We start from the raw sequence: 57,671 nt of genomic DNA, 5'->3' as shown, positions 1-57,671 counted from the left end.
TGCGGGGGCCGGTGGTGCGGGGATCAGTCGTCGGCGGCGTTGAACATCCAGACGACACCGAACTGGTCGGTCACCTGCCCGTAGTAGTCGCCCCACGGGGCCTTCTCGAAGGCCATGGTGACCTTACCGCCGCCAGCGGTGAGGCGGACGATGTAATCCCTGGCCTCGGCGACCTTGTCGAACTGGAGGAGGAAGGAATACACATCCGAGGTCAGGTCCGGTGCGTCCGGGCCCATGGCATCCCCGCCGGCGAGGTACACGGTCCCGGAGCTGAGGGTGGCGTGGGCGACGGCACCGGCCGGGGGCTCGAAGGGAAGCTCCATGTCCGGCATGTCGTCGTAGGTCATGATGTCGAGTTCACCGCCGAATACCTCGTGGTAGAAACGGAGGGCCTCGGTGGCGTTGCCGGGGAAACTGATGTTGGGGCTGAACTGCATGGTCATGTGGGGCTCCCGGGATAGGGGTGGAGCGGCAGTTGGTGTCGCACATCACAGTTTAGGGCCCTGGCGGGTGCGGTGCCAGGGGCGCCGGGGCAGCTGCCGGACGGGCCCTCCGCATCCGGGGCCACGGGGCGGATCCTCAGTCCGGCATCCGCGCGTAGCGGTGCCGGTGGTGCTCGATGAAACCGAGCTTGGCGTAGAGGGCGCGGCCGGCGGTGTTGGTGGCGATGACCTGCAGGTAGGCGTCGGTCGCCCCGTTGGCGGCGCCCCAGCTGAGCATCTCGGCCCCGAGTCGGGTGCCCAGACCGCGGCGTCGATAGGCGGCGGCGACCTCGACGGCGGAATATCCCAGCCACAGCCGGTCATCCTCCGAGGGAGTCAGTGTGCCGCGGGTGATGGCCACCGTCTCCCCTGCCGGGGTGCACAGGCGGCCGAAGCCCATGCGGCCGTCGATCTGGCCGCGCAGCAGCTCCAGCGCATGGACGGGCAGGGGGCGGCCGCGGAAGTTGTAGAGCGCGAGCCAGTCCTCATCAGGCTGGTCGTCGACGGAGAAGACCAGCCCCGGGTCCTGTTCCGGGGCGGGCAGATCCCCGAGGGAACGGGTCATCACGATGATCTCTGGGCCGAGTTCCCAGCCCCCGGCCTCCACGAGCTTCTCCGCCGGACGTCCGATACGTTCCGGGATGAGCACCTTCACCGGCAGGCCGTGGCGCCGGTAGAAAGCGGCGATCTCCTCGAGGGGCAGGGGGGCGAAACCAGCGGAACGGCCCAGGGGTGCGGCGGAGTTGGAGCGTTCCGTGATGCCGTCACCGGCCCGCATGAGCCACTGGCCGTCGGTGGTCCAGGTGTGTTCGATGCCGGGGAAGGCCTTGGCCGTGGCGACCTCGACGGCGCGGATATCCGAGTTGCGGATGGTCCGTGGCGAGAGCCGCTTGACCACCTGCACCAGCTCGGCGGGGATCTCCACCGCGGGCGCCGAGGAGGGCAGGCCGCCGACGGACTGGGGTCGGACGGTCAGGGGATCGGTGGACAGGACGTGGCCGATGACGTCGGTGTAGTGGCCTGGGGTGCCGGGGAGCCGCCGCCGGACGACCACGCGGTCGCCGATGTCCACCTCGTCGGATCGGAAGATACCCATCTAGTGCCCGAAGGGGTCCTCGTCCTCGCCGGGCAGCCACGTCAGGCCGGGGACGGTCCAACCGTTGGCCTTGATGGTCTTCTTCGCCTGGCGGCGGAAGCGGCCGATGAGGACGTCGGTGTAGAGGAAGCCGTCGAGGTGGCCGACCTCGTGCTGGAGGCAGCGGGCGAAGAAACCGGTGCTCTCGACCTCGATCTGGTTGCCTTCGGCGTCGAGACCGGTGACCTTCGCCCAGTCGGCGCGGGGGGTGGGCCAGCCCTCGCCGGGGACGGAGAGGCAGCCCTCGTCCTCGGAACCGTCGTCGGAGGGCATGGTCTCCGGGACCTCGGAGGTCTCCAGGACGGGGTTGATCACGCAGCCCCGGTGGCGGACGTTGTCGTCGTCGGGGCAGTCGTAGACGAACAGGCGCAGATCGACACCGATCTGGTTGGCGGCCAGGCCGACGCCGTTGGCGGCGTCCATCGTCTCGTACATGTCCGCGATGAGGGTCTGGATCTCTTCGCTGGGGATGTCGGCGGGGTCGAGGGGGCGGGTGGGGTTGTGCAGCACGGGGTCGCCGTGGATCACAATCGGGCGGATCGTCATGGAATATAGTTTAGGCATGCCCGAACTCAGCGACGCCGACGCCCGCCTCCTCGCTTTCGAGGAAGAGGCGCCCCGCTCCGCGGGTGTGAAGGAGGAGTTGATCCGCCGGGAACTGGGGATGAGTCCGGTGCGTTATTACCAGCGCCTCAATCTGCTCATCGATGTCCCCGCCGCCATGGCTTCCCATCCCGTCCTGACCGCCCGTCTGCGGCGGATCCGCGACAGGCGGGCGGAGGAACGTCAGCGCGCTGCCGGTGAAGAAGAAAGCTAGAGTGACTACTGTGACGAATGTGAATCCGGAGAATCAGCCCACCGCCACCGAATCGGAACCGGGCACCGAAGGCACCGAGGGCACCGCCTCGAGACTGCCCCTGCGTGGCCTGGCCATGGTCCTCATCGCCGTGGCTGCCCTCCTGGCGATGTGGGGCCTCTACGCCACCACCCAGGGCAACGACTCCACCGACACCGCCGCCCAGGTCACCACCGAAGCACCCGCCACCGCGGCGGCGACCGCCCCAGAGGAGGGGGAGGCCGCAGCCGGGGAGGACCCGGAGCAGGGGGCGGCGGAGGAAGGGGCCACCGGTGAGGAGGCAGCTGTCGAGGATGAACGCGACGAAGAGGTACGTGAGGAGCGGTCACAGCCGGCCCCGCGCGGTGGGGGCGTGGCGGCTGAGCCGCAGCGTCTCCACGTGCTCAACAACTCGCTGGTACCCAACCTGGCCGCCGATGTTGCCGGCACCCTCGACGGTGAGGGCTACCGCCTCGGCGAGGTGGGCAATCTGTCGGACCTGATCCTCCCGGAGACCACCGTCTTCTTCCAGCCGGGCAACGCGGACACGGAGAAACGCGCCCGCGAGCTGGCTGACCGGGTCCGCGGTGTCGCCCGCGAATACGACCCGGCGCTGCCGGAGGGCACCGACGGCCGCAATGACCTCACGCTCGTCCTCGTCGACCAGGTGGCACTCTGATGGCCGTCGAACCAATCCCTTTCGCGCGTTCGCCGCAGCCCACCCTCGGCGTTGAGTGGGAGATCGCGCTGGTCGACCCGGAGACCCGTGACCTCGCACCGAAAGCCGAGGAGATCATCGACCTGGTCAAGGCCGCCCACCCTGAGGTGCACCTGGAGAAGGAATTCCTCCAGAACACCGTCGAGCTGGTCACCGGCGTGCACGGGACGGTCCCGGCGGCCATCACCGAACTCTCCCATGATCTGGCCTGCGTGAAGGAGGCCGCCGACCAGCTGGGCCTGCGCCTGTGGGCCTCCGGCTCGCACCCCTTCTCGGATTTCCGGAAGAACCCCGTCTCCGCGAAGATGACCTACGCGGAGATCATCAACCGCACCCGCTACTGGGGCCAGCAGATGCTCATCTGGGGCATCCACGTCCACGTGGGCATCCGGCACGAGGACCGGGTGTGGCCGATCATCAACGCCCTGATGACGAAGTACCCCCACCTGCTGGCGCTGACCGCCTCCTCACCGGGTTGGGACGGGCTGGACACCGGCTACGCCTCCAACCGCACCATGCTCTACCAGCAGCTGCCCACCGCCGGCATGCCCTACCAGTTCACCTCCTGGGCGGACTGGGAGTCCTACATGCACGACCAGGGCATCTCCGGCGTGATCAACCACACCGGGTCGATGCACTTCGACATCCGGCCGGCCTCCCGCTGGGGCACCATCGAGGTGCGTGTCTCCGACGCCACCTCCAACCTGCGGGAACTGGCGGCGGTGGTCGCGCTGACGCACTGCCTGGTGGTCCACTACGACCGGATGATCGACCGCGGTGAGGAGCTGCCCATCCTGCAGCCCTGGCACGTGGCCGAGAACAAATGGCGCGCTGCCCGCTACGGCCTGGAGGCCCTGGTGATCACCTCCCGTGACACCGATGAGCGCTGGGTGACCCAGGAACTGGCGGAGCTCATCGATGAGCTCACCCCCCTGGCCGAGGAACTCGGTTGCCTGGCGGAGCTCAACCTCGTCCCGGAGATCCTGGAGCGCGGCGCCGGTTATCAGCGCCAGCGCCGGGTGTTCCAGCAGACCGGCGACTGGAAGGCCGTCATTGACGCCACCTGCGACGAGATGGAGGAACTGACCCCCGATGCCTGACATCGTTCTGCTGCATCCGGCCGGGCTGATGCCGGACACGTGGACCGGTGTGGTGCGCGCCCTGCCCTCGGGCTGGAAAGCCTGGCTGCCCAACCTGGGGTCCGGTTCCCCGGTCGAGCAGCGTCTCGCGGCCGAGCAGTACCTCGACCGGCAGGAGCTGCGGAAGGTGGTGCTGGTCGGCCAGGGCACGGGGGCGCTGGTGGCGGCGGGCATCGCAAAGGAACAGCCCCACCGCGTCAGCCACGTCGTGCTCGCCGGCCTGCCCCGGCCGGAGGAGACGCACGTCAGGGCGGTGAAACTCCTGCCGCGCTTCCTGCTGCGCCGCCGTGGTGTGGACAAGGACGCGCTCGTGGAATCGGTGGCGGCCGCCCGTGACCTCGATGTCGCGGCGATCACCGCACCGACGCTGCTTCTCGACGACACCGACCACCGCACCGACCCCGCCGGCTTCGTCGCCCGGATCGCCGCCTTCCTGGCGGAACACCCCGCCTGAGGGGCTCTGGAGAAGGGTCCGCCCGAAGCGCCGGAAAATGTCACGTCAACAAATGCATTTTTCACCATAGAACCAGGTGGTCGAGGCTCAGATAATTCGTTGACGTGATATTTTCCGACAGTGCCCGCCTAGCGGCGGCGCAGGGAGCGTTCGGTGGGGGCGTCGTTACGCGACATGTCCTCGGCCGCGCCGTAGAGACCCTCACGGCGCGAGACACGTCCCAGCCGCTGGGCGGTGACGGGCGAGGTGATGCCCGCGAAGACGACCAGCAGGACAAGTACCCCGAGGTCCGCGCGTTCGTCGATACCGAAGGACGGGGAACCGGTGACCTTGAGCAGGGCACCGAGGATCGTCAGGATCAGCCCCGTGGTCTGGGGTTTGGTGATCGCATGGATGCGCGACATCGTGTCCTTGAAGCGCACCACACCGACGGCGGCGGAGAACACCAGGAAGGCCCCGACGAGGATGAGGATCAGGGAGGTGACGTCAGCGAACAGTTGGTAGGTCAATCTAGGAACCGTCCCTCTTGCGGAAGCGGGCGACGGACACGGAGGCGATGAAGCCGAGCAGCGCGATGACGAGCATGGCGTTGACGACGGTGGTGTCCAGCGTCCAGACGATGTAGGTGGCCAGGGCACACTGCAGCATGGCGATGAAGCCGTCGAAGCTGAGCATCCGGTCCATGGAGTTGGGTCCCTTGAGGATGCCCCAGATGATGATGATGAAGGACAGGGCGAAGAATCCCGCCGGGATCAGCAGCAGTGAGTTGTAGAGTGCGGCGTCCATGTCAGCTCCTCTCGAAGATGCGGATCATGCTGCGTTCCAGCCGGGCGACGTTCTCGATCTCATGGGCCAGGGACTCCTCGTCGTCGGCGGAGAGCAGGTGCACCGTCCACATGCGGTTGGCGATGTCGATGTCACTGACCGAACCGCCCGGCTGCAGGTTGTAGAGCACGGTGGCGAAGGACAGGACCAGCTCGTTGGAGACCCGCATGGGTACCCGCACGATCGCTGATCGCGGCGGATCAGCCGGCCGCAACGCCAGCCAGGCGACCTTCACGGAGGCGACCATGAGGTCCCGCAGCCAGCCGAGCATGTACAGGATCAGCTGACCCCACTTCACGTGGAGCCCGGCGATCGGCATGGCGGGCAACGGCAGCCCGAAGACGACCAGGGCGCCCACGAGCAGGCCGCTGATGATGTTGGCCCACGTGACCTCGCCCATGAGCATGCACCACATGATGGTGATCCACACAATGAACCAGGGGCGGAAACGGCGGCGGATTCCTGCGATCACTGCTGGGCCTCCTCAATGGCGGGCTGCGGCTCGGGCAGCTGGTGGTCACGGTTGCGCAGGCGGTCGGATCCGTCATCCAGGCGCTGCTGGTCGACGGTGCGGCCGGGGTTGTCGGCGTTGGTGCCCAGCACCGCGGTGCGGTAGATGTTCACGTCCTGGGCGGATTCCGCCGCGCGGCCGGTGATTCCGGCGATCGGCCCGGCCAGCACCGTCACCGCCAGGGAGGCGGCGATGAGGGTCGCGGTGGAGGCGACCATGCCGACGGGCATGCGGCCGACGTCGTCACGCTCGACGAACTCGACCTCGTCGGTGACATCGGCCAACGGGGCGGGGCGCGCCATGGCGACGTTGCCCTCGGGGGCGTCCTTGCGGTCGCGCCAGAAACCCTTGGACCAGACCAGCACCATCACGTAGAGGGTGAGCAGGGAGGTGACCACGGCACCGCCGATGAGCAGCCACGCCAGGAAACCACCCTCGTTGGCGCCGGCCTCCAGCAGGATGATCTTGCCCAGGAAGCCGGAGAACGGTGGGATACCACCCAGGTTGATCGCCGGAATGAAGTACAGCAGCGCGATGACCGGGGCGGTGTAGGCCAGGGAGCCGAGGCGGCGCAGGGAGGAGGTGCCCGCCTGCCGTTCGATCAGTCCGACGACCAGGAACAGGGCGGTCTGCACGAGAATGTGGTGGACGGCGTAGAAGATGGCACCGGACAAGCCCTGGGAGGAGCCCAGCGCGATGCCGAAGATCATGTAGCCGATGTGACTGACCAGTGTGAATGACAGAAGTCTCTTGATGTCATTCTGCGCCATCGCACCGAGGATGCCCACCAGCATTGTCGCCAACGCCACCCACATGAGCAGTTGGTCGAGTGCGCCGTCGGTGAAGACCACCGAACGCATCCGGATGATGGAGTACACGCCGACCTTGGTCAGCAGACCCGCGAAGACGGCCGTGACCAGGGAAGGGGCGGTGGGGTAGGAGTCCGGCAGCCAGGCGTCCAGCGGGAAGACCGCGGCCTTGATGCCGAAGGCCACGAGCAGGACACCGAAGATGGCGGCCCGGGTGCCGGTGGGCACCTCGTCCATGCGCAGGCCGATCTGGGCCATGTTCACCGTGCCCACCGCGGCGTAGACCATGGCCAGACCGAAGAGGAAGACCATGGAGGAGACCATGGAGACCATGACGTAGGAGACACCGGCGCGCACGCGGGAGGGGGAGGCGCCGAGGGTGAGCAGCACGTAGGAGGCGACGAGGAAGACCTCGAAGCCGACGTAGAGGTTGAACAGGTCGCCAGCCAGGAAGGACATGTTCACGCCCATGCTCAGCAGCATGTAGGTGGGCAGGAACACCGCGACCGGCTCATCCTTGCCGCCGTCGCGCACTCCCTGGCTGATGGCGTACCACATGACGCAGAACAGCACGACGGAGGAGACGGTGAGCATCACCGTGGACAACCGGTCGGCCACCAGGGTGATGCCGATGGGTGCGTCCCAACCGCCGAGCTGCACGGTCTGGATACCCTCCAGGTCCACCACCAGCACCATCGAGGCCGTGAGCACGATGAGGGCAGTCAGCGTGCCCAGGGCGATGGTGCGCTGGAGCGCGGGGTGGCGGCCGGCGAGCAGCGCCAGGGCGGCGGCCACCGCGGGCAGGATCACCGGCAGCGGTATGAGGAAGGGCATGTACGGCAGGAGCGCGTCCACGAAGGGGTACATCTCAGGCATCCTCTTCCCCCTTCACGGGTGCCTCGAAGGAGCGGGGTCCGAAGGAGTCACCTTCGCTGGTCATCCGGCCGGTGGCGGGGTCGTCGGAGGCGTCGTGGTCGGGGGCGGCACTTGCCGTGGCGGGGCGCGCCGCGATGGCGGCGTCCTCGATGTCGTCCTCGATGACGTCTGCGGTGCGGTAGCGGTACTGGCGGTAGGCCAGGGTGAGGATGAAGGCCGTCATCGCCATCGAGATGACGATCGCGGTGAGGATCATCGCCTGGGCCAGCGGGTCGGCGATCTTCTCGCCGTAGAGCAGCGATTCGCGGCCCATGATCGGCGGGGATCCGGCGGAGCCGCCGGCCTGCAGGATGAGCAGGTTCGCTCCGTTGCCGATGAGCATCAGCCCCAGCATCATCTTCGTCATCGCGCGGTCAAGTACCAGGTACACGCCCGTGGAAATCAGTGTGCCCGCTGCCAGCAGCAGGACGAGGTTCGCCACCATCTACTCGTCTCCTTCCGGGTTGGTGCTTGTTGAGGCCGTCATCATCTGGCGGCGTTCCGCCGCGCGTGCCATGGACCGGGCCCGGTCGCGGGCCCGCTGCTTGCGCATCTCCTCCTCCAGGTCGAGCTGGCCACCCAGCGAGGAGAGGATGTGCATCATGAGACCGACGACGATGAGGTAGACGCCGGCGTCGAAGAGCAGGGCACTGGGCAGTGACATGCCGCCGATCAGCGGCAGATCCACAGAGGTGTAGGCCGAGGTCAGCGGGGGATGGCCCAGGAACATCGGCCAGATCGCGGCGAGCGCCGCCAGACCGAGGCCGGTGCCGAGGATGCGGCCGGCGTCGACCGGCAGTGCCTCCTCCAGCTCGGCGCGGCCACCGGCGATGTAGCGCAGCGTGAAGGCCAGTGCCGCGACCAGACCACCCGCGAAACCGCCCCCCGGGGCGTTGTGGCCGGCGAAGAAGAAGAACAGCGACAGCGCCATCATGGAGGGGAAGAGGATGCGTGTGGCCACATCGACCATGAGGGACCGGTTCTGCGCGCGCTCGGTCTCCACGCCCGCGGCGAGCCAGCGGCGGCCGGTGACGGCCAGCGTCGGGCGGCGGGAGGTGCGGCTGAAGGGGCGGGTGCGGTAGATCAGCGAGGCGACACCGGTCGCCGCGATGACCAGCACCGAGACCTCACCGAAGGTGTCCCAGGCACGCAGGTCCACCAGCAGCACGTTCACTGCGTTGGCACCGTGCCCGATGTCCATGGCCAGATCCGGCATGAACCGCGAGATCGGGTCGTGGGAACGGGCGTTGATGGCGAACATCGTCACCACCGTCACCGACAGGCCCACCGCCACGGACAGCCAGGCCCGTACCCGGTTCGCCTTCGGCGACTGCGTCCACTCCGTGCTGGTGGGCAGCTTGCGCAGCACCAGCATGAAGATGACCATGAGGACCGTCTCCACGAGCGTCTGCGTCAGTGCCAGGTCGGGCGCACCCTGCAGCGCGAAGATCACAGCCAGGGCGTAACCGGTGACACCGACGAGGATGACACCGGAGAGGCGGTTGTCCATCCGGGTGGCGGCGATCGCCGCGGCGATGATCACCGCGGAGGCCAGTGCCTGCCACGGGGAGTCCCACAGCACCATGCGCACGTCCGTCCGCTCACCCAGGATCAGGGCGACGCTCGGCAGGGCGATGAGCACGCTGAAGATGATGCCCAGGTTCACGGCCAGGGAACCCCGCTGGGTGGAGGCGGTCAGGCGCAGGGAGAGGGTGCGCAGGAAGTCCAGGACCGAGTCGTAGGCGGAGTCCGCGCTGCCCAGGGCGGGATGCTCGAACTGTGCCCTGGCCACCAGATCACGCTGCCAGTGCATGACAAAACCGGTGAGGATGATCAGCACCGACAGCAGCAGTGGCAGGTTGAAACCGTGCCACAGCGCCAGGTAGGTGCCCGCCTCGCCCGGACCGAGCGGCAGGACGTTGTCCATGTGGACGACTATCGCACCCGAGAGCTGGGCGGGGTAGACACCGAAGTACACGGTCAGCGCGGTGAGCACCGCCGGGGCCAGCCACAGGCGCGGGCCGATGGGGGCCATGTCCGTGACAGTGCCCGAGGTGCCGCCCCCGGTCTCGTGCTTCTCACGTTTGGTGGCGAAGGCACCGTGCAGGAAGCGCAACGAGTACGCCACGGTGAGCACGGAGCCCAGCACCATGCCCACCAGCATGAGGTTACGGGGCATGCCCACCAGCAGATCTTCGTCGAGGATGGCGGCGAAGACGCTCTCCTTGGCCACGAAACCCAGCAGCGGGGGCACACCGGCCATGGAGGCCGCAGAGACGATCGCCAGGCCCGCGATGAGGGGCTGGCGGCGACCGAGGCCGCTGAGTTCGCGGATGTCCCGGGTGCCGGTGGTGTGGTCGATCGCGCCGACGATCATGAACAGCGTCGCCTTGAACAGTGAGTGCGCGAAGGTCAGCGCCAGACCGGCGATCATGGCCTCCCGGGAACCCACCGCGACCGTCGCCGTGATGAAACCCAGCTGGGAGACAGTGCCGTAGGCCAGGACCAGCTTGAGGTCCTTCTGGCGCAGGGCCATCCAGCCTCCCATGAGCATGGTCAGCAGGCCCAGCGGGATGACCACCAGGTGCCAGGTGTTCATCACGTTGAAGTCCGGGGCGAGGCGGGCGACCAGATAGATGCCGGCCTTGACCATCGCCGCGGAGTGCAGGTAAGCGGAGACGGGGGTGGGGGCCGCCATCGCACCCGGCAGCCAGAAGTGGCCCGGTGCGATCGCGGACTTCGACAGGGCGCCGGCGAGGATGAGCACGATCGCGGCGGTGATGTGCGGGGTGGTGGCCACCTCGGTGAAGGTGGCGATCTCCGACAGCTTCCAGATCCCGGTCTGCCGGCCCAGGAGGATGATGCCCACCAGCATCGCCAGGCCACCGAGGGTGGTGACCATGAGCGCCTGCCCTGCGGAGCGTCTCGACGACGCACGCTCGCCGTAATAGCCCACCAGCAGGAAGGACAGCACCGACGTGATCTCCCAGAAGATGTACATCAACAGGAAGTTGTCGGAGATCACCAGTCCGAACATCGCCATGGCGAAGGCCACCATCTGTGCACCGAAGAGTGACAGGCGGCGGGGGTTGGAGTCGAAATAACCCCAGCAGTAGAAGAGCACCAGGGCGCCGACACCCAGGATGATCAGGCTGAACAGACCCGCGAGAGAGTCGAGCCGGAACTCCAGGTTGAGGTGGGCGGCCGGCATCCATTCCGTGGTGGACGACAGTGTTCCGCCGTCGGTGAATCTGCCCCCGATGAACAGGGAGAGCACCCAGAAGAATCCGACAGCCGGCACAGTCGCGAGCAGACCGAAGGCGGCCCGTCCGATGGTCCGGATGAGCAGAGGTGCGACCAGTGCGGTGATGGTCAGGGCGGCAAGAAGTAACAGCACGTCTGCGTTGTTCCCCTTCGCATGTGGGCGGACAGGACAGAGCGAGAACCGCGGTCCGATGTTGTCGTCGCCAACGTGCGTGCTGCCCCCAGCGGCAGTAAGATCTCCGCGAATCCCCGCCGGGTGTGATGGCGGGCAGACGAGAGCACTGAGAAACACCCAAGATTAAGGCGGCGTCGAGGACGGCGCGGCCAACGAAAAACCAGTCTAACCGATCACTGTATATATGGGGCCGTTGCGTTCACCTGCGGGGGCACCTCGGTTATGTATTCGCTCTCCTGCATTTCTCCCGCCGGGCAGAAAAAGAACGCGGAACCCGGGGACAGGTTCCGCGTGGGGGAAGGGTGGGGCCGGGGCGGTCATCACCCGTAGATGCGCTGGGCGCCGGAGGCCAGGGCGGAGGCGATGGAGGCATCCGGGGTCGGACCGAAACCGATGGCCCAGCACTGACGGTTCTCGTTGTGCTGGTGGGCGACCTTGATGAAGGTGACGGTTGCCTCGAAGATCTCGGTCTGGTGGAAGGAGAGGATCTCGACGTGCCGGCCGGCGTCGGCCAGCAGGTGGGTGACGGCGGAGGCCGGGCCCATGGCGGTGATGTCGCGGGTCTCGGTGACAGGCTGGGTGGTCTTGGAGGTGCGGGTCAGCTCGGCGCTGTAGTGCTGCCGGCCGCCGCGGCCGCGGACGGCATCCAGGCGGGTGACGCGGATCTCGGCTGCGGGGGCGTAGGTGGCGGTGAACAGTGGCCAGGACATGCCGGCGGACTCTTCCCGCAGACCACGGGGCAGGCGGTGATCGCTGCCGAAACGGGTGCTGAAGGGGTCCTGCTCGGTGTCAGTGCTGGTGTAGGTGGTGACGGTCAGGGAAGCGGTGTTCTGGAACATGATGACGGTCCTCGGGTTCTTCAGAAAGAAGTTTGGGTTGAGTGGACCGACTCTTCAGCGACGGGAAGGATTTAACGACTACTACCCCAGGTGCGGGGAGTCAGTCCCTATCCCGCACTGGGGTTCGTAGCCTCGGCTACTCGCTGAAGAGCAATGTTGTACGTCACACCGACAGGGTAACTCCAATCACGGCGGATGCACAAGCCGGGTTTATCCCCGGCCCCAGACCTGCAGGAATGCGGCCTCCGCCGTGGCGACCCGGCTGATCTCCTCCGGGGAGACGGACTCATCGGGGGAGTGGATGGTGGTCTGCGGTTCCTCGACGCCGAACAGTGCGATCTCGGCGTCCGGGAACTGCTCACGCAGCGCGAGGGTGAGCGGGATGGAGCCGCCGGAGCCGACGGTGGTGGTGTGCTCCGTGCCGTAGGCGGCGGCAAGGCAGTCGCGCAGCGTGGCGAGGGCGGGACCGCTGGTGTCCGTGGCGAAGGGGTTGTTCACATCCCCGGTCTCCACGGTGACGTGCGCACCCCAGGGGGCGTGGGTCTTCAGGTGCTCCTCGAGCCGCTTCGCGACGTCCGCGGCGTCCATCCCCGGCGGCACGCGCAGGTTGAGCTGCGCGGCGGCCGTGGCCGGCACCGCGTTGACGGCCTCCGCCACGGGGGTGGAGGTGAAACCTGTGACGGTCACCGCGGGGCGGGCCCAGACCATGTCGGCGGGCGCATCTGCATCGGTGCCCATGATCTCCACACCGTCGAGGATGCCGGCGTCCCGGCGGAATTCTTCGCGGTCATAGGGCTCACCGACCCAGGTGCCGGTGCAGTCCACGCCGTCGATGACGGTGCGGCCGTGCTCATCGCGCAGGGAGTCGAGGATGCGGACCAGGGCGGCGACGGCATCCGGGGCCGCCCCGCCGAACAGGCCGGAGTGCTGCGGGGCCCGGAGAGTGTCCACGGTGACGGTCAGCTGCGCGCCACCGCGCAGCATCGTGGTCAGGGTGGGCACACCCACGGCCACGTTGCCGGAGTCGGCGATGAGGATGGCGTCGGCGCAGAAGAGTTCGGGGTCGTCGGCAAGCAGGGCCTCCAGGCCCGCCCCGCCGCGCTCCTCGGAGCCCTCGACCAGGACGATCAACCCCAGTCCGGTACCGCCGGCCGCCTCGACAGCGCGCAGGGCAGCCAGGTGCATCACCAGGTTGCCCTTGCAGTCGGCGGCGCCGCGGCCGTACCAGCGTCCCTCCCGCTCGGTGAGGGTGAAGGGATCGGCGGTCCAGCGGGCCGGATCACCGGCGGGCACGACGTCGTAGTGGGAGTAGAGGAGCACGGTGGGCATCCCCTCCGCCGGTTCCTGCCGGCCGATGACGGCGGTGGAACCGTCCACCGTGGGATGGGTTGTCACCGTCAGACCCAGCTCCGTGAGCGCGCCCTCGACCCAGGCGGCCGCGGCGGCGTTGTCGGCCTCGCAACCGGGTTCGGCGTGGACGGAGTTGAAGGAGACGAGCGCGGCGAGATCGGCGAAGATCCGGTCGCGCTGGCCTGCCACATGGTTATGCAGACGATTGATATCAGAGGCGTTGGGGGAGATGCTCATGGGGTGAAAGTCTAGTTCCGGTGCCGCCGGAATCGTGCTGACCCCGGGTGGACCAACTAAAGTCTCTCTGATATCAGAACACCCCCACTCTCAAGATGACGCTGGAGCAGCAATGGCGCAAGGATTCACTCCGTATTCCGGAGGCTCGTTCGGAGGCCCCCCGGGAGGTTCCACCGGCCCCGGCCCGGGAGGTCAGTTCTCCGCCGCACCCACCCCTTCCCGGTCGACGAAGGCGAGCTCGGAACCCGTCCTCCACCTGCTCCCCAGCCTCCTTCTCGGACTGGCGGGCATCGGCCTGAACGCCATGCTCACCTTCGGTGGTTTCGTGGCCACCGATTCCGGCTGGGCCCTATGGTCCTTCATCGCCTGGTTCCTGGCCGGAGTCCTCGGCATCTCGCTGCTGGGCTGGTACTTCACGGAGGTCAACAGGCGGAAGGGGGCCGGTTTCTTCACCCGCGTGGGCTGGAAGAAGATGGTCGCAGGCCTGACCTTCACCGTCCTGGCGGTCGCCGTGCTGTGGTCCGCCATCGACATCGCCCAGTGGGCGGGAAAGCTGTGAGCCGGATGAAGAGCAGCATGAAGAGGAACACCCTGCGGATGCTGGCCGCCGGCCTGGCCGCCGGTCTGACCGGTGTACTGGGCACCTCGGCCGGCCTGGCGCAGGAAGCGGCGCCGGTGGGCGGGCAGGCCTCCCTCAACCATGTCGGGGCGTGCATCGCCGACAAGGGCGCCCTCGACGTCATCATCATGATCGACGAGACCGAGAGCCTCATCCACGAGGCCCGCGACGGTTCCGTCAACCCGGACGCCCCCGGCGCGGACGTCGAGCACCACCGCGTTCCTGCCGCCCAGAGCTTCATCGATGAACTGGTGGCCAAACAACGCGACGGGGACCTGGAGACCCGCGTCCGGGTCGCGGGCTTCGGCCAGGAGTACAAGTCCGGGGCCACCGACCCGGAGAACTACGGGGGGTGGACCGTCCTCGACGAGGGATCCGCAGGCGATACCAAGGACCTCATCGCCGCCTTCGCCGACCGCACACAGGAGCAGTACACCAACTACGCCCGGGCCCTGGATGGTGCCTACCAGGACTTCGCCCGCTCCGGTGCGGAAGATCCCTGCCGCATGGTGGTCACCTTCACCGACGGTGCCCTGACCGCGGCCGAAGGTGCGGGTGTCGCCGAGGCGGCACTGTGCACCCCGGGTGGTGTCGCGGACCGGCTGCGCGGCGCCAACATCACCAACATCGGCATCGGACTGTCCGCCCCGCACAACCCCTCCGACTTCACCCTCTTCCAGGGCATCACCCAGGGCACAGGCAGCCAGTGCGGCCAGCTCCCGCCCAACGGTGCGTTCTTCACCGCGGACAACGTCGGCGGACTCTTCGCCGCCTTCCGCGAGGCCCTGGCCACCGGCGGCGAGGCCACCGGCGAGACCCGTGCGGGCGACCCCTTCCGGTTCTCCCTGGACAACTCGATCTCCACGGTGCGGTTCACCGCCATCGCCAAGGACGACCTCGGCCCCGACGCCCACCTCGTGCTGACCGCCCCCGGCGGGGAGACGATCACCCTGGCCGAGACCGGCACCGGGGAACTCCCTTCCGCTGATGTCACCTGGGACGCGGCCACCGACCCTGTGCAGCAGGCCGACGGCACCCTCACCCTGAAACAGGGCGGCGACTGGGCCGGCACCTGGTCCCTGCAGTTCCAGGGTTTCGACGAAGCGGCCGCCGACGGCCGGGTCTTCAACTCCGTGGAGATCCAGCCCGACCTGCAGGTCGTCTTCTCCTCCGCCGGCGGGGAGGCCACCGGTGGCCTCAACCTGCGTAACGACGACCGCCTCAACCTGCGGCTCGTCGACCGCGACGGACAGACCCGCCCCCTGGAGGGTCAGGCGCTGCTCGACCTCAGCTTCACCCGACCGGAAACCGGAGAGGTGTTCCTCGCCGAGGGCGTCGACTTCTCCGCCGGCGAACTCGAGGTCCCCCTCGACGCCATCGGACAGCTGCCGGCCATCGGCACTCTGCAGGCCCGCACCACCATCACCACCCGCGGTGCGGGCGGCGCGCCGGGCACCCTGCTCAGTCCCATCCTCAACACCACCCAGCTGACCGTGACCCAGCGGGACATGCCGCAGCTGCCCGGTGCGGTCCGCTTCCGTGCCGAAGCGGAGAACGTCACCGTGGATGTGCCCGTCACCGGGCCGGGCCGGGTCTGGATCCCCACCGACAGCCGGATCGCCGCGTCCACTCTCCCGGACGGTGTCTCGGATATCGCGGTGGCCAGCACGTACAACAGCCCCGATAACGCTCTGGTCCTGCAGATGGATGAGCAGGCGACGCTGCCGGTGGAGCTGAGCACCGACTCACTGCGGGACGGGTTCGTCTCCGGCACCCTGCCGATCGCTGTCTCCAACCTCGAGGGTGCCAACGAGACCGTCGCCGACGTCCCGGCCGAGGGCGATCTGTCTGTCCCCATCGACCGGGGAACCTTCGCGGCGGCCTTCGTCCTTGCCCTGGTGTTGTCCCTGCTGATCCCGCTGCTGATCCTCTACGCCGTCCGCTGGTTCACGGCGAAGATCCCGAAGGACAGCATGGGGGCCATCCGGATCCCCGTGGAATATGAGAACGGGGTGCTGACCTACCAGGGCCGGACCCGCCCGGAGATCGACCCGGTCACCGCCGGCCAGAACCAGATCGTCAACAACGGCCGGCAGTTCAACGCCGACAGCTACACCGTGAAGGTCAAGAGCTTCCAGCTCAACCCCTTCGCGGAGCCGGTGGCCCTGGTCTCCCAGACTCCCTCCATCAGCGGCGAGGGCAAGCAGGAGAAGGGCCACGCCCGCCTCCCGGTCGCGGTCCAGAACAACTGGTTCCTCGCAGCCCGCCCCGGTGATCCCGGTCGGATGGACCTGGTGGTGCTCGCCCGGACTCCCGTCGAGGACAGCGCCGGACTGACCAACGACATCACTCAGAATGCCCCGACCCAGGCCGGTGTCCTTGCTGAGCAGCTGGCGGAACCGGAACCGCCCACCACTCCGGCCGGCGGCTCCTTCGGAACCAGGACCGGGAACACCGGTTCTGCTTCCGGTGGCGGCGGGTTCGGTGGCTTCGGCGGCAGCGGCCAGACCGGTCCCGGTAGCGGTGGCTTCGGTTCCGGAGGGCCGGGTAACACCGGCGGTAGCGGTGGCTTCGGCTCCGGTGGTTCCGGAGGTTTCGGTTCCGGTGGACAACCCGGTTCCGGCGGCTTCGGCAGCTGACACAATCAGGGGCAGCCGGGCGTGTGGCCCGGTTGCCCTCAACTACCCCTCAATGAATTAGCGCGTTTAACCTGACCTTCACTGTCTGCGGATATCACCTAAGGAAAGAGCATCATGCACAAAGTCCTCGTCGTCGGCTGTGGCGGTTCCGGAGCAAAGACCCTCGCCTACATGATGGACCAGCTCAAGACCACGCTGGCTGAGCGTCTCCCCGACCGTTACGACAGCCCCAAGGATGTCGAGCTGCCCCGTGCGTGGCAGTTCGTCTCCGTCGATGTGCCCACCGTCCCGGAACGGCCCGGCCCGAACCTGCCCAATGTCCCCGAGGCGGGTGGCCGCTACATCTCCTGCGGCTCCTCCGACCGCTATGCCACGGTGGACACCGCCGTGTCCAACCAGCTGGCCGGCCGCCGCGAGCTGGGCACGATCTCCAGCTGGGCGTTGACCAACCCGGGTTCGGAGACCACCCCGATCTCCGCGGGTGCGGGCCAGTACCGCTCGATCGGCCGCATGCTCATCCTGAGCAGGTTGCAGGAGATCCAGCAGGAACTGAAGAAGTCGTGGGACGTGCTCTACGGCGGCGAGACCGACCGCGAGCTCGCGGAGCTGCGTGCCGCGCTCTACGGCCGCACGGTCTACAGCGGGGAGAGCTCCAAGGAGCAGCCGCTGGTCTTCGTGGTGTCCTCCATGGCCGGTGGCGCCGGTGCCTCCATGGCCATCGACATCTGCCGTCTGCTCACCGGACTGGAGGGCAACGCCGTCTCCCTGAACTCCTTGTTCATGGTGACCCCCGACATCTTCTCCCAGCTCTCCGCCGATGCGGTGGCCGGTGCCAACCCCAACGCCCTGGCGATGTTCTCCGAGCTGGTCGCGGCACAGCTGGGTTCCGCCACCGATGACGACAAACGCCTGTTCAACGCCCTCGGTGTGCCCGTCGGTGACGACGACATCCCGGTGGGGCGCATTTTCCCGGTCGGCATCCGCTCCGGTGAGAACGGTGCGCTGCTCGGCGACGGTAAGCCGGACACCGTCTACCGGGCGCTGGGCCGTGGCCTGGCGGCCCTGATGTCCGATGAGGGCTCGATGGACAACTACAAGCAGTTCACCCTGGGCAACAAGGGCGGTGTCGGCGCCGACCAGAGCCGCTATGCCTGGGGTGCGACCGAGTCGAAGAACGTGCCGTGGGGCACCTTCGGTTATGCGCAGCTGTCCATGGGACGCGACCGGTACGCGGAATACGCCGCGCAGCGTCTGGCCCGTCAGGCAGTCGAGCGGCTGCTGCACGGCCATTACGATCCGACCGATGATTCGCCGGCGGACATCCAGATCCAGAAGCGCCTGGACAACAACCAGGGCGCGCTCGTCGACAAGCTCACTGCCTTCCTGCCCCGTCAGGGTGACGCCGGCAACTGGATCTACGAGAATTTCGGCGGCGTCATCGAGAACTGGACCCGCGACATGATGCAGCTGGTCAACAGTCAGATGCCGCTGGGGCAGAACAAGCGGGGCAGCGAGTGGGTCCCGGAGGTCATCCGGACCCTGCAGTCCTGCAGCCAGCAGATCGACAACGATCCGAAGAAGGACCTCTACGCCGGGGTCAACGCCTGGGCGAGCAAGGACGGGATCCAGCTGTTCCTGCTCAACCTGCTCAAGGCGGAGATCGCGAAGTACGGTGTGCCCTACGGATCTGCGCTGCTGCAGCGGATCCGCAGCTCCATCACCAACACCAACCTGCAGGAACTGCACGCCCTCTTCGATGGGCTGCCGGCGCAGGCGGTGGTGATGAACGATCAGCAGCGCATCGATCTGGAGAACTCCCGCGGGCGTATCGACGACTCCTCGGCGATCTCCCAGGAAATCGTCAACAACACCGCCGGCCAGATCCGGAACCGCGCGGTCGGTTACATCGCGCACCGTCTGGAGTCCGCCCTGGCGGACTTCGTGCGGAACTTCATCGAGCCGCTGCAGAAGCAGATCAACGACGCCCACGCCGACCTGGAGAAGCACAACGAGCTGACCAGCGACGTCAACCTCGGTGTCGCCCAGCTGAAGACCGACGTCCCGGCACTGTGGCCCGATGAGTCCCAGCAGGAGGTGTCCAGGCGGTTCAGCCAGGCCGCCAACGAGGTCTTCCTCACCGAGGTTGATTCCTTCATCGACCAGTTCATCGCGGACATCATCCAGTCCGCGAAGACTGAGGAGAGCCAGGACCACGACTACGCGCGGGCCCTGGAGATCTCCGCCGAACGTGTGGTCAGCGGCGACTGGGAGTCGCTCTCCGGCTCGGAGAAGGCGCCGGGTGACCTGCTGCGCCTGCTCGACGTGTGGGTCTCCCGCGAACTCAGCCGCGACCCGGCCAACCCGGGTACCACGCGGGACCCGCGTCCCGCCCGTTTCGAGTTCAACATCAGCACCAGCTCCATCCTCGACCGTTCCCGCCAGTACATCCGCAGGCCCGGTTTCTCCTTCCAGCAGTTCATCTCCAGCTCGCTGCGGGAGTTCGTCACCGCCCCCAATCTCACCGAGCACGAGCGGCGCGAACGCCGCCAGACGGTGCTGGGCAAGTTCAGCGAGGCCATGACCTACGCGCTGCCGCTGGCCCAGATCAACACCCAGCTGGTCCAGTCGATCTACGGCAACGAGGTCGCCTACAACTTCAACTTCTCCCGCATCCCCTTCGGCGGTGATGAGGTGGGCAAGATGCTGGAGCAGGCGGTCCGTGACTACCCGAACCACCGGCCCTCCGACATGACCCGCCCGCTGGGCAAGGCCCTGGTCAACCAGGGTGAGGAACGCTCCATCGACATCTTCGGTTCCTACCCGAACTATGCGCCGATCGTCTTCGACTCGCTGCTGCCCCCGATCGAGAAGCAGTGGCGCCAGACCACCGGCACCCGCGCCGAATTCTGGCACGGCCGCCGCGCCCGGTCCCTGCCCGCAGCCCTGCCGATGACTGACGCGGAGCGCAAGGCCCTGGTCAACGGCTGGTACGTCGGCCGCCTGGCCGGCCAGGTCTACTTCCCGGGCACCCTGGACACCAGCGACATGACCCCCGTGCAGATCTACGACGAGAAGGTCGGGCACTGGATCAACTTCGACACCCCGATGCTCACACCGGTCTCCCGTTTCCGGGCCACCCTGGACTGGCTGCCGAACCTGCTGGAATCCGCGGCCCTGGCCTGGTCGCGGGTGGGCGAGCAGCCCCTGTTCGAGTCGGTGAAGCCCTACATCCTCCTCCGGGAGCTGTGGGACGCGGAACCCACCCCCTCCCTGCCCGGCCGCACCATCCGCGGCCAGCGGCTGCTGCACCAGTGGCTCTACGACGGCGAGCGGCAGTCCGGTGAGATCCACATGATCGACGGCACTGCCCCCGGCGCTGCCCCGCAGGCCCGGCTCGAGGCGGCGAAGGCGTGGCTGGAGAATCAGAACGCCATCGCGCAGGCCTACATCCCCAGCTCCCGCCTCGGTGCCGGGCAGCTGTTCACCCGGACCGACCGTCCCTACGCCGACATCACGGACCGCGAGCTGGCCTCCCAGGTGCCGGTCTTCGCGGATCTGGCTCCGGACATCGCGGAGGCCACCGCCCGGATCGCCGCGATCCTCGAGGACTGCCTGCGTCAGGGCCCGCCGCAGGCCACCGACGTGCGGATGCCGACGACCCCCTTCGCCGGCGGCACGCCGTCGACGGCCCGCCCGACCCTGCCCGGCCAGGGTGAATTCTGATGGAGTCCGCACTGAGCAGTGACTCGACCCTGACGGTCTTCCTGGGCCGGGGAGGACTCTCACACGGCATCCGGCAGACCCTGGAGGACTTCACCGCCACGGGTCTCGTCCGGGACCTGGCGTGGGTGGATGCCGACTCCTTCAGGTCCTCCTCCTCGGAGGTGACCTACCTGCGGCTGAGCGAGGAGGGGAACGCGGAGATCACCCGGGAGCCCTTCAACGCACTGGTCGCCAGGTCCCGCATCACCCGACTACATCTCGGGGTGATCAATGTCGTCGGATTCGGTGGCGGAGAGATCCGCAGCGCCGAACTGATGGCGCTCACCGGTGCCATTGACAGCATCCTCACCGGCCGGAGCATCCAGCGCACCAACCTGATCATCTCCGCCGTGGGTGCACCCCTGGAAACCGACCTGCCGGTACTCAAGGGCTTCACCAACCTGTTCCTGGCCCCGGAGGATTCCCCGGGGCCGGAGTCGGCCACCGTACCCTTCCACTTCGACCACCTGGACAACCGCTTCACCCTGCACTGTGTGGCGGGGATCGCGAGCCTGTTCGGCCTGTGGGAGGGCAGCACCCATGCCCCCGTCGCCCGACTCGATCCGGCCAGCGGCGTGACCTTCCGGCTGGTGCGCGCCTATTACCGGCGCATCGACGGCCAGGACGTGCAGGCCCGGTTGAAGGCCCGCATCTTCGACACCGGACTCAACCCCCTGCCCCGCCTCAACAGGCCGGGCCAGGAGGTCTCGGCCCAGTACACCGAGAATCCGCGGGCCTTCGCTGAGACCGCCGCGGAGGATCTGCTCAATGACTTCAACCAGCGGATCGAAGGAAAAACCACCCATGCCGTGGCGCAGCAGACCCGCCGCACCACCTCCGGCCGCGCGCTGGGGGAGTTCCTCCGCATCTGGGGGAAGCGGATGGTCACCACCCCCGCCAGGTTTCTTCGGGACCTGCGCGGTGAGGCCCGGACATTCGTCGATGACACCGTGCAGGCAGGGCTCTACGGGGAGGACTCCCGCATGCGCGTCGGAGGCGGGGGCGGCGCGGAGCCTCACCCCGCCGACGGCAGCGGAACCCGGCAGGCCCGCCGCGAGAATCTGCAGGTGGAGGCCACCCGGGAATTGGGCCCGCTGTGGAGCTCCTACGCCAACACCGCTCTGACCATGCTCGATGCCTCGCCGCGGCTCATCACGGAGAACGCCGGGCAGTCCTCCTATCCCCGCGTGATGCAGGAACACCCGGAGCGTCCCGTGTGGGTGGCCCGCAGTGCAGTGGACGTCATCCCGGGGCCCGACGCCAACTTCGGCCATGACCTGCCGGTGGAGGTGAAGTCGACGATCGGTGGCGGGGACATCGCCCCCTATGACATCGCCGGGATCGCCGCATACGAACGCAGTCTCGCCTCCCAGCGACACGGTCGGCAGCGCGAGGTCGGCCGGGTGATCGGCGACTTCAAGCAGTGGCAGGAGGAGAACTCCGGCAGTTTCGCCTGCCATGTCGGCCGCGGACTGGTGGAGCGGCGGGGACAGCTCCGCCAGCGGAAGGAACAGCTGACCGGGCAGATCACCGACCTCGAGGGCCGTCAGGCCAAGGCGGCGGGCACCGGTGCACTGGCGGGGGTGCTCCGCTGGCTGGGCTGGGTTTTCCTCGGATCAGTGGTGATCTTCGCCCTGCTCTGGGGCTTCGGCCACCTCCGCCCCACGCTTTTCGATGCACCGCGCGCCGGTTGGGTGGACACACTCAACGCAGCCCCCACCGACATCAAGGTGTGGATGTTCAGCATCTGGGTGGGCCTGTGGCTGCTGTTCTGGATTCTCCAGGTGGCCGTGGAGACGCGTGATGAGATACGTTTCCTGAACCGTCGACGCGACATCGTGAACAAACTGGATGCCGCCCGGGCGAACCTGGAGGTAACGCGGAAGGCACTGGTCCGCATCGACGTCGGTTACGGCCAGTTCCTCTCGACATCCCGGATGATCGGTGCCCTCATCAACGAGCCTTTCGGACACATCCGGCACCCCCGCGTCGAATCGACCATCCCGGTGAACACCATGCCGGAGTCGGTGGTCTTCGCCGAGGCCGACCCCGCCTCCGGTGAGGTGGAGCGCCTGGCCAACACCTTCCGTCGTGAGATCTACCGCGAAGGCTGGCTCGGGGACTACGTCATGGGTGGACTGGCCGAGGCCGCCCGGAACTTCGAGGAACGCACCAACGGTAAATTCGCGGTCAACGATGTCTTCTCCACCTCCGGTGAGGGAACCGGAGGACAGCTGGCCCGCCTCGCCGGTGCCGTCACGGCCACCGGGTTCCGCACCCGGGACCGGTCGGAGGACGTGTGGCGCAGAATCACCACCGACCTCCGGCAGGACACCGAACGAAATGACACCGGCATCCTCTCCCCGCAGCAGGTCTACCGTGACGGCCGGAGGGAGACGGCACCCTCGCGTCTGCCGCTTGACGAGGCCGTCGCCCTGGGCTCCTTCAACGGCGAGATCGCCACGGAACGCGGCCGGGTGGACGGGATCCTGGACCTGGATCCCCGGTACTGCACCCATGACCGCAACATCAACACCTTCGATGCCATCGGGGTCAGCGAGGTGCTGGTCCAGATCGGGCAACCGGCGCACCAGGGGGATGTCGCTTTCCGGCGCCCCGACCGCCAGCCACTCGACCCCGGTCTGGTCGGCGCCATGCCGGACAGTGAGGATTTCCAGGTGAGGGAGCCGCGGGGGATGACGATGCCGCAGCCGAAGCATCACCTGCCAGGAACAGGAGAATTCTAGATGTCGATCGAACTGCAAATTCTCGGTGCCTTCGAGACGTGGCGTGGCATCGCCCGCGAGATCTATCCCGAGGAGGCGCTGCCGACCGGTGAGGAACTGGTGGCCGCGGCTCGTGACCACACGGAACTCGACGCGGGTGGCAGTTATCCGGCGCTGCAGGTGTGGGCGGAGGCCCTGAAGCATGTCCGTGCCCTGGCCCTGACAGAGAACACCGAGGTCATCCCGGACCTCGAGGAGCTCTACCGGCCCACCCTCACCGAGGAGGTGGAGCCCGTCACCCCGGGGCAAACAGAACCGGAGTACGTGTACGCGGAGTTCGAGGACATCACGCCTGAGGACATCGTCGACTCCCCGCCCGGGCGGCACGCCGCCCGCGGACCGGAGCCGGAGTTCGAACCGGAACCGGAGCCGATCCCGGAGCCGCAGCCTGTCCCCGTCGACCCGGATCTGCGCCCCTATGAGGCCCACGAGTTCCGGATGCTCGACGGTTTCCGGGATATCGAGGAGATGCCCGGTGCAGATCTGCGGGTCCTACCCACTGGTGACGGTGCCCTGGAACTGGAGTGGTCCCTGCCCAGCTGGGCCCAGAGCACCGCCAGCTTCGAGAGCCGCCTCTTCCGCATCGTCAGTGACGAGGAGGAGTTCGATAAGGACCCCGATGCCGGTGAACTCCGGGCTGTGACGGTGGCGCAGCGGTGGATCGACCATGAGCCTCTGACCACCGCCTACCGCCTCTACCAGGTGTGGATGTACGAGGGCACCTCGGAGACCTCCGCCCTGCGCGGTGAACCCACCCTGGTCGGGGAGCAGACCTATATCCGGCCCATCGACAACATTGAGCTGTCTGTCGCCGGCTCCGTGGTCAAGGGGCAGTGGGCCCCGGAGGACCACACCCACCGCGTGGCGGTCTTCGCGGCCAAGGCCTCGGAACGCCGCACCACCAGCCGTCGCAACGAGATCGCCGTGGACACCCAGAACCTGCAGGGCTTCCGGTACACACCCCAGTACAAGGGTGAGGAATACAAATTCGTCGCCCAGCGCTACGTCCGCATCCACGGCGCGCAGCTCTCCTCCGCCCCGTCCGAGGAATTCACCATCTACGTCAACGCAGAGGTGGTGGACGTGCCGATCCGGGTGGAGGAATCCTCCGACGGCTTCGAGACCAGGTTCAACGTCAACTGGGAGAACCCGGATTCCGGTGAGGTGTGGATCTACCGCACGCAGGAGGCCCCGGTGGACGGCCTCCAGGACCGGGTCGTCGAGGTCGACCAGCTGGAGTCCTTCGGGCTGGCGCAGCGCGACTGGGCCAACGACCTGGAACGCGGCATGAGCAGCTGCTCCGTCGACTGGCCGGAGGACTGGTACTCGGTCTTCATCACGCCCGTGAGCGTGGTGGGCAACCAGGCGAAGGTGGGTCGTTCCCACTCCCGGGTACGCGTCGGTGAGGTGGGCAATCCGACCCTGCATGAACGTGTGAACAACCAGTTCCTCACCTTCGGGTGGCCGGAGGAGGCGCATGAGGTGACCGCCGTCTACGGGGAACCCGGGACCGGACACCAGATCTCCCCGCGGCCCGAGGACCCGGGTTCCAACATCGCGTCGATCCATCGGCAGGCCTACGAACAGGACGGCGGCATGCGCCTGCATCTGCCCGCAGCCGGTGACGTCGCGCTCTTCCCCTCCCGGGTCTATGAGGGACGGCAGATCTGGGGTGATCCCGAGGTGCTGCACTATGACGGCCTGCGCCAGTTCGGTTATGAGTTCACGGCCCAGGACGGGCGGTTGTTCCTGATCATCTACAGCGACCGGGAGGACCACACCCACCGCCAGTTCACCCTGCGGCTCCAGCAGGGCCGACTGCCGCTGGAACCGAATGACGGGCTGGAGGTCAAGGCCCGCCGGATCGTGGGGAACATGCAGGATGGAAGTGATTTCCTGCCCGGCATCAACTCATCCACCCTCTACCCGGACCGTTACGAGGAGTTCTGGGAGCTGAATCCGGCTGACCTGCAGAACCCGCCGGGGGCATACTTCCGCCTGTTCGTCCGCGAGGACCACCGGGTGGGCACCCCCGTCAGCGCTCTGCTGGACCCCAACCCGGCGACCCTGTTCGTCGACGAGTGGCACCGCTACCTGAGTGGTGGAGAGCAGTGACAGTTCCACGGCGACGCTGGTCGCACGTCACCTACGCCTCCTTCCGCAATCAGGCAGGTGGCGGCGGCTGGACCACCGGTCCCTCGGTCAACGCCGACCTGGCCGATGAGCAGGTGGTGGCCGAGCATGCCCCGACCAGCATGATTCCGACGCAGTCCTTCGATGATTTCATCGGGGCAGCTGAGATCGCGGAGCTGCCCCGCCGCTTCGAGTACCTCCCGCTGGGGGACAGGGGGTTGTTCATGCAGTCCGTCCCGGCCGGCAAGGACGCGACCGGCCGGCCGGGCAATGTCTTCACCCACGCGTTCATCGACCATGATCTGGGCCGCCCGCTCGCGGCCACCTACCCCATCAACTTCTACCGTTCCGAGGACCTCCTCACCCCCTTCCGCATCGCGTCAGTCAACGCGGTCACCCTGCCCCAGGACCTGCAGGAACCCCGGCCGGGACCGCTGACGGACCTCGCGGTGGCGTGGATGATGGTCACCACCATGCTCGGTGACCGGACCGGGGCGCTCTACCGTCTCCAGGATGTCCTCAGCGGGGGCACGACGACACCGGTGCTGATGGTCAAGAACGCCAACGAGGCCGTCTACTGGCTGCAGGCGCTGTCGTCGACGCTGTCCCCGGATGAGGCCCGCCGGCTTCTCCGCTTCACCACCTTCGAACGTGCCGCGGCGCTGCCTGCCCCGCTGCCGGGACAGGAACATCCGGTGGTCGTGGTGCCCGCCACCGACAAGGATGCGCTGCAGCGTCTGGAAGGCATCACCGTCATTGATCCGGCGGACCCCCGGACCCGTGAGGCACAGCCGGGATCCCCCTGGTCGGAACTGACCAGGGGGGTGTTCACCGTCGGCCTCTCGCCGTTGCAGGTGGTGGAATTTCTCACCGGGGAGCCCGCGGCAGACAACCCTGCCGCGCCCAGATTCGGCGACGGGCTGGCCGGGCTGGTGAAGCGTCGGCCGGGGCTGTTCGCGGCGGGGCTGGCGGACGTCGCAAAGCAGCACCTGGACTCGCGCGGCGCCGCTGCCGGGGCTGCGCGGAATCTGGATGTGGAGCTGGTCCAGCAGGTGATTGAGCGACCGCAGCTCGTGCTGGAGAACCATGCCTGGCCGGTGCTGGGGCGGGCAGATCTGCCCGAACGCGATTATTACGGTCTGGCCGATGAGGCCGTGGCCGTGCTGGAGAATCTGCGCACCCAGCCGACTGACGTGTTGGTCGGCTACCTGAATTTCCTGCTGGCCACCGGGCTGCTCTCACCCGAGGCCATCCATGATCGTGGGGTCCGGGACCTGTTCAACATGGGCGACTCCTTCCGGGGAGGACACGTGGCACCCCTGCCTCTCAACGCCCATCCCGAACTGCGGACTCTGCTGGACCTGGCCGGACAGGACAGAAAAGAGAAGCTCTACTCCACCCGACGGCGCGGGGAACGGGCACTCCTGAGCCTGGGGAGGGAACACAGCGTCCAGACCATTGTGGAATGGCTGAGAAAGCCCAATGTCCTGAGGATCCTGTACGAGTTGGTCAAGAACCAGTTCGTTTCGGAGCAGGGCGCGAGCGCCACCTTCGATCTGCTCCGTATCTACTACACGGTGAATATGTTCGCCGATGCCGGGCTGGCCATCACGGGAGACCCGAGACGGGACGAGCCCCTGCAGAGGTATCTCGCTGAACTGACTCTCTATGCTGCGGAGAACTATGCGGCGCAGGGCCAGATCGACCGTGCCGGTCTGAAGGAACTCGGAAGGCGTGTCGCGCGGGAGGACATTCTCGACGCGGGGGTGGACCCCCGGCTGAGAAGGGACGTGGCCCGGGCCATCCGCGGGCATCTGGATCCGCAGAAGATCCTCATTGAAGGGCCTGCTGTACAGCAGATCTTCGCGGACGTGGCGGAAGGGATAGTCAACGAGATGGACAGAACTGAAAGAGCAGGAACCGATGCATAGTATCCGTCTGAGCGCGGGACAGGCCCACGACCTGGAGGGGCCCACCTTCACCGGCCAACTCCAGGTTGAGCTGAGCGGCGGACTCGATTTCGAGGTGGATGTCCCGCACATGGAGTCCAAGCGCCGGGGCTCGAAGGTGGCGATCCGCAATCCGCGGGAAACCACTGAGGTCACGGTCAGCCCGGGTTACGGGCACTCCTATTTTCCCACCGGCACGAAACTGTTCGTGACCCTGCATGTCACGCCGGAGCAGGGGGAGGGGACCCGGATCGAGTTCCCCACCTTCGAGGTCGGGGGACTGCGCTCCTTCCCCGTCGCGGTGATCCTGCCCACGGAGGACCAGGTCCGGCTGGTCGTGGCGGAGACCACGAGCGACACCACCCTCGATGAGTATTCCGCAGGTGTGCGTTCTGCGTTGCGCCGCTCCATCGAGCGGGACAGCCTCCCGGAGGGGAAACGGCGGGACGTGGTCGTGATCGTCGACGTCTCCTCCTCCATGCCCCTGAGCATGGACAGACGGACCTTCGAGGCGATGTGCACCTTCGCCGCAGGAGTCCTGTCCACCAACAGCGGTGACCGGGTCCTGCACCTGGCCACCAGCAGCGCCGCGGACCCCCTGGAGGTGCTCCCGGGACCGGAGGCCGTCCGCCAGCTGGCCGCCCGGGACTTCCTCTTCAAGGAGGTCGGCTGGAGCCGGGACCTGGGCAGCCTCGACCCCGGGTTCGCCCTCGTGGTCATCTCGGACGATCTGCCGGCCGAGGTCGCGGCCCGTGGTGGTGTGGTGCATCTGCTCACCCCGCGCCGACCCGCCGCCTCCGCGGGACACACCTCCACTGTTTTTGATGAATCCCTGATCACCGCCGTGCTGGAGCAGAACTCCATGGAACTGGCGGTGCCGACCCGAACGATGTTCGACACCCTCACCCAGGGGGAGAAATAGAAGATGGCGACAGACACCTACACGGGCAAGCTCCCCACCCGCTGCCCCTACACCTTCCAGGAGATGCCGGATCCCATGGCGCCGGCATCCCCCTTCCTCACGCCCTCCCAGCGGGAGGATTACCTGCTCCCGGAAGGGTGGCAGGGTTCCGGGACGCTCACCTTCGCCATGGCCGGCGCACGCACCTCCGGCAAGAGCCTGTACATCGCGGTTGTGGTCAAGCTGCTGGAACGGCTGGTCATCACCAACCACGGCACCTTCCGCTATGCGGATGAACACACCCGCCGCACCTACACGGAGCGCTACGAGAAGCCGCTCTTCGAGAAGATGGGACTGCTGCCGCCGACCCCGCCGGCCGCTTCCGCGGATGCGCACCAGGACCGGCCGCTGATCTTCGACGTCGGCATGCACCGCCGGGACGGGGAACTGCAGAAGATCTTCGTGGTCATCCGTGACGTCGCGGGTGAGGACCTCAAGGAGGAGAACTTCGAGGAGCGGCAGGAGGATCTGAGTTTCTTCCGTTTCGCGGACCGGATTCTCTTCCTCTTCGACCCGATGGCGGTGCCGCGTATCCGCCAGCTGCTCGAGGGATCCGTCCCCAGCCACGAGGTCGGGGCGGATGACCCGACGGTCGTGCTCCAGAATGTCCTCCGTGTGCTGGGAACCGAGCACCGCACCGACATCGCGCTGTGCCTGTCCAAATTCGACGTCATGCAGCGGCTGGCCGAGGTCAACCAGGCCCACCACTTCGCCGACGGGCCGAACGCGGTGAACTGGCAGCGGGTCATGGGTAACTACGGCGCCTCCTTCCGCCGGGAGAGTGCCGCACTGGATGAGCCCTTCGACGGGGACAACAGCTATCTCCTCCACCTGGAGGTGAGCAGCCTGCTGCAGTGCCTGGACGCGACCCAGATGATCAACCAGCTGCAGACACCACTGTTCGGCACCGAGGCCTACCGGTACCAGTGCTTCGCGGTCTCCGCGTTGGGTGCCTCCCCGGAGGGCGACCGCGTCAGCCGCACCGGCATCGCCCCCTTCCGGTGCATGGACCCGCTGCGGCAGGTCTTCTCCACACACGGGCTTTTCGACGGCTCCGCCAGGACAGGAGAGTTTCAGTGAGCAACATCAACAACCCCCGCCCGGGCATGCCGGGGGGCTTCGCCCGCCCCGAGTTCACCGCCGGTCCGGGGATCGGCGGTGAGGGTCCCCGCGTGGAGGCGCACATCGCCTCGGTGGACGGGACCCGGGAGGAGATCGTCCGCCGGGAGCAGGCCCTCCACGGGGAGCACCTGAAGGGCAACCGGCGTCGCCGCTACAGGTTCCTCATTGCCGCGGCCACCGCAGTTGCAGTCATGGCGCTGATCGTCGCCCTCGTGCTGTGGTTCTGGATCGCCGACCCCTATTCCCTCGGTGCCACCGGTATCTGACACGGACTCGGACCCTGACATTGCACTCCAGGCCGGTGAGTGCTAGAAAAGGGACTTAGCACTTGATTCATTCGAGTGCCAGAAACGATGACTTCAGCGGGTGAGGTTGGTTCACACTCACCGACCGTGCCGTCGCGGGCGCCCGCTGGAGCGCAGACGCCGAGTGTCGTCCTGATAACTAATTGAGGAGCACAAACACATGGCAAAGATCATCGCCTTTGACGAGGAAGCACGCCGTGGTCTTGAGCGTGGCCTGAACACCCTGGCCGACGCCGTCAAGGTCACCCTCGGCCCCAAGGGTCGCAACGTCGTTCTCGAGCGTGGCTGGGGCGCCCCGGTCATCACCAACGATGGTGTGTCCATCGCCAAGGAGATCGAGCTGGAGGATCCGTACGAGAAGATCGGTGCGGAGCTCGTCAAGGAGGTCGCCAAGAAGACCGACGATGTCGCCGGCGACGGCACCACCACCGCCACCGTCCTGGCCCAGGCACTCGTCCGCGAGGGGCTGCGCAACGTAGCCGCCGGTTCCAACCCGATGGGCATCAAGCGTGGCATCGAGGCCGCCACCCAGAAGGTCACCGAGGCCCTGCTGGCCTCCGCCAAGGAGGTCGAGACCGAGGAGGAGATCGCCGCCACCGCCGGTATCTCCGCCGCTGACCCGGCCATCGGCGCCCAGATCGCCAAGGCCATGTATGCCGTGGGCAACGGCCAGGTGAACAAGGACTCCGTCATCACCGTCGAGGAGTCCAACACCTTCGGTGTCGAGCTCGAGGTCACCGAGGGTATGCGCTTCGACAAGGGTTACATCTCCGGCTACATGGCCACCGACCTGGAGCGTGGCGAGGCTGTCCTGGAGGATCCGTACATCCTCCTGGTCTCCTCCAAGATCTCCAACATCAAGGACCTGCTGCCGCTGCTGGAGAAGGTCATGCAGTCCGGTAAGCCGCTGCTGATCATCGCCGAGGACATCGAGGGCGAGGCCCTGTCCACCCTCGTGGTGAACAAGATCCGCGGCACCTTCAAGTCCGTCGCCGTCAAGGCCCCGGGCTTCGGTGACCGCCGCAAGGCCCAGCTGCAGGACATCGCCATCCTCACCGGTGGCCAGGTCATCGCCGAGGAGGTCGGCCTCTCCCTGGAGACCGCCGACCTGCCGCTGCTGGGCACCGCCCGCAAGGTCGTCATCACCAAGGATGACACCACCATCGTCCAGGGTGCCGGTTCCCCGGAGCAGATCGAAGGCCGCGTCAAGCAGATCCGCGCCGAGATCGACAACTCCGACTCCGACTACGACCGCGAGAAGCTGCAGGAGCGCCTGGCCAAGCTGGCCGGCGGTGTCGCAGTGCTCAAGGTCGGTGCCGCCACCGAGGTGGAGCTTAAGGAGCGCAAGCACCGCATCGAGGATGCCGTCCGCAACGCGAAGGCTGCCGTGGATGAGGGTATCGTCGCCGGCGGTGGCGTCGCCCTGCTGCAGGCTGCCGAGGTGCTCGTTGACGAGCTCGGCCTGACCGGTGACGAGGCGACCGGCGTCAAGATTGTCCGCCAGGCGCTGTCCGCCCCGCTGAAGCAGATCGCCCTCAATGCCGGCCTGGAGGCCGGTGTCGTGGCCGATAAGGTCTCCGGCCTCCCGGCCGGCCAGGGCCTCAACGCCGCCACCGGTGAGTACGTCGACCTCATGGCCGAGGGCATCAATGACCCGGTCAAGGTCACCCGCTCCGCCCTGCAGAATGCTGCGTCCATCGCTGCACTGTTCCTCACCACCGAGGCTGTCGTCGCCGACAAGCCGGCCCCGGCCGGCGCAGGTGCCGCCCCGGATGTTGACGGCATGGGTGGCATGGGCTTCTAGTCTCAGTTTTTCTGGGGCCCGTTCTTACGCCGCCCCCAGAGCCCTTTCAGGGTCCTCTGGGGGCGGTTTCCCCTTTTCGGGGGTAGGGAGAAAGTGCAGGTCGATCTTAGCTTGTCCTAAATCGATGCCAGCTCGTTATGTGTTACTGCGGCCATGTATCGTTTACTTGTTATTCACCTGTTATCACCTGTTTCCGCAGGTGGCGTTCTCTCACCTGCGGGAACTGTGACGATCCGCACAGAGTATAACTATCCGGATACGGAAAATAGGTCGAGAAATTTCCCTGCAACGCTTGACTGTTAATGAAGTTGTGACAGAATATCTTCCTGTGACGCCCTACGGGTGTCAGTCAACTGGACACTTTCCCAGCCGCACCCGGCTGGCTTTTCACGCAGGAGATAATTCATGGATCTCGATTTCCTTCAGGGTCAGTTCGCGGACTTCGGTACCTTCGGCAAGAACATCGGCACCGCTTTCCAGTACTTCCCGGAGCTGCTGCTGGACATCGTCGAGTTCTTCGACACCTCTGACAAGCTCTCCTCCAACACCGAGGACGCCCTGGACGAGCCGAAGCGCGGCCGCCACTAGTTCTGTGCTCAGCCTCCGGGCCGGCAGCCGCGCCTGAGCAGGTGCGGCACCACTGAAAAATATCCCACTTTTCTTTTCTGAAGGAGATCCACCATGTCCAACCCCCGTCACGATGACAACGATTTCGGCCAGTCCGCTGAGACCCTGAGCCGCCTGTCCTCCGGTTACACCGAGACCAAGTGGAAGGGTGGCGAGCAGGTCACCGTGGAGAAGGACACCATCTTCTCCTACACCTTCGACTTCCTGAAGGACGCCGGTACCTGGTCCGAGGCTGTCGGCAAGCTCATCGGCCTGGTCAACTAGCACCGCGCTGGAACACAGCTTCCGGAAGGCTCCGATCCATCATGGGTCGGAGCCTTCCGCATTTCCGGGTGACCCGGCTCGCGGCCAGGTTCGCCGCGACGCTGGGTTGTTCCATGACTAGACTGTTGCGCATGGCTGACCACAAGGACGACGAACTCCCCGTCATTGACCTGGCGAAGACTGACGGGTACATCGTCGACGATTCCGATGAAGACGATCCGGTGCTGCTGCGTCCGGACGGGACCCCCATCGAGACGTGGCGGGAGAACTACCCGTATGAGGAACGCATGTCGCGTGACGAGTACGAGAAGATCAAGCGTGCCCTGCAGATCGAGCTGTTGAAGTGGCAGAACTGGACCAAGGAGACGGGCCAGCGCCACATCATCCTCTTTGAGGGCCGCGACGCCGCCGGCAAGGGCGGCACGATCAAGCGTTTCAACGAGCACCTCAACCCCCGTGGTGCCCGCAACGTTGCGCTGGAGAAGCCCTCCCCGAAGGAATCCACCTCGTGGTATTTCCAGCGCTATATCGCGCATTTCCCGGCGGCCGGTGAGATCGTCTTCTTCGACCGTTCCTGGTACAACCGCTCCGGTGTCGAGCGCGTCATGGGCTTCTGCACCGAGTCCCAGCACGCGGAATTCCTCCGCGAGGTGCCCATGCTGGAGAACATGCTCCTCGGTTCCGGGATCTCCCTGACCAAGTTCTGGTTCTCCGTGACCCAGAAAGAACAGCGCACCCGCTTCGCCATCCGCCAGGTCGACCCGGTGCGCCAGTGGAAGCTCTCGCCGATGGACCTGGCCTCCCTGGACAAGTGGGATGACTACACCCGTGCCAAGGAGGAGCAGTTCCGCTACACGGACACGGATGAGTCCCCGTGGGTGACCATCAAGTCGAATGACAAGAAGCGCGCCCGCATCAACGCCATGCGCTACATCCTGTCGAAGTTCGAGTACACCAACAAGGACCACGAGATCGTCGGCCATCCGGACCCGCTCATCGTCAAGCGCGGTCGCGACCAGATCGGCGACTAGCCACCCAGCCAGGTCAGCATAACGGCCCGCCCACCCCGTTTTCGCCGGGGAGGGCGGGCCTTCGTGATGCCTCCCATGGAGGTCTGCTGTGCCACCGCCAGTCTGTGGGGCGGGTGGGAAGTAGAATGCGGAGTTCAGGGTAAGCGTCGGTGAGAAAGGCTAGTGACCATGGATGGACTGACGTCAGGAGGTAAGAACCTGGCAGGAAGTCTGGCTCTGATCGAGAACGAGAGTGGGATTCTGGCGGTGGGGGATCCTGCCGAGGTTGAAGCCTGGATCGCCTCCGCGAATCACCCTGCGACAGCAGTCCGAGAACTCGAAAATTCTCCTGCCGCATTTATGGGGGACGTGGCGAACATCCTGGGAATCGCGGGTGAGGTGGCACAGTTTTTGATCACGCCGGATGTCCAGACCGTGACTTCCTCCTCAGAACTGCGGTTGATCACACGGGATCTGAAAACCGGTCAGTTCATCAGCAATGTTCCCGTAGACCCGCAGGCACTCATGCTCGCGGCGGGGCCTCACGGTGCGTTCGTGTACGCATCCCTCCAGGCGATGCAGGTTGCGATGCAGGAGATTTCCGACGCATTGGACGATATGGCAGGGGACGTCAAGGAACTGCTGAATTTCGCCCACGCCGAGATGCTCGGAGACATCTACGGGCACCGGAAGTTCCTGCACGCCATCTTGGGGCGATGGAGAGAATCAGGTGCCCTCCCCACTGCTGACTGGGAGTCTGTGGCATTTCTTGGCCCGATCCTGGAATCGGGGATTGAGAAACTCCGTCAGTACCTGCTCCTGGAACTGCGTGATCTGAAACCCCAGGATGGTCCTGCCAGGAGGGCCGATGCGCTGACGAAGAAGATCAGGGCAGGTAGGTGGACAGGCATTTTCAAGCTGCTGCTGGCGGCACAGGATTCGCATGCCACCTGGCAGCAGATCCGTCTCATCCGTATCTCGGACCAGGAGGATCATCATCTTGAATCCGCGGTCAACTCTGCTCGCCAGGCGCTGAACAAGCATATTGGGGAGGATCGGGAACTGGCTGAAGAAGTAGGGCGGATTCTACGGACCTATTCCGTCATCACGGCAGGGGAAGTGTTCACCCAAGGAATTGGCACCCGTCGGAAGTTGACTGCTGCCCGTACTGAGCTGGAGAAGGCCGTCAGCGATTTTCTCCGTTACCGCGGTATCCAGGCCCAGGAGTGGGGCCTGGAGGAACACGCCCAATTGCGGGATGGATTCCGTCATGTCCAAGACGTCGCGGACGGTGCCCAACAGGGCCTGCGCCGAGGTATAGGTAAAGGCCTGATGGCACTGGGGGAGAGGATTAATCCAGGGGATCACGGGGACACGGAGTTCAGGGAAAATGGAACTGATTCAGGATCGAAGGAAAAATGAGGAAACCCCGGGCTTGAGATGAACAGGTGCCCGGGGTTCCTTCCCTGCTCAGAGTTCGCTCTGGTTCCTCACCCACGGTTCGATCGGGTTGCCCTGCCAGACGGTGTTGGCGGGCACCTGGTCACCGCGCATGACCAGGGAACCGGGTCCGACGGTGGCTCCTGCGCCGAGGGTGGCGGCCGGCAGCATCACCGAGTGGGCGGCCAGGGTGGCGCCGTCAGCGATGATGACCTGATCGAGGCTCATGACGCGGTCCTGGAACAGGTGCGTCTGCACGACTGTTCCCGGCCCGACCGTGGCGCCCCTGCCGACGACACAGAGGTCAGTCTCGGGGAACCAGTAGGACTCGATCCACGCGCCGCGACCGATGCGCGCACCCAGGGCCCGCAGCGCCAGGTTGAGTTCCGCGGTGCCGAGGCCGGGCACGAGGAACCAGGGGGCGGCGACGGACTCGACGAAGGCGTCCTGCAGCTCGTTGAGCCAGACGAATTCGCTCCACAGCGGGTGGTCGCCGGGGCGGTGCTTACCGACGCAGAACCACTTCACCAGCACCGTGATGATGATGGCCAGCAGCCCGGCGGCCATGAGGGTGACACCACCGGCCAGCCACGCGGCCCATACACCGACGGTGACCGTCAGCCAGTAGAGCGTGCCGACGACCGCGGCCAGCAGCATCGCCGAGACCATGGGCGCGAGCAGCCGCATCGTCTCGATGAATCCGCGGAAGATCTTCACCTTCAGGCCGGGGTTGTAGGTCAGGGCCTCACCACCGTCGGCGTCGACCTGGACACGGCGCATGCGTTCCGGCGGGGAACCCCACCAGTTGGTGTTGGCCTTGGCCTTCTTCGGGGTCGAGGAGAGCACGGCCACCAGGGAATTCTTCGGGAGCTTGCGGCCCGGTCCGGTGATGCCGGAGTTGCCGACGAAGCTGCGTTTGCCCACGCGGGTCTCACCGGTGAGCATCCAGCCGCCGCCGAGCTCGTAGCCGCCGATGAGGGTGTCGTCGGCGAGGAAGGCACCGTCGCGGACCTCGGTGAGTGCGGGCACCATCACCGCGGTGGAGATCTCCACGTCCTGGCCGATCCTCGCACCCAGACTGCGCAGCCACATCGGGGTGAGCTGGCCGGCGTAGAGGGGGAAGAGGTAGGTGCGGGCGTCGTCCATGAGGCGTTCGATGGTCCACAGCTGCCAGCCACGGAAGGAGCGCACCGGGGTGACGCCGGGTTGCAGTCCGAGGGAGAGCACACGCACACCCAGCCAGGTGGCGATCATGTAGAAGACGAAGGCGACCAGAGCCCCCAGCGGGGCGAAGAGCACCCCGCCGAGCAGCGGGTTGCCGTTGGTGGTCTGCACCAGGGCGATGGCCACGAGGGCACCGAGCGCGATGGCCACGAGCGGTTGCAGGCTGAGCATCACGGAGGTCAGACCGTAGACGGGCACCCATCGGGAACGCCGGGGCGGGTACTCGTCGGGGAAGCGGTGCTTGGAACGGCCGACCTTCTCCGCCGGGGAACCCGACCAGCGGGCACCGGGTTTGGCGGGACGGTCACCGGTGACGGTGGATCCGGCCTCCACGTGGGCGTCGGCACCGATGACGGTGCCGGGCAGCAGGGTGGAGCGGGCGCCGACGCGGGCCTCGGGGCCGACCTCGATGGTGCCGACGCGCAGGATGTCGCCGTCGACCCAGTAGCCGGACAGATCCACCTCCGGCTCGATGGCGCAGTGGTCGCCGAGAGTGAGTAGGCCGGTGACCGGCGGCAGGGAGTGCAGATCCACGCCCCGGCCGATCTTCACACCGAGGGAGCGGGCGAAATAGATCACCCACGTCGCGCCTGAGATCGAGTGGGCGCCGGAAGCGTCCACCCAGCGTTCGGCGGCCCAGATCCGCAGGTGGGTCGGGCCGCCGCGGCGGTACTCGCCCGGTGTGATGCCCAGGGTGATCAGGCGGGCACCCAACCCGCCCAGCGGCAGCCTGCCGAGCGGGGAACCGAAGATGATGAGCAGGGCCGCCACCAGCCACCAGGAGGTGTGCACGGTCCATTCCACACCGGCGAGATGGGCGAGGTTGCCGCCCAGCAGGATCCAGCCCAGCCAGGTGGTGGCCTGCAGCGTCATCATGGGGACCTGGATGAGCAGTTGTGCCAGGCGCGTGCCCAGACCCACCGGAGCAACGTCACGGGGGGTGACGGGCGCGGCGTCGATAAGCGAGACACCGGACTTCTCGGCGATGGCCTCCACAGCCTCGGCCAGCGAACCCAGGCGCGGGTGGTCGTAGAGGTCGCGGACGGCCACGGTGGGGACCTGATCGCGGATGCGCCCCACCAGCGTCGCGGCGGCGAGGGAGGTGCCGCCGAGGGAGAAGAAATCGGCGTCCGCGTCGGCGACGGAGGTGCCCAGGACGTCGACCCACAGCTCCGCGAGCCAGGCCTCCGTCGGGTTGAGGTCGGTGGCCTCCACACCCACGCCCGGCAGCGGCCAGGGCAGGGCCTTCTTGTCCACCTTGCCGGAGGTGCGGATCGGCAGCTCCTCCATGACGCAGATGCGGGGGACGAGGGCGGACGGCATGGTCTCCGTGAGACGTTCGTGCGCGGCCTCGTGGTCGAAACCGGCCGCGGGATCATCGAGGGAGACATACCCGACCAGCACGGACTGGTTTGCGCCGGTCTGCTGCACGGCCACGGCGGAGTTGTAGACATTCGGCAGGGCGGCGACGTTGGCCTCCACCTCGCCGAGCTCGATGCGCCGGCCGCCGATCTTGACCTGGTCGTCGACCCGACCGATGAAGTACAGGCCGTCCTCCTCCAGGCGGACGTGGTCGCCGGAGCGGTAGGCCCGCGGCCAGCCGACCGAGGGCATGGGGGCGTATTTCTCGGCGTCCTTCTCCGGATCGAGGTAGCGGGCCAGGCCCACACCGCCGATGACCAGCTCACCGACCTCGCCGACGTTGACCGGCTGCTCCTGCTCGTCGACAACGAGCAGGTCCCAGCCGGCCAGGGGTAGTCCGATGCCCACCGGGTGGCCCGGGTGCAGCTGGGTGGCGGAGGCCACGACCGTGGCCTCGGTGGGTCCGTAGGTGTTCCACATCTCGCGGTCCTCGGTTGCCAGACGCTCCACCAGTTCCTGGGAGCAGGCCTCGCCACCGACGATGAGCAGGCGGATGTTGTCCAGCGCCTCGGCCGGCCACAGTCCGGCCAGGGTGGGCACGGTGGAGACCACCGTGATATCGCGACGGATCAGCCACGGGCCCAGATCCATGCCGGAACGCACCAGGGAACGCGGGGCCGGCACCAGGCAGGCGCCGTGGCGCCAGGCCAGCCACATCTCCTCACATGAGGCGTCGAAGGCCACGGACAGGCCGGCCAGGACCCGGTCCTCCGGGCCCAGGGGACCGCCGGGGGAGTTGACCAGGAAGAGCTCGGCCTCGGCGTCGACGAAGGCGGCGGCGCTGCGGTGGGAGACTGCCACGCCCTTCGGTTTACCCGTGGAACCGGAGGTGAAGATGATCCAGGCGGTGTCACCCAGCTGCGGCCGGTGTCTGTCGCCGCCCGCACGCGGGGCGAGCATACGGAAGCCTTCGTCGGTGAACACACCGTTGATCTTCCCCTCGGAGAAGACCATCTCCGCGCGTTCCTCGGGATCATCGGCATCCACCGGCACATAGGCGGCGCCGGCCGCGATGGTGGCCAGGATGGCGATGTAGAGGTCGCGGCTGCCGGAGGTCATCCGGATGCCGATGCGGTCGCCGCGACGGATGCCGTTGGCGTGCAGCTCGGCAGCCAGGGTGTGGACCTCGTCCATGAGTTCGGCGTAGGTGAGAATCTCACCGTCATCAATGGCGGCGGCCCCAGGATTTTCGGCCGCGGTGGTGGCCAGGATGTCATAGAGCGTGCGCTTGGCCGGGGCCTCGCCGGCACGCAGGAACTGGCGCGGAACCTGGTGGATCGACATACGCTAGGCCCCCTTCGCCACGGGACCGTCAGGCCTCTCGGGGTGGGCCTCGGCTGATTCCGTGGTCAGCACCGCCTGGGTCAGCTTCCGCAGGTGTTTGCGCTGTTTTCCGGTGGAATCGTCCAGCGCGGTCTTCTCGGCCTGTGCGACGAGTACGGCGAGTTCGCCCTGGGCCTTCGCCCCGGCCTTCGTCGATGTGACGATCTGCCGGCGGCGGTCCTTCGGGTCCCGCTCGCGGCGGGCCCAGCCCTTCGACTCCAGGGCGTCAATGAGGCGCACCATGTCGGAGGCGTCGATGGCCAGGGCCTCGGAGAGCGCGGACTGGGAGGCGGCGTCGCCCTCGATGAGGCAGGTGAGCACCCAGTATTCGCGCATGGTGGTGTCGTGGGTGGACAGGGCTGCCTCGACGCCATCGCGGGTGCGGCGGCGGAGGCGTTCCAGCTGGAAGCTGGGTGATTCAAGCAGGGGCAGGGGCAGGCCGGTCTGCTCGGCGGTCTCCACGATGGGTGAATCCTTTTTATGTGGCATACCTGCAATGGTACGTGTCCCACCGTGGTTTAATTAAATCATGGGAGATTACCCACTAATTATTTCTCCATCGGGAGTTCCGCCTCGCGCCAGGCCCTGGTGCCCCCCTCCACGTTGATCGCCTCGACGTCGTGGGCCTGCTGCAGGTACTCGCAGGCCTGGGCGGAACGGCCACCGGCCAGGCAGATCATGTAGATGTCCCGGCTGGTGTCGATCTCATCCACGCGGGACACAAACTCAGAGAGGGGGATGTGCACGGCGTTGGCGGCGTGGCCCTCCGCGTACTCGTCGGCCTCACGGACGTCGATGAGCTGGGCGTCGAAGGGAACCTGGTTGACGGTCACGGTCTTCATGGGGGAGCACCTTTCTTCGGGACCTATAGGGCAACGGGCATGGATGGAAACTGTCCGCTATCCTCACCAAGGTACTTATGCTCGCGGGGCTGGGGAAGATCCCGGTGCCGGCCAGCTGAAACCCACGATGAATCCGGGAGAGCCGAATGGACACAGGGACGATCTGGTGGCTGGTGGCCCTCCTCGCCGCAGCCGCGGCAGTGATTTTCCTGGTGCTGGGAATGCGGGCCCGCCGGGCCGGGGACGGTGGGACGGAGCACCGGAGCCGGAAGGATCCCTTCGCGGATGTCACCGGCGCGCGGAACTTCGGCCCCGATGTCCTCGCCCCCGGGGCGATCATCACCTACGGCGGCGTCGACTACGTCGTCCGCGGCAGCGTGACCGTCACCGAGGGCTACTACACCTGGTACGAGCACATGCTGGAGGGCGGTAGGGGCTCGGAGTGGCTCTCTGTGGAGGTCGACGAGGGCCAGCTCAAGCTCGCCTGGTGGATCTCCCGTCCCGACCTGCATCTGGAGCCCGTCCAGCAGCTCCGCGTCGAGGGCACGGACTACCACCTGGTGGAGCGCGGCCGCGCCGAATTCCACACGGAGGGTGAGACCGGCCTCCCGCCCCAGGGTGAAGTGCGCTACCACGACATGGCAGCCATCGGGCGCGGCGGAGGTCTCCTCGGTCTGGAGAGCTTCGGCGGTGGTAAGTGGGAGGCCTCCCTCGGGTACACCGTGCTGCCCGGAGAGTTGTCCGTCTACCCGGCGCCGAAGCCGTGACGGCCGCCGTCGAACTGCGCTGCACCCCGGCCGATGTCAGCGCAGCCGCCCTCGGCGTGAGCTGGAACGGACCCCTCCCGGAGATCCTGGCGGACACCGTGATCCCGGCACCGGCCGGTGGGGGACACCTCCACCTCGCGGTCATCGGGGGCTCCCATGTCGTGACCGTCCACCACGCCGACGGCTCAGTCGTCTTCCGGGAGGAGATCTCCTGCACCGCGCAGGAGGCGGTGCACCCCCTGCCCGCCCTGACAGAGCACCACGGTTACCGGCTGGACACCCGCACCCGGCGGTGGAACGGGAACGACTTCCGGGAGCAGGCGGACGCCCTGCTCGACACCGCGGGCTGGTTCATCGTCCGTTTCCCCGGGCCCGGCCGCCACCACCTCACCGCCCTGCGCGGCGCAGCCACCGACGGTGGCTGGAGCTGGGACACCCGCCATCTCTACCCGGAGGAATCCACCATCGTCAGTACGAGGAGCACCTACCGACCGTGACCTCCACCAGATATTTCGTGGCCGCCGCCGTCGCTGCGGGCATCGCCGTGCTGGCCGCGCTGGTCGCGGTCGGCTCCGGCAACCTGGACGACCGCATGGACCAGAGCTTCGCGGCCACCAGCGCCACCACCTACCAGTGCACGGGCACCCCGGCAGAGACCGCCGACCGGATCGAGGAGGAGGTGGGCCGGGCGCAGTCGCGGGCCACCGACCCGGCTGACGGCAGCGAGTACCTGCGCTACCGCCGCAACCTCATCTCCGTGACACAGGACGCCAACGGTTCCTGCTCCATCCGGGTCGAAGATCTGGGGCGGGTCAACAACGGAACCTTCGTCTACCTGGGCACCGGCTTCTCCCCGGGTTCACCCAGCGGCTCGAGCGGCGGCTCCTCAGGCTCCGGCTCGGGTGTGAAATAATCCGCCCCCGCACCTCCCCACCATTCCCCCGGCACCAAGGAGCCTCACCCCCATGTTCGACACCCTGCTGACTGATTCGCTGGGCACGATCGCCTACTTCACGCTCTCCGCGGTCATCCTCCTCGTGGGTTTCATCCTCCTCGACCTGCTCACACCCGGCAGACTGCATGAACTGGTCTTCGTCGACCACAAACCCAACGCCGGGATGCTCGCCGCCGCGCAGCAGATCGCGCTCGGCATCATCATCGTCAGCGCCATCCTGCACTCCTCGGATGATCTGCTGACCGGGTTGGCGGAGACCGCCTTCTATGCCGTCATCGCGCTGGTGCTGCAGTGCGTGGCCCTGGTCGTCGTGGAGTTGCTGGTCCCGGGCCGCTTCCGCGACCTGGTGGCCGATCCCCGTCTGCGTTCGGGGACGGTCGTCGTGTCCGTGACCCTGGTGGTCATCGCCGCGATCAATGCAGCCAGCATGTCGTGAGCGGCAGACTGTGGCGCTGGCTGCTGCTCGTCGCGGTAGGGGTGTGCGCGGCCTCCGGACTCGTGTACGAGCTGGCGCTGCTCTCCCTGTCCACCTCCCTCAACGGGGGCGGGATCGTCGAGACCTCGCTCATCGTGGCGGGTTATGTCGCGGCGCTGGGCGTCGGCGCGCTGTGCGCCAAGCCCTTCCTGCGCTGGCCGGCCCAGACCTTCCTGGCGGTCGAGACCCTGCTCGGCCTGATCGGCGGCACCTCAGCGATCATCCTCTACGTCACCTTCGCCACCATCGGCCAGTCCACTGCCGTGCTCGTCATCGCCACCGCGCTCATCGGCATGCTCGTCGGCGCGGAGGTGCCGCTGCTGATGACTCTGGTGCAGCGCGGCCGACTGTCGGATGCCCGCACCGTGGGTTCCCTGCTGGCCACCCTCAACTTCGCCGACTACGCCGGCGCCCTGATCGGTGGCCTGGCCTGGCCCTTCCTCCTGCTCCCCGGACTGGGGCTCATGCGCGGCACCCTGGCCGCCGGTCTGGTCAACCTCGTGGCGGCGCTGTTCCTCGCGGCTGTGCTGCTGCGCCACTGGATCCCGTTCCGGCAGTTCGTGGCCTCCATGCTCGCGCTGGTGGCGGCCCTCGCTGTGCTGACCGTACTTTTCATCCGGTCGGAGGGCATCGTCACCACCGCCCGCCAGTCGCTCTACAGCGACCCGATCATCCACGCCCACCAGTCCGACTACCAGGACATCGTGGTCACCCAGCGCGGCGACGACCGTCGTCTCTACCTCAACGGCGGACTCCAGTACTCCACCCGCGATGAGTACCGCTACACCGAGTCGCTGGTCTACCCGGCGCTGTCAGACAGCGCCCGCCATGTCCTCGTCATCGGCGGCGGTGACGGACTGGTGGCCCGGGAGCTGCTGCGCATGGATCTGTCGGTCACCCAGGTTGAACTCGACCCGGCCGTCATTGAGGTGGCCAACACCGTGTTGGTCGAGGACAACCACGGTTCGCTGACGGACCCGCGGGTCAACGTCATCGTGGAAGATGCCTTCACCTGGCTGCGGGCGGGCAGTGACGGCACCGCCTACGACACCGTCATCATCGATCTGCCTGACCCGGACAACGAGACGATGGCCCGGCTGTACTCCGAGGAGTTCTACACTCTGGCCCACCGTGCCCTCGCACCCGGCGGACGCATGGTCGTCCAGTCCTCCTCGGCATTCACCACCCCGGATGTCTTCTGGCGGGTGGGGGCCACACTGCGGGCGGCCGGTTGCGGACAGACACTGCCCTACCACGTCCATGTCCCCACCTTCGGTGACTGGGGTTTCCACCTCTGCGCGCCCGCGGGAACGGAACTGTCCCTTCCGGCGGCGGTACCGGAGCTGCGTTTCCTCGACGAGGAGGCGCTCGCCGCCGCGGCCGTCTTCGGCCGGGACAACCAGCCCCGCGATCTGGAACCCTCCACCCTCGACCGGCCCTATATCGTCGAGGACCTGCGCCGTGGTTACCGCCGGGCGGGGGAGTAGAACCTGTGGAACACGATGTGCTGGTACGGCTGACGGACATGATCACCCTCCGCCTGTGGGTGGCGGCGCTGGTCACCGGCGCACTCGGCGGAGGGTTGATGCTGCTCGGCGTCCGCCCCGGCCTGGCATTGGTGACCATGGGTGTCCTGCTGGTGCCGGTGGCCATCGTGACCACCTGCGCATGCCTCCTCCGCCGGCCGGCTGACACGGTACCCCGGTGGCTGACCTGGCTGGGTGGGGCGGGTTCCGCGGCAGGTCTGGTGGGGTTGCTGATCTCACCGGGGCAGGTGCCGGCCATTCTCATGCTGGCCGTCGGGGTGTGGCTGCTGATCGTGGGACTGATCGCTCAGGTGGTGGTCGGTCGGCTGCGCAGCCCCGGAACCCCGGACACGACGAACCCCGCCGACCCAGCGGGCCGACGGGGAACAGGCGGAAGAAACTAGGCCTCGTCCAGCTGCTGCTCGACGATGTTCTCCTTGTCCTTCTCGGCCTCCAGACCCTCGCGGGTGTTGTCGCCGACCTCCTTGTAGCGGTCGATGGACTCCTGGAGGATGCGCTCAGCCTCCTCGCGGTTGCCCCAGCCGGAGCCCTCGACGTGCTTGCCGGGCTCGAGATCCTTGTAGTGGACGAAGAAGTGCTCGATCTCGTCCAGGGTGAACTGGGAGATGTCGTCGATCTCCTTGAAGTTGTCGAAGCGCGGGTCATCGAGGACACACAGCAGCTTGTCGTCGCCGCCGGCCTCGTCGGTCATCTTGAACACACCGATGACCCGCGCCATGACGACCACGCCGGGGAAGACCGGCTCCGGGAGGATGACCAGGGCGTCCATCGGGTCGCCGTCCTCACCGAGGGTGTGCTCGATGAAGCCGTAGTCCGCCGGGTACGCCATCGGGGTGAACAGGTAACGGTCGAGGAATACCCGGCCGGTCTCGTGGTCGACCTCGTACTTGTTGCGCGAACCCTTCGGGATCTCGATGATGACTTCAACGCCCATGCGTCAGACTCCTTGTAGCAGTTTAGGGGGATCGCCTGTCATCCTAGCGGCAGCGGTTAAGGTGTAGGCGATGAGTGGAAAGAAGCTGTGGTGGTCGGTGACCGCGGGTGTGGTCGGGGTGGCTGTTGCCGGGGTGGCGGGTTTCGGCGTGCTCGTGCAGCAGTATTACGGCGACCTCACCCACGGCCCGGCTTATGCCGTGGAGGCGCCGACCCCGGTGCTCGTGCCCGCGGAGGCCGAGGCCGGGGTGGACAACACCACGCTGGCCGCCCGGCTGACGGAACTCGGCGCCGACCCCGCCCTGGGCACGGTGCACGGCCGGGTCACCGACACCGTCACGGGGGAGACGGTCTGGGACCTCAACTCCGGCACGCCGCTGCAGCCGGCCAGTTCCACTAAGGTCCTCACCGCGGCCGCCGCGATCCTGGAGTTGGGCCCGGATGACGTGCTCACCACCGAGGTGGTGTCCGGCGGGCAGCCGGGCACGGTGGTCATCCGCGCCGCGGGGGATGTGTGGCTGACCACGGAGCAGATGAATGAGCTCGCGGATCAGGTCGGTGAGGCGGAGCAGGTGCTCATTGACCTCTCCGTCTGGGACGGGGACCCCTTCATGGCGGGTTGGGACTCGGCGGACGTTGACGCCGGTTACATCGCCCCGCTGGAGCCCGCCATGCTCTACGGCGCCCGGATCGGGGAGACCGAGGGCGATGTCCCGCGCTCGCATACCCCGGCCCTCGATGTCGCCCGCGCCCTGGCGGAGCGGATCGGCGCGGCGGATGTCGGCACGGGTAGTGCCCCCACCGATGCCGAGGTACTGGCCAGCACCGATTCCCCGCCGTTGATCGAGCGCATAGACGAGATGATGGTCTGGTCCGACAACGTCATGGCGGAGGCCATCGGACATGAGATCGCGGTCCACCGCGGCCAGCCGGGTTCCGCGGCCGCCGACACCCGCGCCACCCTTGAGGTGCTGGCAGAGCATGGTTTCGACACCACGGGTGTCACCCTGGCGGACAACTCGGGGCTGTCCACCGACAACCTCATCCCGCCGCGCCTGCTCGACGACCTGCTTGTCGACGCCGCCGCCGACACCCCCCTGCGCCATCTGCTCGCCACCCTGCCTGTTGCCGGCGGTTCCGGCACCCTCACCGACCGTTACGGGGATCTGTCCGGCCGCGGCTGGGTGCGCGCGAAGACCGGCACGCTGACCGGCACCTCGGCGCTGGCGGGTGTCGTCACCGCCGAATCCGGGCGTGTCTACTCGTTTGCGCTGCTGTCCAACGGCTCGGACATCCTCTCCGCCCGCGCCGCCCTGGACCGCTTCGCCTCCGCCATCCGGGATTCCTGAGCCGGTGCGGTACCCGCGTTTCAGCCCGCACTTCCTGGCCTGCCGGGTGGCGGTGCGTCCCTTCCTCATTCCCGGGCCGGTCACCGTCGGACTCTCTGGCGGGGCGGATTCCCTGGCCCTGCTCGCCGCCGCCCGCGCGGAAGGCCAGGACGTGCACGCCGTGATCGTCGACCACCAGCTGCAGGAGAGGTCCGCGCAGGTGGCGGACACAGCCTGCCGCCAGGCGGAGGAACTCGGGGCGCATGCGCAGGTGCGCACCGTCACCGTCGCGCCCGGCAACCTCGAGGCCAGGGCGCGGGAGGCCCGGTACCGGGCACTGTTCGCCGAGGGCCGGGAAGTATGGGTCGGCCATACCCGGGATGACCAGGCGGAAACCCTGCTGCTGGGTGCCCTGCGCGGCAACCCCACCGGTATGGCTCCGCGCGCCGGGCGGCTGGTCCGCCCGCTGCTGACCGTGCGCCGGGCGGACACCGCCGGGGCCTGCGCCGAACTGGGGCTGGACCCCTGGCAGGACCCGCACAACAGTGACCCCGCCTTCCGCCGGGTGGCGCTGCGCGGGAGCTTCCTCCCGCAGCTGGGGCAACTCATCGGCGGGGATGCCGTGGAACCGCTGGCGCAGGCGGCCGACCGGATCGCCGCGGACAACGCCCTGCTTGAGGAGCTGGCCGGCCCTCCGACGGATGACTGTGCGGAGCTGGCCGCCCAGCCGGGGCCGCTGCGGCGGCGCCGCATCGCGGCGTGGCTGCGGGATCGGGGGCTGGGGGTGACGGGGGCGTCGATAAGCGCGGTCGAGGCCCTGTGCACCCGGTGGCGGGGACAGGGCGGGGTCGCGGTCGGCCGGACCGCCACCGGGAGGTTGGAAGTCCGCCGCGTAGATGGCAGACTGACCTTATTCCCGGCCGGCTAGGAAAGGCATGACAACCGTGCACATTGACAAGGACCTCAACGTCCCCGCAAACCGTTACGGCGATGATGTTGAGGCGGTGCTGATCAGCGAGGAGGTTCTGGCCGCCCGTGTTCAGGAGCTCGCTGACAGGGTCTCGGAGACCTACCGCGACGCCGAGGAGGACCTGATCCTGGTGTGTGTCCTCAAGGGGGCCGTGTACTTCCTCACGGACTTCTCCCGCGCGCTGTCGATCCCCTCGGAGATGGAGTTCATGGCCGTATCCTCCTACGGCAACTCCACCACCTCCTCCGGTGTGGTGCGCATCCTCAAGGACCTCGACCGCGAGATCGAGGGCCGCAATGTCCTCATCATCGAGGACATCATCGATTCCGGCCTCACCCTGTCCTGGCTCATGCGCAACCTGCAGGCGCGCAACCCGAAGTCGCTCGAGGTGATCACCCTCCTGCGTAAGCCTGAGGTGGTCAAGGCCGACGTCAAACTTTTCGATGTCGGTTTCGACATCCCCAACGAATTCGTCATCGGCTACGGCCTGGACTACTCCGAGCGTTACCGCGACCTGCCCTACGTGGGCACCCTGCACCCGCGCGTCTACAGCTCCAACTGAGGGCCGCACCCGGGCGCGGGAACGAATTCCGCGTCCGGTGCGTTTACCCCAGTACGTGATACCACCCCGGCGGTTGAAAACGAACACGAAAGGCACTGGTCGCGAAGGTAGGCTGACGAGCCGACCCCTTCGGCGTCCGCACTCATGAGCAACAAGAGAATCCTCCAGATCGGCCTCATCGCCACGGTGGCACTGGTGTCCCTGTTCACGTTCACCCTGCTCACCGATGACACCCGCGGTTACCAGGACGTGGACACCTCCGTCGTCATGCAGCAGCTCGACGAGCAGAACGCCAGGGAGGTGCAGATCGACGACCGCGAGCAGCGGATCCGCGTCGAGCTGCGCGAGCCGATCACCTACGAGGAGCGCGAGGGCGTTGAGGAGATCATCGCCCAGTACCCCGCCCGCACCGCTCCCCAGGTCTTCGACGCCGTCCGGGCCTCCGGGGCGGACGGCTACACCACCAAGGTGACCCAGGACAGCTTCCTGATGGGCATGTTCAGCTTCCTGCTGCCCATGCTGCTGCTCTTCGGCCTGCTCTTCTTCTTCCTCACCCGCATGCAGGGTGGCGGCGGAATGTTCGGTTTCGGTGGCTCCAAGGCCAAGGAACTGACCAAGGACATGCCGACGAACACCTTCGCGGATGTCGCCGGTGCGGACGAGGCCGTCAGCGAACTGGAGGAGATCAAGGATTTCCTCCAGGACCCGAGCCGCTACCATGCCCTCGGCGCGAAGATCCCCCGCGGCGTGCTGCTCTACGGTCCGCCGGGTACCGGCAAGACCCTGCTGGCACGCGCCGTGGCCGGCGAGGCCGGCGTGCCCTTCTACTCCATCTCCGGTTCCGATTTCGTGGAGATGTTCGTCGGTGTCGGCGCCTCGCGGGTGCGTGACCTGTTCAAGCAGGCCAAGGAGAACAGCCCCTGCATCATCTTCGTCGACGAGATCGACGCCGTCGGACGCCAGCGCGGTTCCGGTATGGGCGGCGGCCATGACGAGCGCGAGCAGACCCTCAACCAGCTGCTGGTGGAGATGGACGGCTTCGGCGACCGCGAGGGCGTCATCCTCATGGCCGCCACCAACCGCCCTGACATCCTGGACCCGGCACTGCTGCGCCCGGGCCGTTTCGACCGCCAGATCCCGGTGACCAACCCCGACCTCAAGGGCCGCGAGATGATCCTCGAGGTCCACGGGAAGGGTAAGCCGTTCGCCCCGGATGCTGACCTGAAGTCCCTGGCCAAGCGTACCGCCGGCATGTCGGGTGCGGACCTGGCCAACGTCCTCAACGAGGCGGCGTTGCTCACCGCCCGCATCGGCGGCAACGCCATCACCGCAGACGCCCTGGAGGAGGCCACCGACCGGGTCATCGGCGGTCCGCGCCGCGAAGGCAAGATCATCTCCGAGAAGGAGAAGAAGGTCACCGCCTACCACGAGGGCGGCCACACCCTGGCGGCCTGGGCGCTCAAGGACATCGAGCGCGTGTACAAGGTGACCATCCTCGCCCGCGGCCGCACCGGCGGCCATGCGATGACTGCGCAGGAGGACGACCGCGGCATGTACAACCGCGACGAACTCTTCGCCCGTCTGGTCTTCGCCATGGGTGGCCGTGCCGCCGAGGAACTCGTCTTCGGTGAGCAGACCACCGGCGCCTCCGCCGACATCGAGCAGGCCACCAAAATCGCCCGCGCGATGCTCACCGAGTACGGCATGTCGCCGAGCCTGGGCATGGTCAAATACGGGGAGGAGCAGGGCGACCCCTTCTCCGGCCGGCCGGGTGGCGGCACCCTCGAGTACTCCCCGGCGGTCGCCGCGAAGATCGACGAGGAGCTGCACATGCTTCTCGACGCCGCGCACCGCCACGCCTACGACATTCTGGCCGAGCACCGCGACCACCTCGACCGCCTGGCAGAGAAGCTCCTGGAGAAGGAGACCCTGCGCCGCCCCGACCTGGAGGTCCTCTTCGAGGACATCGAGCCGCGTGAGGCGCCCGAGATCTTCCCGGGCCAGGACGACCGTTTCCCGCGCCAGGCCGGCCGCGAACCGGTGAAGACCCCCGTCGAGCTGGCCATCGAGCGCGGTGAGGAACCGCCGAAGCGCTTCTCCCTGCTCGAGGCGACCCGCAGGGCCCGTGAGAAGCGGCAGACGGAACTCGCCGCGGCCGGTGTCTCCCTGGACGCGTCCGCGGCCGAGGCCCCGGCTGCTGTGCCGGCATCCGGCGGAGCCGCCGGTACCACCCCGCGCTACGGCGGTACCCCGCCACCGGCGGACTGGGCCGTGCCCGGCTGGTCACCCAAGGACAACCCCTACGCCGGGGGCACGCCGCAGGGTGAGCACCCGGGCATGAAGAACTACGGTGACCCGGCCGTCCCGGCCCCGGCCGAGGACCCCGAGACCCCGGCCAGACAGGACCCGCCCACCGAGATCATCGGTTTCCGCCTGCCGGACCATGAGCAGCCGGAGAACGCGGGCCGGGAGGCGGAGCAGGACAATCAGAGCGGACGTCCGGAGCCCGGCGCCCCCGATGTCGTCCCGCCGAGTGACACCGACACCACCCAGCTGCCGAAAAAGGAACAGTAAATTGACCAGACCGTTTGACCGGGAGCGAGCCGAGGCCGCCGTACGCGAACTGCTCATCGCGGTGGGCGAGGACCCGGCGCGCGAGGGGCTGCAGGACACCCCCGCGCGCGTGGCCCGGGCCTACGAGGAGATCTTCGCCGGCCTGCACTGCGACCCGACCGAGGTGCTTGAGCGCACCTTCGCGGAGGACCACCAGGAACTGGTGCTGGTGCGCGATATCCCGATCTACTCCACCTGTGAGCACCACCTGGTGCCCTTCTACGGCATCGCCCACATCGGCTACATCCCCGGCAGTGAGGGGCATGTCACAGGCCTGTCCAAGCTGGCGCGCCTGGCTGACATGTACGCCAAGCGTCCGCAGGTGCAGGAGCGGCTGACCTCGCAGATCGCCGATGCCCTGGTGGACCGGCTCGGTGCCCAGGCCGTGATCGTGGTCATCGAGTGCGAGCACCTGTGCATGGCGATGCGCGGTATCCGCAAGCCCGGCGCAACCACGACCACGTCCGCGGTGCGCGGCGGCTTCAAGACCAGTGCCGCCTCGCGTGCCGAGGTCCTCAGCCTGATCCGGGGATAGGGGAATGGTCATGCGGGTGAGTGATCTGACGGTGCCGGGCCGGTGCCTGGTGATGGGCATCGTGAATGTCACGGAGGACTCCTTCTCCGACGGGGGGAGGTGGCTGGACATCGATGCCGCCATAGCCCACGGCCGTGAGCTGGTGGCTCAGGGCGCCGACATGATCGACGTCGGTGGGGAATCCACCCGGCCCGGCGCCACGCGTGTCGACGCCGCCGTGGAGGCCGCCCGCGTCGCCCCCGTCATCACGGCCCTGGCGCAGGAGGGGATCCCGACCTCGGTGGACACCATGCGTGCCTCCGTGGCGGCCGCCGCCGCTGAGGCGGGTGTGGCGATGATCAACGACGTCTCCGGGGGGCTGGCCGACTCCGGTATGTACCGTGTCATGGCCGATACTGACCTGCCCGTATGTCTCATGCACTGGCGCACCGTCCAGTTCGGGGACGCCGCCGGGGCCTCTGACCATGGCGGGGACGTCGTCCGCGACGTCCACGAGACCCTCGCCCGGCTGGTGGACAATGCCCTGGCCGCCGGTGTGGTGCAGGAGAACATCGTGCTCGACCCGGGGTTGGGCTTCGCCAAGACACGGGTGGACAACTGGGCGCTGCTCAACGCGCTGCCCACCTTCCTGAGCGGTGAGTTCCCGATCCTCGTCGGTGCGTCACGCAAGCGTTTCCTGTCCTCCGTGCGGGCGGACCGCGGCCTCGAGGTCGTGCCCGCCGACGCGGATCCGGCCACCGCCGCCGTCACCGCCATCTCCGCGCAGATGGGTGCCTGGGGGGTCCGCGTGCACAACGTGCCCGTCTCCCGGGACGCCGTCGATGTCGCCGCGGCCTGGAATGCGGGAGGTGCCCGTGGCTGACCGGATTGAGCTGCGCGGCCTGGAGTGCTTCGGCCACCACGGGGTCTACCCGGAAGAGAAGCGCGACGGCCAGAGCTTCATCGTCGACATCACCTGCTGGCTCGATGTCGCCGAGGCGGCGGCCACCGATGATCTTTCGCGGACCGTCAACTACGGGGAGCTCGCCGAGCTGGCCGTTGAGGTCGTGCAGGGCGAGGCCCGCGACCTCATCGAGACCGTCGCCGTCGAGATCGCCGACCGCGCCATGGCCACCTTCGGGATGCTGCACGCCGTCGAGGTGACCATCCACAAGCCGGAGGCCCCCATCCCGCACGCCTTCGCGGACGTGGCGGTGGTGGCGCGCCGCTCGCGCCGCACCCAGGCCCACTTCAGGAAGGCCTGATGCGGGCGGTCCTGTCCATCGGTTCCAACCTCGCCGACCGGTGGGCCCTGCTGCGCGGGGTGGCGGCGGAGTTCCGCACGGAGACCGTCGCCGCCTCGCCCGTCTACGCCACTCCGCCCTGGGGTGTGACGGACCAGGGTGAGTTCCTCAACGCCGTGCTCATCGTCGACGTGGACGCCACCCCGCTGGAACTGCTGCGCCGCGGCCAGCGCCTGGAGGAGGCCGCCGATCGCGTCCGCGAGCGGCACTGGGGGCCACGCACCCTCGACGTCGATGTGGTCACCGTCCTCGACCCGGAGGAGCTGAGTTCCCCGGACCCGGTGCTCACCCTCCCGCACCCCCACGCCCATGAACGGGCCTTCGTGCTGGTGCCCTGGCTGGCCGCCGATCCGCATGCCACGCTGGGCGGGACACCCGTCACCGAGCTGCTCGCCGGGCTCGATCCGGCGGAAGTGGCGGGAATCGTCGAGGCTGGGAGACTGTAAAGCATGCAGCGCACACCGATCACCGGGTTGATCGCCGCCGGGGGTTTCACCGCGGCCGTCGCCGCGATCCTCACCTGGCGGTTCTACGGCTCGATGATGACCGTGCCCGTCACCGTGTCTGTTTTTCTGTGGGTGATGGCGGCGGTGTGCGTGTACCTGGCGTGGAAGGTCCGCGACCGGGTGGCCGGCGGCCGCATCGGCCAGGACCGCAGCCAGCTCAACCCGCTGACGGCGGCACTGTTCCTGGTCATCGGGAAGGCCTCGGCGTGGACCGGCGCGATCATGGGCGGGGCGTATGTGGGCATCGGCAGTTTCATCGTCCCCCGTCTCGGGGAGCTGGTCGCCGCCTCAGATGACCTGCCGGGTGTGGCGGCCAGCGCGGTCGGCGGGATCGCCCTGGCCGCGGCCGGTGTGTATCTCGAACGACATTGCGAGACACCGCCGCCCGCTGAGGGGGAGGCGGTTGGTTAGAGTGGAAACCATGAATGAGGCGAAGACGTCAGGTGGGGTGGACCGCGGCCAGGTGATGCTGGTCGTGCTGGTTGTCCTCGCCTTCATCGCGAGCATCGTCATGCTCTTCACAGACAGCGACGGGGCCCTGAAGATCGCCCTGCTGGCCGCGCTGTGGGCTGCGGTCATCGGCTTCTTCCTGGTGTTCCGCTACCGCCGCGACGCCGAGGCCGCACGCCGGGAGCTGTTCCACAACGCTGAACTCCACGACGTCGAGGTGGCCCGGGCCGTCGCCGAGCAGACCGCCGAGGTCGAGAGCCGTGCCCTGGAGCTGCAGCAGGAGCAGCACGACCGGGAATCCGAGGTGCTCGAGGACATCAAACGTGAACTCGCCGGCATCCGCGCACAGCTCGAGGCCCTCGCCGGGCGGGAATTCGGCTACGAGCCCGCCGCCCTGCGTGCTGAGGCCCGCCGCATCATGGAGCTGGAACGGGTCACCCTCGGTGACCTCGGGGAGGAGGATGAAGCGGAGGAATCCGAGGTTCCCGAGCCGGTGAGCTCCCCGGAGGTCGAAGGACGGATCAGCGGTGCGCCCTCCCTGGACGCCGTCGCCGGCCGGATCGGCCAGCAGCCGAACCGGCCGGAGGTCAATCCCCTGGCCGAGCTGATCGCGGAGAACCAGCGTCGGGAGAAAGAGAAGCAGCAGCAGAAGACGGACGCCCAGTCGGAGGACCGGGCGGACATTGAGGAGACCCGGATCTTCGACACCGGTTCCTTCCAGACCGTCGACTGGGAGCAGGGCAGTACAAAGAAACACACCGCAGAACCCACCCAGGGACCCGTCGTGGAGCAGGACACCGCGGCAGCAGAGTCGGAGGAGGACCGCCGGGGCCGGCGGCGTCGCGACGAGAACACCGGGGGAGTCTCCGTCGCTGAGCTGCTGGCCCGTTCCCGGGAGAACCAGGAGTAGTGGTGCAGGCACCGCGCATGCAGGTGGGGGTCTACGGCGACAGCCGGATCTCCACCCTGCCCGACCAGCTGGCCCGTGTCGGCCATGACGTCAGCTTCCTCGACTACGACCCCGAACCACCACCGGTCGAGGAACTCGACATGGTCATTCTGGAGGTGCGTGAACCGCTGCTGGAGGCGGCCGTGGAGAAACTCGCTGAACGTTCCCGCCGTGGCCAGATCTTCGTGCACACCGCACTGGCCCACGGCGTGCAGATCATGGACCCGCTGGAGGTCACCGGGGCAGTGGTCATCGCCCTGGGGCAGCTCAGCCCCGACCGGTGGGCCGTGACCGCCATCGACGAGGTCGGCGAGACCATCGCTGATCTCCTCATCGGGGAGCTCGGCGCCAGCGCCTTCCACTTCAACGACGCCGATCGGCTCCGGCTGGGGGCCGCCGTCACCTACGTCGAGGTGGTGCACGCCCTCCGCGGGGACGCGGTGCGGCTGCTCGCCGACGTCCTCGGCGACGCCCAGGAGGCCCAGGACATCGCCGACGCTCTGGGGCCTCTGCGCAGGCTTCCCGAGGTTGCCGGACCCGTTGGTCTGCGTGCGCGGTGGGAATCGGTGGACAACCCCGGCCAGGCTCGCGCCTTCCGGCAGTCAACCCGCCGTGTCGCGGAGACCCAGCACAACCAGGACGCTGAATTATGGGCGATTCAGGAGGAGAAACTGTGAGCTTCACACCAGGTCAGGCCACTGAGTTCGGGCTTGAGCAGATTCCCGTGTTGGCGCGTGCCATGCGCAAGAGCGGTCGCCCGGTGGTGCTCATCCCCCTGGGTGCCGGGCTGCACGCCGGCCATATTGCGCTGGTGCGTGCCGCCCGCCGGCTGCCGCGCGCCGTGGTCCTCGTCGCCTGGGCCGGTGAGGAGGTGCCGCCGGCTTTCGCGGAAGAAGGCGTCGACGCCGTCTTCCGCTACACACAGGACGCCCTGTGGCCGCGTGGTCTGCGCACCCTCGTCCAGCCCGTCGATCTCGATCTCGAGCCTGTCGACGAGGTCGCCCGGCAGCTGACGCTCGAGCTGAGCCTGATCAACATCGTCGACCCCTCCGATGTGGTGGTCGGGGAGAAGGACTACGAGCAGATGCGGGCACTGCAGGCGGCCATCACTGACCTGCACCTGCCGGTGAAGCTCCACGGGGTGCCCACCATCCGCATGCCGGACGGGCTGGCTGTTTCCCTGCGCAATTCTGCGGTGGCGGAGTCCGCCCGGGAGCAGGCGCTCGCGCTCTCGGCGGCACTGACCGCCGGTGCCCACACCGCCGAACACGGTGCAGAAACCGTCCTTGAGGTGGCCCGGGGTGTGCTGGACACTGCGGGGGTGGCGGTGGACTACCTGGAGGTCCGTGGCCTGGACCTGGGTGATGCACCCGAGACCGGCGATGCCCGCCTTCTGGTGTCGGCCCTGGTCGGGGGCGTGCGCCTGACGGATAACGTCGGCCTGCCGTTGGGGATCGGCTTCCGCAACATTGAGGGTTGACCGCGGTCACGGACAGCAGGGGTGGGGCGCCGTGGGGTGCCCCTTTTTTCATGTCCGGAGCGGCGGGAAGTGCGGTTCGGGAAGCAGACGCAGGGCTGAAATCGTATGCAATTGTGGTGACGGGTGGGGGCAAAAACGCCCCTAGTGAGCGTTATCACATTTGGGCAACCTTACCTATGTAGTTTGCCGGATATCGGCAGCTCTCGCCAACGTACGAGTTAGCGTTACCTAAGAGTTGTCATCTCGTTACCCTTTGCGCGGGGGTGGTTAGCCTTGCCTAAATCTTTGAGAAATGAGGTTAGGCGAGCCTAGGCTCATCGGCGAACGTTGCGGGTTCCGGTCCGTCACGGCCCGTCGCATCAGGCGGCTGAAGCAACGTGAAACTGAAGTCACCGACTAGGAGTAGTCCCCCACGATGAACATCACTTGGAAGTCCCGTGCGACGCAGCGGGCGATCGCCGGCCTCATGTCCGTGGCCATCGCCACCTCCGGCGTTGCGGTCATGACCGCCGCCCCGGCCGTCGCGCAGGAGTGCTCGGAGTTCAGCACCCGCAACCAGGGCAATGGCGCTGGCACGCTGACCCTCAAGGAAGAGAAGAACTACAAGTCCGGCGATATCATCACCCTCGTCGGTACCGGCTTCGAGAAGCGCCCGGACAAGGGCTCCCTCGCCTACAAGCTCAACGACGGCGCCCTCAGGTTCGAGGCAGACCAGGCCGGCTCCGATGTCGCTGAGGTCGATGGCACCGGAACCGCCTACGTCGACGATGTCGCCGCTCTTCCGGATGCCGCCGGCAACTTCGAGGCCAGGCTGAAGCTCCCGACCTTCGCCGCTGACGGCCAGTACGGCATCCGCCTGCTCGCCGGCAACGACGGCGGTGCTGGTGCCTCCAAGTTCGTCATCTTCAACGTGGTCAACGGTGAGGCCCAGGACGGCCAGTGCGGCACCATCGCTGTCGACGATGACAAGGACGGCGAGCCCGGTGAGACCAGCGGGGCCAAGGCCACCGCCGCCGAGCCGGCGACTGCCGCCGACGGCACCGTCACCGTCGACCTGAACCTCTCGGGCTTCAGCCCGGAGGCCGCGATCTCCGCTACCGCCGGTACCGGGGCCGCCCAGTGGCGGAACGGCCGCGAGACCGCCGAAACCATCAAGGCCGCCGCCGACGGCACCGCCTCCGGCACCCTGGTGATCCCGGCAGGTGCAGCACCCGCCGGTGAAAACACCATCACCCTCAAGAGCGACAAGGGTGACGAGGTCGAGGCCAAGATCACCACCGAGGGCGCCCTGGCCCTGTCCGCGAACTCCCTGAACGCCACCGCCACCGCCACCGTCGCCAACCTGGCTGCCGGTGCCCAGGTGACCAAGATCGCCGCAGGGGACACCACCTTCTACACCGGCACCACCACCGCAGGCGCCGACGGCAAGGCCGTTGTCGAGGGCGTCAAGCTCGCCGGCGACCAGTCCCTGGTCGGTGAGAAGTTCTCCGTCACCTACACCGTCCCGGGCGGTACCCAGACCCTCACCTCCGGCATCGCCGTCACCCCGGACAACTCCGAGGTCGGCGCCGAGAACTTCACCATCGACCGCGTCGATATCGGCAACGGCCAGTACCAGACCGCCGTGAACCCCGAGACCGGCAAGGTCTTCGCCGCCCGCGCGGTGGGCCGCCCGCCGATCCAGGACTCCGGCCTCATCCGTCTCGACGGCGAGACCCTCGCGGTTGAGCAGGAGATCAAGCCGGCTGCCGTCAACCCGGACGATGAGAGCAAGGGCGTCTACGGCGTCTACGGCATCGGCCTGGACAACAAGCTCGGCTACGTCTGGGTGACCAACACCCGCCAGAACACCATCGCCGTGTACAAGCAGTCCGACCTCTCCCTGGTCAAGCAGTTCGAGGCCGGCGAGGTCGCCCACAGCCGCGACGTCGTCGTCGACCCGAAGACCAACAAGGCCTACGTCTCCTCCGCTGCCCGCGGTGACGCCGGCACCTCCGTCATCGAGGTCTACGACGGCAAGACCCTGGAGAAGGTCGAGACCATCCAGGTCAAGGACCCCGAGAACGACTTCGGTGTGACCATGTCCCTGGCCTTCGACGAGAAGACCGGTGAGCTGTTCACCACCAGCTTCGTCAACCCGACCGCCGCCAAGATCGACGTCCGCAACGGCAACAAGATCACTTTCTACGATCTGGGCGATAACGTCGCCACCGCCTCCGGTGTGGCCTGGGACTCCAAGAACCGCAACCTCTACATCGCCAACCAGGGCACCAGCAACGTCGTGGTCGTTGATGTGGACAAGGACGAGGTCATCGCCGACATCCCGACCGGTGCCGGCGCCCTCAACGCGGTCTACGACCCGGTCAACGAGCTGGTCTACGTCGCCAACCGTGGCGGC

The 57,671-nt window shown here is 67.4% G+C and carries 52 protein-coding genes (1 of these 52 only partly in view); 37 read left to right on the top strand and 15 right to left on the bottom strand.

Annotated elements, in window-relative coordinates; genetic code table 11:
* Positions 1-23 precede the first annotated feature (23 nt).
* The 3 genes from NYP18_RS08520 to NYP18_RS08510 all read right to left on the bottom strand — a co-directional run bounded on the left by NYP18_RS08520 (position 24) and on the right by NYP18_RS08510 (position 2,163).
* On the bottom strand, positions 24-443 hold the full coding sequence (locus NYP18_RS08520) for a VOC family protein (protein WP_259427767.1): 420 nt from the start codon (positions 441-443) through the stop codon (positions 24-26).
* 136 nt (positions 444-579) lie between these two features.
* On the bottom strand, positions 580-1,578 hold the full coding sequence (locus NYP18_RS08515) for an N-acetylglutamate synthase, CG3035 family (protein ID WP_259427766.1): 999 nt from the start codon (positions 1,576-1,578) through the stop codon (positions 580-582).
* Positions 1,579-2,163 (bottom strand): peptide deformylase, encoded by a 585-nt coding sequence (locus NYP18_RS08510; protein ID WP_259427765.1) that lies wholly within the window; start codon positions 2,161-2,163, stop codon positions 1,579-1,581.
* On the opposite strand from NYP18_RS08510, the gene NYP18_RS08505 reads away from it, so the two are divergent.
* From NYP18_RS08505 to NYP18_RS08490, 4 genes are read left to right on the top strand one after another with little or no spacing between them, the layout of a single operon-like run.
* Positions 2,162-2,434 carry a DUF3263 domain-containing protein gene (locus NYP18_RS08505; RefSeq protein WP_259427764.1) on the top strand — a complete coding sequence of 91 codons (273 nt, stop codon included), beginning with the start codon at positions 2,162-2,164 and terminating at the stop codon, positions 2,432-2,434. The genes NYP18_RS08510 and NYP18_RS08505 overlap by 2 nt on opposite strands.
* A gap of 10 nt (positions 2,435-2,444) precedes the next feature.
* Complete coding sequence (locus NYP18_RS08500) at positions 2,445-3,131, top strand: LytR C-terminal domain-containing protein (RefSeq protein ID WP_259427763.1); 687 nt, start codon at positions 2,445-2,447, stop codon at positions 3,129-3,131.
* Positions 3,131-4,270, top strand: a complete 1,140-nt coding sequence (locus tag NYP18_RS08495) for a glutamate--cysteine ligase (RefSeq protein ID WP_259427762.1) — start codon at positions 3,131-3,133, stop codon at positions 4,268-4,270. Before NYP18_RS08500 ends, NYP18_RS08495 begins: the two co-directional genes overlap by 1 nt.
* Positions 4,263-4,763, top strand: a complete 501-nt coding sequence (locus NYP18_RS08490; protein ID WP_259427761.1) for an alpha/beta fold hydrolase — start codon at positions 4,263-4,265, stop codon at positions 4,761-4,763. The genes NYP18_RS08495 and NYP18_RS08490 overlap by 8 nt, the downstream gene beginning before the upstream one ends.
* 128 nt (positions 4,764-4,891) lie before the next feature.
* On the opposite strand, the gene mnhG is transcribed toward NYP18_RS08490, so the two are convergent.
* The 8 genes from mnhG to NYP18_RS08450 all read right to left on the bottom strand — a co-directional run bounded on the left by mnhG (position 4,892) and on the right by NYP18_RS08450 (position 13,688).
* Positions 4,892-5,272, bottom strand: a complete 381-nt coding sequence (mnhG, locus tag NYP18_RS08485) for a monovalent cation/H(+) antiporter subunit G (protein ID WP_259427760.1) — start codon at positions 5,270-5,272, stop codon at positions 4,892-4,894.
* A 1-nt stretch (position 5,273) separates the two neighbouring features.
* On the bottom strand, positions 5,274-5,549 hold the full coding sequence (locus tag NYP18_RS08480; protein WP_259427759.1) for a monovalent cation/H+ antiporter complex subunit F: 276 nt from the start codon (positions 5,547-5,549) through the stop codon (positions 5,274-5,276).
* 1 nt (position 5,550) lies between these two features.
* Complete coding sequence (locus NYP18_RS08475) at positions 5,551-6,060, bottom strand: Na+/H+ antiporter subunit E (protein ID WP_259427758.1); 510 nt, start codon at positions 6,058-6,060, stop codon at positions 5,551-5,553.
* The gene (locus tag NYP18_RS08470) at positions 6,057-7,775 is read right to left on the bottom strand and encodes a Na+/H+ antiporter subunit D (protein ID WP_439648077.1); all 1,719 of its coding nucleotides are present in this window, start codon (positions 7,773-7,775) and stop codon (positions 6,057-6,059) included. The genes NYP18_RS08475 and NYP18_RS08470 overlap by 4 nt, the downstream gene beginning before the upstream one ends.
* A gap of 1 nt (position 7,776) precedes the next feature.
* Positions 7,777-8,268, bottom strand: coding sequence for a Na(+)/H(+) antiporter subunit C (locus NYP18_RS08465; RefSeq protein WP_259427756.1), 492 nt, complete (start codon positions 8,266-8,268; stop codon positions 7,777-7,779).
* A complete protein-coding gene (locus NYP18_RS08460; RefSeq protein WP_259427755.1) occupies positions 8,269-11,220 on the bottom strand; it encodes a Na+/H+ antiporter subunit A in 2,952 nt (983 codons plus the stop codon).
* Between the two features lie 362 nt (positions 11,221-11,582).
* Positions 11,583-12,101, bottom strand: a complete 519-nt coding sequence (locus NYP18_RS08455) for an acetyl-CoA acetyltransferase (protein ID WP_259427754.1) — start codon at positions 12,099-12,101, stop codon at positions 11,583-11,585.
* A gap of 210 nt (positions 12,102-12,311) precedes the next feature.
* Positions 12,312-13,688 (bottom strand): dipeptidase, encoded by a 1,377-nt coding sequence (locus NYP18_RS08450; RefSeq protein WP_259427753.1) that lies wholly within the window; start codon positions 13,686-13,688, stop codon positions 12,312-12,314.
* A gap of 112 nt (positions 13,689-13,800) precedes the next feature.
* Here NYP18_RS08450 and NYP18_RS08445 point away from each other — a divergent pair, with 112 nt between their 5' ends.
* From NYP18_RS08445 to NYP18_RS08380, 14 genes are all read left to right on the top strand, one after another.
* Complete coding sequence (locus NYP18_RS08445) at positions 13,801-14,247, top strand: hypothetical protein (protein ID WP_259427752.1); 447 nt, start codon at positions 13,801-13,803, stop codon at positions 14,245-14,247.
* Between the two features lie 17 nt (positions 14,248-14,264).
* Positions 14,265-16,946 carry a vWA domain-containing protein gene (locus NYP18_RS08440; protein WP_259427751.1) on the top strand — a complete coding sequence of 894 codons (2,682 nt, stop codon included), beginning with the start codon at positions 14,265-14,267 and terminating at the stop codon, positions 16,944-16,946.
* A gap of 114 nt (positions 16,947-17,060) precedes the next feature.
* Positions 17,061-20,669: a tubulin-like doman-containing protein gene (locus NYP18_RS08435; protein WP_259427750.1), complete on the top strand. Its 3,609-nt coding sequence runs from the start codon at positions 17,061-17,063 to the stop codon at positions 20,667-20,669.
* Positions 20,669-23,455, top strand: coding sequence for a hypothetical protein (locus NYP18_RS08430; RefSeq protein WP_259427749.1), 2,787 nt, complete (start codon positions 20,669-20,671; stop codon positions 23,453-23,455). The genes NYP18_RS08435 and NYP18_RS08430 overlap by 1 nt, the downstream gene beginning before the upstream one ends.
* Positions 23,456-25,609 carry a SaeA-related protein gene (locus tag NYP18_RS08425; RefSeq protein WP_259427748.1) on the top strand — a complete coding sequence of 718 codons (2,154 nt, stop codon included), beginning with the start codon at positions 23,456-23,458 and terminating at the stop codon, positions 25,607-25,609. It begins immediately after the preceding gene.
* Positions 25,606-27,558 (top strand): GAP1-N2 domain-containing protein, encoded by a 1,953-nt coding sequence (locus tag NYP18_RS08420; RefSeq protein ID WP_259427747.1) that lies wholly within the window; start codon positions 25,606-25,608, stop codon positions 27,556-27,558. Before NYP18_RS08425 ends, NYP18_RS08420 begins: the two co-directional genes overlap by 4 nt.
* Positions 27,551-28,498, top strand: a complete 948-nt coding sequence (locus NYP18_RS08415) for a hypothetical protein (protein WP_259427746.1) — start codon at positions 27,551-27,553, stop codon at positions 28,496-28,498. Before NYP18_RS08420 ends, NYP18_RS08415 begins: the two co-directional genes overlap by 8 nt.
* Positions 28,499-28,501: 3 nt before the next feature.
* Complete coding sequence (locus NYP18_RS08410; protein WP_259427745.1) at positions 28,502-29,617, top strand: TRAFAC clade GTPase domain-containing protein; 1,116 nt, start codon at positions 28,502-28,504, stop codon at positions 29,615-29,617.
* A complete protein-coding gene (locus NYP18_RS08405; RefSeq protein ID WP_259427744.1) occupies positions 29,614-29,925 on the top strand; it encodes a hypothetical protein in 312 nt (103 codons plus the stop codon). Before NYP18_RS08410 ends, NYP18_RS08405 begins: the two co-directional genes overlap by 4 nt.
* Positions 29,926-30,124: 199 nt before the next feature.
* Positions 30,125-31,768, top strand: coding sequence for a chaperonin GroEL (groL, locus tag NYP18_RS08400; RefSeq protein WP_126119846.1), 1,644 nt, complete (start codon positions 30,125-30,127; stop codon positions 31,766-31,768).
* Between the two features lie 405 nt (positions 31,769-32,173).
* Complete coding sequence (locus NYP18_RS08395; protein WP_259427743.1) at positions 32,174-32,356, top strand: PorH family porin; 183 nt, start codon at positions 32,174-32,176, stop codon at positions 32,354-32,356.
* A 93-nt stretch (positions 32,357-32,449) separates the two neighbouring features.
* Positions 32,450-32,659 carry a hypothetical protein gene (locus NYP18_RS08390; protein ID WP_259427742.1) on the top strand — a complete coding sequence of 70 codons (210 nt, stop codon included), beginning with the start codon at positions 32,450-32,452 and terminating at the stop codon, positions 32,657-32,659.
* 131 nt (positions 32,660-32,790) lie between these two features.
* Positions 32,791-33,690: a polyphosphate kinase 2 gene (ppk2, locus tag NYP18_RS08385; protein ID WP_259427741.1), complete on the top strand. Its 900-nt coding sequence runs from the start codon at positions 32,791-32,793 to the stop codon at positions 33,688-33,690.
* A 168-nt stretch (positions 33,691-33,858) separates the two neighbouring features.
* Positions 33,859-35,091, top strand: coding sequence for a hypothetical protein (locus NYP18_RS08380; protein WP_259427740.1), 1,233 nt, complete (start codon positions 33,859-33,861; stop codon positions 35,089-35,091).
* Between the two features lie 48 nt (positions 35,092-35,139).
* Here the strand turns inward: NYP18_RS08380 and NYP18_RS08375 are convergent, their stop codons facing one another.
* The 3 genes from NYP18_RS08375 to NYP18_RS08365 are packed head-to-tail and all read right to left on the bottom strand — an operon-like array spanning position 35,140 to position 39,920.
* Positions 35,140-39,039, bottom strand: coding sequence for a Pls/PosA family non-ribosomal peptide synthetase (locus tag NYP18_RS08375; protein WP_259427739.1), 3,900 nt, complete (start codon positions 39,037-39,039; stop codon positions 35,140-35,142).
* 3 nt (positions 39,040-39,042) lie between these two features.
* A complete protein-coding gene (locus NYP18_RS08370) occupies positions 39,043-39,567 on the bottom strand; it encodes a MarR family winged helix-turn-helix transcriptional regulator (protein ID WP_259427738.1) in 525 nt (174 codons plus the stop codon).
* A 59-nt stretch (positions 39,568-39,626) separates the two neighbouring features.
* Positions 39,627-39,920, bottom strand: coding sequence for a rhodanese-like domain-containing protein (locus NYP18_RS08365; RefSeq protein ID WP_126119840.1), 294 nt, complete (start codon positions 39,918-39,920; stop codon positions 39,627-39,629).
* Between the two features lie 146 nt (positions 39,921-40,066).
* Here NYP18_RS08365 and NYP18_RS08360 point away from each other — a divergent pair, with 146 nt between their 5' ends.
* Genes NYP18_RS08360 through NYP18_RS08335 form a run of 6 tightly spaced genes read left to right on the top strand, consistent with a single transcriptional unit; the run spans position 40,067 to position 44,047 of the window.
* Positions 40,067-40,687 (top strand): DUF4178 domain-containing protein, encoded by a 621-nt coding sequence (locus tag NYP18_RS08360; protein ID WP_259427737.1) that lies wholly within the window; start codon positions 40,067-40,069, stop codon positions 40,685-40,687.
* Positions 40,684-41,184 carry a DUF2617 family protein gene (locus tag NYP18_RS08355; RefSeq protein WP_259427736.1) on the top strand — a complete coding sequence of 167 codons (501 nt, stop codon included), beginning with the start codon at positions 40,684-40,686 and terminating at the stop codon, positions 41,182-41,184. Before NYP18_RS08360 ends, NYP18_RS08355 begins: the two co-directional genes overlap by 4 nt.
* Positions 41,181-41,600, top strand: a complete 420-nt coding sequence (locus tag NYP18_RS08350) for a DUF4247 domain-containing protein (RefSeq protein ID WP_259427735.1) — start codon at positions 41,181-41,183, stop codon at positions 41,598-41,600. The genes NYP18_RS08355 and NYP18_RS08350 overlap by 4 nt, the downstream gene beginning before the upstream one ends.
* Before the next feature lie 52 nt (positions 41,601-41,652).
* On the top strand, positions 41,653-42,078 hold the full coding sequence (locus NYP18_RS08345; protein WP_259427734.1) for a DUF350 domain-containing protein: 426 nt from the start codon (positions 41,653-41,655) through the stop codon (positions 42,076-42,078).
* Positions 42,075-43,604: a polyamine aminopropyltransferase gene (locus tag NYP18_RS08340; RefSeq protein WP_259427733.1), complete on the top strand. Its 1,530-nt coding sequence runs from the start codon at positions 42,075-42,077 to the stop codon at positions 43,602-43,604. The genes NYP18_RS08345 and NYP18_RS08340 overlap by 4 nt, the downstream gene beginning before the upstream one ends.
* 5 nt (positions 43,605-43,609) lie before the next feature.
* On the top strand, positions 43,610-44,047 hold the full coding sequence (locus NYP18_RS08335; RefSeq protein ID WP_259427732.1) for a hypothetical protein: 438 nt from the start codon (positions 43,610-43,612) through the stop codon (positions 44,045-44,047).
* Here NYP18_RS08335 and NYP18_RS08330 read toward each other — a convergent pair.
* A complete protein-coding gene (locus tag NYP18_RS08330; RefSeq protein WP_259427731.1) occupies positions 44,044-44,598 on the bottom strand; it encodes an inorganic diphosphatase in 555 nt (184 codons plus the stop codon). The two genes, NYP18_RS08335 and NYP18_RS08330, sit on opposite strands and share 4 nt — an antisense overlap.
* Positions 44,599-44,668: 70 nt before the next feature.
* On the opposite strand from NYP18_RS08330, the gene dacB reads away from it, so the two are divergent.
* The 13 genes from dacB to NYP18_RS08265 all read left to right on the top strand — a co-directional run.
* Entirely contained in the window at positions 44,669-45,946 is a 1,278-nt protein-coding gene (dacB, locus tag NYP18_RS08325) for a D-alanyl-D-alanine carboxypeptidase/D-alanyl-D-alanine endopeptidase (RefSeq protein WP_259427730.1), read from the top strand.
* A 4-nt stretch (positions 45,947-45,950) separates the two neighbouring features.
* Positions 45,951-46,853 (top strand): tRNA lysidine(34) synthetase TilS, encoded by a 903-nt coding sequence (gene tilS, locus NYP18_RS08320; RefSeq protein WP_259427729.1) that lies wholly within the window; start codon positions 45,951-45,953, stop codon positions 46,851-46,853.
* 16 nt (positions 46,854-46,869) lie between these two features.
* Complete coding sequence (gene hpt, locus NYP18_RS08315) at positions 46,870-47,457, top strand: hypoxanthine phosphoribosyltransferase (protein ID WP_439648076.1); 588 nt, start codon at positions 46,870-46,872, stop codon at positions 47,455-47,457.
* Positions 47,458-47,601: 144 nt separating this feature from the next.
* Positions 47,602-50,031 (top strand): ATP-dependent zinc metalloprotease FtsH, encoded by a 2,430-nt coding sequence (gene ftsH, locus NYP18_RS08310; RefSeq protein ID WP_259427726.1) that lies wholly within the window; start codon positions 47,602-47,604, stop codon positions 50,029-50,031.
* Position 50,032: 1 nt separating this feature from the next.
* A complete protein-coding gene (gene folE / locus NYP18_RS08305) occupies positions 50,033-50,605 on the top strand; it encodes a GTP cyclohydrolase I FolE (protein ID WP_259427725.1) in 573 nt (190 codons plus the stop codon).
* Between the two features lie 10 nt (positions 50,606-50,615).
* Positions 50,616-51,467, top strand: a complete 852-nt coding sequence (gene folP, locus NYP18_RS08300) for a dihydropteroate synthase (RefSeq protein WP_259427724.1) — start codon at positions 50,616-50,618, stop codon at positions 51,465-51,467.
* Positions 51,460-51,849, top strand: coding sequence for a dihydroneopterin aldolase (gene folB / locus NYP18_RS08295; RefSeq protein WP_259427723.1), 390 nt, complete (start codon positions 51,460-51,462; stop codon positions 51,847-51,849). Before folP ends, folB begins: the two co-directional genes overlap by 8 nt.
* On the top strand, positions 51,849-52,334 hold the full coding sequence (gene folK / locus NYP18_RS08290; protein ID WP_259427722.1) for a 2-amino-4-hydroxy-6-hydroxymethyldihydropteridine diphosphokinase: 486 nt from the start codon (positions 51,849-51,851) through the stop codon (positions 52,332-52,334). The genes folB and folK overlap by 1 nt, the downstream gene beginning before the upstream one ends.
* A 3-nt stretch (positions 52,335-52,337) precedes the next feature.
* Positions 52,338-52,805 (top strand): DUF3180 domain-containing protein, encoded by a 468-nt coding sequence (locus NYP18_RS08285; protein ID WP_259427721.1) that lies wholly within the window; start codon positions 52,338-52,340, stop codon positions 52,803-52,805.
* Between the two features lie 10 nt (positions 52,806-52,815).
* On the top strand, positions 52,816-53,754 hold the full coding sequence (locus NYP18_RS08280) for a DUF6779 domain-containing protein (RefSeq protein ID WP_259427720.1): 939 nt from the start codon (positions 52,816-52,818) through the stop codon (positions 53,752-53,754).
* Positions 53,754-54,470 (top strand): 6PGD fold domain-containing protein, encoded by a 717-nt coding sequence (locus NYP18_RS08275; RefSeq protein WP_259427719.1) that lies wholly within the window; start codon positions 53,754-53,756, stop codon positions 54,468-54,470. Before NYP18_RS08280 ends, NYP18_RS08275 begins: the two co-directional genes overlap by 1 nt.
* Positions 54,467-55,273: a pantoate--beta-alanine ligase gene (locus NYP18_RS08270; RefSeq protein ID WP_259427718.1), complete on the top strand. Its 807-nt coding sequence runs from the start codon at positions 54,467-54,469 to the stop codon at positions 55,271-55,273. Before NYP18_RS08275 ends, NYP18_RS08270 begins: the two co-directional genes overlap by 4 nt.
* 415 nt (positions 55,274-55,688) lie before the next feature.
* On the top strand, positions 55,689-57,671 hold the 5' portion of the coding sequence (locus tag NYP18_RS08265; RefSeq protein WP_259427717.1) for a YncE family protein. It continues 264 nt past the right edge of the window; only the first 1,983 of its 2,247 coding nucleotides appear in the window; the start codon lies at positions 55,689-55,691; its stop codon lies beyond the right edge, outside the window.

The organism is Corynebacterium lemuris (genome assembly GCF_024919295.1).
GTDB lineage: Bacteria > Actinomycetota > Actinomycetes > Mycobacteriales > Mycobacteriaceae > Corynebacterium > Corynebacterium lemuris.
Note: the sequence above shows the minus strand (reverse complement) of the source record. Positions and strands in the feature narration are given on the sequence as shown.

Excerpts from the sequence above, each read along its gene's own strand:
- NYP18_RS08520 (WP_259427767.1), bottom strand. The coding sequence starts at position 443 with ATGACCATGCAGTTCAGCCCCAACATCAGTTTCCCCGGCAACGCCACC.
- NYP18_RS08515 (WP_259427766.1), bottom strand. The coding sequence starts at position 1,578 with ATGGGTATCTTCCGATCCGACGAGGTGGACATCGGCGACCGCGTGGTC.
- NYP18_RS08505 (WP_259427764.1), top strand. The coding sequence starts at position 2,162 with ATGGAATATAGTTTAGGCATGCCCGAACTCAGCGACGCCGACGCCCGC.
- NYP18_RS08510 (WP_259427765.1), bottom strand. The coding sequence starts at position 2,163 with ATGACGATCCGCCCGATTGTGATCCACGGCGACCCCGTGCTGCACAAC.
- NYP18_RS08495 (WP_259427762.1), top strand. The coding sequence starts at position 3,131 with ATGGCCGTCGAACCAATCCCTTTCGCGCGTTCGCCGCAGCCCACCCTC.
- NYP18_RS08490 (WP_259427761.1), top strand. The coding sequence starts at position 4,263 with ATGCCTGACATCGTTCTGCTGCATCCGGCCGGGCTGATGCCGGACACG.
- NYP18_RS08480 (WP_259427759.1), bottom strand. The coding sequence starts at position 5,549 with ATGGACGCCGCACTCTACAACTCACTGCTGCTGATCCCGGCGGGATTC.
- NYP18_RS08470 (WP_439648077.1), bottom strand. The coding sequence starts at position 7,775 with ATGTACCCCTTCGTGGACGCGCTCCTGCCGTACATGCCCTTCCTCATA.
- NYP18_RS08465 (WP_259427756.1), bottom strand. The coding sequence starts at position 8,268 with ATGGTGGCGAACCTCGTCCTGCTGCTGGCAGCGGGCACACTGATTTCC.
- NYP18_RS08455 (WP_259427754.1), bottom strand. The coding sequence starts at position 12,101 with ATGTTCCAGAACACCGCTTCCCTGACCGTCACCACCTACACCAGCACT.
- NYP18_RS08450 (WP_259427753.1), bottom strand. The coding sequence starts at position 13,688 with ATGAGCATCTCCCCCAACGCCTCTGATATCAATCGTCTGCATAACCAT.
- NYP18_RS08445 (WP_259427752.1), top strand. The coding sequence starts at position 13,801 with ATGGCGCAAGGATTCACTCCGTATTCCGGAGGCTCGTTCGGAGGCCCC.
- NYP18_RS08440 (WP_259427751.1), top strand. The coding sequence starts at position 14,265 with ATGAAGAGGAACACCCTGCGGATGCTGGCCGCCGGCCTGGCCGCCGGT.
- NYP18_RS08435 (WP_259427750.1), top strand. The coding sequence starts at position 17,061 with ATGCACAAAGTCCTCGTCGTCGGCTGTGGCGGTTCCGGAGCAAAGACC.
- NYP18_RS08430 (WP_259427749.1), top strand. The coding sequence starts at position 20,669 with ATGGAGTCCGCACTGAGCAGTGACTCGACCCTGACGGTCTTCCTGGGC.
- NYP18_RS08425 (WP_259427748.1), top strand. The coding sequence starts at position 23,456 with ATGTCGATCGAACTGCAAATTCTCGGTGCCTTCGAGACGTGGCGTGGC.
- NYP18_RS08415 (WP_259427746.1), top strand. The coding sequence starts at position 27,551 with ATGCATAGTATCCGTCTGAGCGCGGGACAGGCCCACGACCTGGAGGGG.
- NYP18_RS08410 (WP_259427745.1), top strand. The coding sequence starts at position 28,502 with ATGGCGACAGACACCTACACGGGCAAGCTCCCCACCCGCTGCCCCTAC.
- groL (WP_126119846.1), top strand. The coding sequence starts at position 30,125 with ATGGCAAAGATCATCGCCTTTGACGAGGAAGCACGCCGTGGTCTTGAG.
- NYP18_RS08395 (WP_259427743.1), top strand. The coding sequence starts at position 32,174 with ATGGATCTCGATTTCCTTCAGGGTCAGTTCGCGGACTTCGGTACCTTC.
- NYP18_RS08390 (WP_259427742.1), top strand. The coding sequence starts at position 32,450 with ATGTCCAACCCCCGTCACGATGACAACGATTTCGGCCAGTCCGCTGAG.
- ppk2 (WP_259427741.1), top strand. The coding sequence starts at position 32,791 with ATGGCTGACCACAAGGACGACGAACTCCCCGTCATTGACCTGGCGAAG.
- NYP18_RS08380 (WP_259427740.1), top strand. The coding sequence starts at position 33,859 with ATGGATGGACTGACGTCAGGAGGTAAGAACCTGGCAGGAAGTCTGGCT.
- NYP18_RS08375 (WP_259427739.1), bottom strand. The coding sequence starts at position 39,039 with ATGTCGATCCACCAGGTTCCGCGCCAGTTCCTGCGTGCCGGCGAGGCC.
- NYP18_RS08370 (WP_259427738.1), bottom strand. The coding sequence starts at position 39,567 with ATGCCACATAAAAAGGATTCACCCATCGTGGAGACCGCCGAGCAGACC.
- NYP18_RS08365 (WP_126119840.1), bottom strand. The coding sequence starts at position 39,920 with ATGAAGACCGTGACCGTCAACCAGGTTCCCTTCGACGCCCAGCTCATC.
- NYP18_RS08360 (WP_259427737.1), top strand. The coding sequence starts at position 40,067 with ATGGACACAGGGACGATCTGGTGGCTGGTGGCCCTCCTCGCCGCAGCC.
- NYP18_RS08345 (WP_259427734.1), top strand. The coding sequence starts at position 41,653 with ATGTTCGACACCCTGCTGACTGATTCGCTGGGCACGATCGCCTACTTC.
- NYP18_RS08330 (WP_259427731.1), bottom strand. The coding sequence starts at position 44,598 with ATGGGCGTTGAAGTCATCATCGAGATCCCGAAGGGTTCGCGCAACAAG.
- dacB (WP_259427730.1), top strand. The coding sequence starts at position 44,669 with ATGAGTGGAAAGAAGCTGTGGTGGTCGGTGACCGCGGGTGTGGTCGGG.
- ftsH (WP_259427726.1), top strand. The coding sequence starts at position 47,602 with ATGAGCAACAAGAGAATCCTCCAGATCGGCCTCATCGCCACGGTGGCA.
- folP (WP_259427724.1), top strand. The coding sequence starts at position 50,616 with ATGCGGGTGAGTGATCTGACGGTGCCGGGCCGGTGCCTGGTGATGGGC.
- folK (WP_259427722.1), top strand. The coding sequence starts at position 51,849 with ATGCGGGCGGTCCTGTCCATCGGTTCCAACCTCGCCGACCGGTGGGCC.
- NYP18_RS08285 (WP_259427721.1), top strand. The coding sequence starts at position 52,338 with ATGCAGCGCACACCGATCACCGGGTTGATCGCCGCCGGGGGTTTCACC.
- NYP18_RS08280 (WP_259427720.1), top strand. The coding sequence starts at position 52,816 with ATGAATGAGGCGAAGACGTCAGGTGGGGTGGACCGCGGCCAGGTGATG.